Annotated in this window: 52 protein-coding genes, 2 pseudogenes and 1 CRISPR repeat array (1 of these 55 running past the window's edge); of the genes and pseudogenes, 30 read left to right on the forward strand and 24 right to left on the reverse strand. The window is 59.6% G+C overall.

The features are described from left to right. From BLL52_RS06290 to BLL52_RS06330, 10 genes are all read right to left on the reverse strand, one after another. Window positions 1–630 carry the 5' portion of a purine-nucleoside phosphorylase gene (locus tag BLL52_RS06290; protein ID WP_075585831.1) on the reverse strand. It extends 165 nt beyond the left edge of the window, so 630 of the gene's 795 nt are visible here — the first part of the coding sequence; it begins with the start codon at window positions 628–630; the stop codon falls past the left edge of the window. Then, window positions 627–1,076: a cytidine deaminase gene (cdd, locus tag BLL52_RS06295; protein ID WP_075585911.1), complete on the reverse strand. Its 450-nt coding sequence runs from the start codon at window positions 1,074–1,076 to the stop codon at window positions 627–629. The genes BLL52_RS06290 and cdd overlap by 4 nt, the downstream gene beginning before the upstream one ends. Window positions 1,077–1,125: 49 nt before the next feature. Continuing rightward, window positions 1,126–2,679, reverse strand: coding sequence for an acetolactate synthase large subunit (locus BLL52_RS06300; RefSeq protein ID WP_075585912.1), 1,554 nt, complete (start codon window positions 2,677–2,679; stop codon window positions 1,126–1,128). 34 nt (window positions 2,680–2,713) lie between these two features. Continuing rightward, on the reverse strand, window positions 2,714–3,013 hold the full coding sequence (locus BLL52_RS06305) for a type II toxin-antitoxin system RelE/ParE family toxin (protein WP_075585832.1): 300 nt from the start codon (window positions 3,011–3,013) through the stop codon (window positions 2,714–2,716). Beyond that, a complete protein-coding gene (locus BLL52_RS06310) occupies window positions 3,010–3,330 on the reverse strand; it encodes a ribbon-helix-helix domain-containing protein (protein WP_075585833.1) in 321 nt (106 codons plus the stop codon). Before BLL52_RS06310 ends, BLL52_RS06305 begins: the two co-directional genes overlap by 4 nt. Window positions 3,331–3,436: 106 nt before the next feature. Beyond that, complete coding sequence (locus BLL52_RS06315) at window positions 3,437–4,300, reverse strand: ABC transporter permease (RefSeq protein WP_075585834.1); 864 nt, start codon at window positions 4,298–4,300, stop codon at window positions 3,437–3,439. A 103-nt stretch (window positions 4,301–4,403) separates the two neighbouring features. Continuing rightward, window positions 4,404–5,294 (reverse strand): ABC transporter permease, encoded by an 891-nt coding sequence (locus BLL52_RS06320; RefSeq protein ID WP_075585835.1) that lies wholly within the window; start codon window positions 5,292–5,294, stop codon window positions 4,404–4,406. After that, window positions 5,281–6,435, reverse strand: a complete 1,155-nt coding sequence (locus BLL52_RS06325; protein ID WP_075585836.1) for an ABC transporter ATP-binding protein — start codon at window positions 6,433–6,435, stop codon at window positions 5,281–5,283. The genes BLL52_RS06320 and BLL52_RS06325 overlap by 14 nt, the downstream gene beginning before the upstream one ends. A gap of 140 nt (window positions 6,436–6,575) precedes the next feature. Continuing rightward, the gene (locus tag BLL52_RS21320) at window positions 6,576–6,791 is read right to left on the reverse strand and encodes a hypothetical protein (protein WP_241839036.1); all 216 of its coding nucleotides are present in this window, start codon (window positions 6,789–6,791) and stop codon (window positions 6,576–6,578) included. Window positions 6,792–6,809: 18 nt separating this feature from the next. Beyond that, a complete protein-coding gene (locus BLL52_RS06330) occupies window positions 6,810–7,643 on the reverse strand; it encodes an extracellular solute-binding protein (protein WP_241839038.1) in 834 nt (277 codons plus the stop codon). Window positions 7,644–7,857: 214 nt separating this feature from the next. Here BLL52_RS06330 and BLL52_RS06335 point away from each other — a divergent pair, with 214 nt between their 5' ends. After that, entirely contained in the window at window positions 7,858–8,673 is an 816-nt protein-coding gene (locus BLL52_RS06335; protein WP_075585913.1) for a TIGR00266 family protein, read from the forward strand. A gap of 76 nt (window positions 8,674–8,749) precedes the next feature. Continuing rightward, window positions 8,750–9,367, forward strand: a complete 618-nt coding sequence (locus BLL52_RS06340; protein ID WP_075585837.1) for a ParA family protein — start codon at window positions 8,750–8,752, stop codon at window positions 9,365–9,367. Here BLL52_RS06340 and BLL52_RS06345 read toward each other — a convergent pair. The 3 genes from BLL52_RS06345 to BLL52_RS06355 all read right to left on the reverse strand — a co-directional run bounded on the left by BLL52_RS06345 (window position 9,361) and on the right by BLL52_RS06355 (window position 13,105). Then, window positions 9,361–9,651, reverse strand: coding sequence for a type II toxin-antitoxin system RelE/ParE family toxin (locus BLL52_RS06345; RefSeq protein ID WP_075585838.1), 291 nt, complete (start codon window positions 9,649–9,651; stop codon window positions 9,361–9,363). The two genes, BLL52_RS06340 and BLL52_RS06345, sit on opposite strands and share 7 nt — an antisense overlap. Then, a complete protein-coding gene (locus BLL52_RS06350; RefSeq protein ID WP_075585839.1) occupies window positions 9,639–9,929 on the reverse strand; it encodes a CopG family ribbon-helix-helix protein in 291 nt (96 codons plus the stop codon). The genes BLL52_RS06345 and BLL52_RS06350 overlap by 13 nt, the downstream gene beginning before the upstream one ends. A gap of 143 nt (window positions 9,930–10,072) precedes the next feature. After that, complete coding sequence (locus BLL52_RS06355; protein WP_075585840.1) at window positions 10,073–13,105, reverse strand: DNA topoisomerase III; 3,033 nt, start codon at window positions 13,103–13,105, stop codon at window positions 10,073–10,075. A gap of 55 nt (window positions 13,106–13,160) precedes the next feature. Here BLL52_RS06355 and BLL52_RS06360 point away from each other — a divergent pair, with 55 nt between their 5' ends. The 3 genes from BLL52_RS06360 to BLL52_RS06370 are packed head-to-tail and all read left to right on the forward strand — an operon-like array spanning window position 13,161 to window position 15,259. Continuing rightward, window positions 13,161–13,655 (forward strand): SET domain-containing protein, encoded by a 495-nt coding sequence (locus BLL52_RS06360; protein WP_075585841.1) that lies wholly within the window; start codon window positions 13,161–13,163, stop codon window positions 13,653–13,655. A 6-nt stretch (window positions 13,656–13,661) separates the two neighbouring features. Continuing rightward, on the forward strand, window positions 13,662–14,474 hold the full coding sequence (locus BLL52_RS06365; protein WP_075585842.1) for a biotin--[acetyl-CoA-carboxylase] ligase: 813 nt from the start codon (window positions 13,662–13,664) through the stop codon (window positions 14,472–14,474). A 26-nt stretch (window positions 14,475–14,500) separates the two neighbouring features. Continuing rightward, entirely contained in the window at window positions 14,501–15,259 is a 759-nt protein-coding gene (locus tag BLL52_RS06370; RefSeq protein ID WP_075585843.1) for an SPOR domain-containing protein, read from the forward strand. A gap of 38 nt (window positions 15,260–15,297) precedes the next feature. Here the strand turns inward: BLL52_RS06370 and BLL52_RS06375 are convergent, their stop codons facing one another. From BLL52_RS06375 to BLL52_RS06385, 3 genes are all read right to left on the reverse strand, one after another. Beyond that, window positions 15,298–16,752, reverse strand: a complete 1,455-nt coding sequence (locus tag BLL52_RS06375) for a sensor histidine kinase (RefSeq protein ID WP_075585844.1) — start codon at window positions 16,750–16,752, stop codon at window positions 15,298–15,300. A gap of 85 nt (window positions 16,753–16,837) precedes the next feature. Next, window positions 16,838–17,512 carry a response regulator gene (locus BLL52_RS06380; protein WP_075585845.1) on the reverse strand — a complete coding sequence of 225 codons (675 nt, stop codon included), beginning with the start codon at window positions 17,510–17,512 and terminating at the stop codon, window positions 16,838–16,840. 70 nt (window positions 17,513–17,582) lie between these two features. After that, window positions 17,583–18,056, reverse strand: a complete 474-nt coding sequence (locus BLL52_RS06385; RefSeq protein WP_075585846.1) for a MarR family winged helix-turn-helix transcriptional regulator — start codon at window positions 18,054–18,056, stop codon at window positions 17,583–17,585. A gap of 154 nt (window positions 18,057–18,210) precedes the next feature. Here BLL52_RS06385 and recA point away from each other — a divergent pair, with 154 nt between their 5' ends. Further along, window positions 18,211–19,293 carry a recombinase RecA gene (recA, locus tag BLL52_RS06390; protein ID WP_075585847.1) on the forward strand — a complete coding sequence of 361 codons (1,083 nt, stop codon included), beginning with the start codon at window positions 18,211–18,213 and terminating at the stop codon, window positions 19,291–19,293. 50 nt (window positions 19,294–19,343) lie between these two features. Beyond that, on the forward strand, window positions 19,344–19,793 hold the full coding sequence (recX, locus tag BLL52_RS06395; RefSeq protein WP_075585848.1) for a recombination regulator RecX: 450 nt from the start codon (window positions 19,344–19,346) through the stop codon (window positions 19,791–19,793). Between the two features lie 129 nt (window positions 19,794–19,922). Here the strand turns inward: recX and argC are convergent, their stop codons facing one another. After that, the gene (argC, locus tag BLL52_RS06400) at window positions 19,923–20,876 is read right to left on the reverse strand and encodes an N-acetyl-gamma-glutamyl-phosphate reductase (protein WP_075585849.1); all 954 of its coding nucleotides are present in this window, start codon (window positions 20,874–20,876) and stop codon (window positions 19,923–19,925) included. Between the two features lie 163 nt (window positions 20,877–21,039). Between argC and sucC the strand changes: the two are divergent. The 6 genes and pseudogenes from sucC (at window position 21,040) to BLL52_RS06430 (ending at window position 28,628) form a co-directional block, all read left to right on the forward strand. Next, window positions 21,040–22,210, forward strand: a pseudogene (gene sucC, locus BLL52_RS06405) (ADP-forming succinate--CoA ligase subunit beta). 79 nt (window positions 22,211–22,289) lie between these two features. Next, window positions 22,290–23,183 (forward strand): succinate--CoA ligase subunit alpha, encoded by an 894-nt coding sequence (sucD, locus tag BLL52_RS06410; protein WP_075585850.1) that lies wholly within the window; start codon window positions 22,290–22,292, stop codon window positions 23,181–23,183. 329 nt (window positions 23,184–23,512) lie between these two features. Next, window positions 23,513–24,304 (forward strand): Stp1/IreP family PP2C-type Ser/Thr phosphatase, encoded by a 792-nt coding sequence (locus BLL52_RS06415; RefSeq protein ID WP_338065727.1) that lies wholly within the window; start codon window positions 23,513–23,515, stop codon window positions 24,302–24,304. A gap of 57 nt (window positions 24,305–24,361) precedes the next feature. After that, a complete protein-coding gene (locus BLL52_RS06420) occupies window positions 24,362–25,000 on the forward strand; it encodes an FHA domain-containing protein (RefSeq protein ID WP_075585851.1) in 639 nt (212 codons plus the stop codon). Between the two features lie 76 nt (window positions 25,001–25,076). Continuing rightward, entirely contained in the window at window positions 25,077–27,452 is a 2,376-nt protein-coding gene (locus tag BLL52_RS06425; protein WP_075585852.1) for a GspE/PulE family protein, read from the forward strand. A 324-nt stretch (window positions 27,453–27,776) separates the two neighbouring features. Then, entirely contained in the window at window positions 27,777–28,628 is an 852-nt protein-coding gene (locus BLL52_RS06430) for a M48 family metallopeptidase (protein WP_075585853.1), read from the forward strand. A 15-nt stretch (window positions 28,629–28,643) separates the two neighbouring features. Here the strand turns inward: BLL52_RS06430 and rsmI are convergent, their stop codons facing one another. Beyond that, window positions 28,644–29,594 carry a 16S rRNA (cytidine(1402)-2'-O)-methyltransferase gene (gene rsmI, locus BLL52_RS06435; protein ID WP_075585854.1) on the reverse strand — a complete coding sequence of 317 codons (951 nt, stop codon included), beginning with the start codon at window positions 29,592–29,594 and terminating at the stop codon, window positions 28,644–28,646. A 2-nt stretch (window positions 29,595–29,596) separates the two neighbouring features. Between rsmI and BLL52_RS06440 the strand changes: the two genes are divergently transcribed. The 3 genes from BLL52_RS06440 (at window position 29,597) to BLL52_RS06450 (ending at window position 31,293) form a co-directional block, all read left to right on the forward strand. Further along, window positions 29,597–29,989, forward strand: a complete 393-nt coding sequence (locus BLL52_RS06440) for a YraN family protein (RefSeq protein WP_075585855.1) — start codon at window positions 29,597–29,599, stop codon at window positions 29,987–29,989. Between the two features lie 84 nt (window positions 29,990–30,073). After that, window positions 30,074–30,673: a phosphoheptose isomerase gene (locus BLL52_RS06445; protein WP_075585915.1), complete on the forward strand. Its 600-nt coding sequence runs from the start codon at window positions 30,074–30,076 to the stop codon at window positions 30,671–30,673. After that, a complete protein-coding gene (locus tag BLL52_RS06450; RefSeq protein ID WP_075585856.1) occupies window positions 30,670–31,293 on the forward strand; it encodes a BON domain-containing protein in 624 nt (207 codons plus the stop codon). Before BLL52_RS06445 ends, BLL52_RS06450 begins: the two co-directional genes overlap by 4 nt. 144 nt (window positions 31,294–31,437) lie before the next feature. Here the strand turns inward: BLL52_RS06450 and greB are convergent, their stop codons facing one another. Both greB and glgC read right to left on the reverse strand, forming a co-directional pair. Then, window positions 31,438–31,998, reverse strand: a complete 561-nt coding sequence (greB, locus tag BLL52_RS06455; protein WP_075585857.1) for a transcription elongation factor GreB — start codon at window positions 31,996–31,998, stop codon at window positions 31,438–31,440. 135 nt (window positions 31,999–32,133) lie between these two features. Then, complete coding sequence (gene glgC, locus BLL52_RS06460) at window positions 32,134–33,444, reverse strand: glucose-1-phosphate adenylyltransferase (RefSeq protein ID WP_075585858.1); 1,311 nt, start codon at window positions 33,442–33,444, stop codon at window positions 32,134–32,136. A gap of 195 nt (window positions 33,445–33,639) precedes the next feature. Here glgC and BLL52_RS06465 point away from each other — a divergent pair, with 195 nt between their 5' ends. The 5 genes from BLL52_RS06465 (at window position 33,640) to BLL52_RS06485 (ending at window position 39,707) form a co-directional block, all read left to right on the forward strand. After that, window positions 33,640–34,947 (forward strand): magnesium and cobalt transport protein CorA, encoded by a 1,308-nt coding sequence (locus BLL52_RS06465; RefSeq protein ID WP_075585859.1) that lies wholly within the window; start codon window positions 33,640–33,642, stop codon window positions 34,945–34,947. A gap of 246 nt (window positions 34,948–35,193) precedes the next feature. Then, window positions 35,194–36,207, forward strand: coding sequence for a M14 family zinc carboxypeptidase (locus BLL52_RS06470; RefSeq protein ID WP_075585860.1), 1,014 nt, complete (start codon window positions 35,194–35,196; stop codon window positions 36,205–36,207). Between the two features lies 1 nt (window position 36,208). Next, the gene (locus BLL52_RS06475) at window positions 36,209–36,985 is read left to right on the forward strand and encodes an alpha/beta fold hydrolase (RefSeq protein WP_075585861.1); all 777 of its coding nucleotides are present in this window, start codon (window positions 36,209–36,211) and stop codon (window positions 36,983–36,985) included. A 110-nt stretch (window positions 36,986–37,095) separates the two neighbouring features. After that, entirely contained in the window at window positions 37,096–38,697 is a 1,602-nt protein-coding gene (locus BLL52_RS06480; RefSeq protein ID WP_075585862.1) for a methyl-accepting chemotaxis protein, read from the forward strand. Between the two features lie 83 nt (window positions 38,698–38,780). Beyond that, window positions 38,781–39,707, forward strand: a complete 927-nt coding sequence (locus BLL52_RS06485) for a UDP-2,3-diacylglucosamine diphosphatase (protein WP_420852619.1) — start codon at window positions 38,781–38,783, stop codon at window positions 39,705–39,707. 14 nt (window positions 39,708–39,721) lie between these two features. On the opposite strand, the gene BLL52_RS21325 is transcribed toward BLL52_RS06485, so the two are convergent. Next, the gene (locus tag BLL52_RS21325; RefSeq protein ID WP_075585863.1) at window positions 39,722–40,087 is read right to left on the reverse strand and encodes a hypothetical protein; all 366 of its coding nucleotides are present in this window, start codon (window positions 40,085–40,087) and stop codon (window positions 39,722–39,724) included. 153 nt (window positions 40,088–40,240) lie between these two features. On the opposite strand from BLL52_RS21325, the gene BLL52_RS06495 reads away from it, so the two are divergent. Further along, window positions 40,241–42,133 (forward strand): EAL domain-containing protein, encoded by a 1,893-nt coding sequence (locus tag BLL52_RS06495; protein WP_083633815.1) that lies wholly within the window; start codon window positions 40,241–40,243, stop codon window positions 42,131–42,133. Here the strand turns inward: BLL52_RS06495 and BLL52_RS06500 are convergent. From BLL52_RS06500 to BLL52_RS06515, 3 genes and pseudogenes are all read right to left on the reverse strand, one after another. Continuing rightward, entirely contained in the window at window positions 42,122–43,285 is a 1,164-nt protein-coding gene (locus BLL52_RS06500; RefSeq protein ID WP_075585864.1) for a glycosyltransferase, read from the reverse strand. The genes BLL52_RS06495 and BLL52_RS06500 overlap by 12 nt on opposite strands. Before the next feature lie 113 nt (window positions 43,286–43,398). Continuing rightward, window positions 43,399–44,526: a pyruvate kinase gene (locus BLL52_RS06505; RefSeq protein ID WP_075585865.1), complete on the reverse strand. Its 1,128-nt coding sequence runs from the start codon at window positions 44,524–44,526 to the stop codon at window positions 43,399–43,401. Between the two features lie 378 nt (window positions 44,527–44,904). Beyond that, a pseudogene (locus tag BLL52_RS06515) lies at window positions 44,905–46,194 on the reverse strand (spermine/spermidine synthase domain-containing protein). A gap of 32 nt (window positions 46,195–46,226) precedes the next feature. Between BLL52_RS06515 and BLL52_RS06520 the strand changes: the two are divergent. The 8 genes from BLL52_RS06520 (at window position 46,227) to cas2 (ending at window position 55,164) form a co-directional block, all read left to right on the forward strand. Next, the gene (locus BLL52_RS06520; protein ID WP_075585867.1) at window positions 46,227–48,482 is read left to right on the forward strand and encodes a CRISPR-associated helicase/endonuclease Cas3; all 2,256 of its coding nucleotides are present in this window, start codon (window positions 46,227–46,229) and stop codon (window positions 48,480–48,482) included. Between the two features lie 368 nt (window positions 48,483–48,850). Further along, on the forward strand, window positions 48,851–49,504 hold the full coding sequence (gene cas5c / locus BLL52_RS06525) for a type I-C CRISPR-associated protein Cas5c (protein ID WP_075585868.1): 654 nt from the start codon (window positions 48,851–48,853) through the stop codon (window positions 49,502–49,504). Continuing rightward, window positions 49,501–51,261, forward strand: coding sequence for a type I-C CRISPR-associated protein Cas8c/Csd1 (gene cas8c, locus BLL52_RS06530; RefSeq protein WP_075585869.1), 1,761 nt, complete (start codon window positions 49,501–49,503; stop codon window positions 51,259–51,261). Before cas5c ends, cas8c begins: the two co-directional genes overlap by 4 nt. A gap of 54 nt (window positions 51,262–51,315) precedes the next feature. Then, window positions 51,316–52,302, forward strand: coding sequence for a type I-C CRISPR-associated protein Cas7/Csd2 (gene cas7c / locus BLL52_RS06535; protein WP_075585918.1), 987 nt, complete (start codon window positions 51,316–51,318; stop codon window positions 52,300–52,302). 11 nt (window positions 52,303–52,313) lie between these two features. Continuing rightward, window positions 52,314–53,156: a BRO-N domain-containing protein gene (locus tag BLL52_RS06540; RefSeq protein WP_075585870.1), complete on the forward strand. Its 843-nt coding sequence runs from the start codon at window positions 52,314–52,316 to the stop codon at window positions 53,154–53,156. Window positions 53,157–53,182: 26 nt separating this feature from the next. After that, window positions 53,183–53,821: a CRISPR-associated protein Cas4 gene (gene cas4 / locus BLL52_RS06545; RefSeq protein WP_075585871.1), complete on the forward strand. Its 639-nt coding sequence runs from the start codon at window positions 53,183–53,185 to the stop codon at window positions 53,819–53,821. Between the two features lie 14 nt (window positions 53,822–53,835). Then, window positions 53,836–54,864, forward strand: a complete 1,029-nt coding sequence (gene cas1c, locus BLL52_RS06550) for a type I-C CRISPR-associated endonuclease Cas1c (protein ID WP_075585872.1) — start codon at window positions 53,836–53,838, stop codon at window positions 54,862–54,864. A 9-nt stretch (window positions 54,865–54,873) separates the two neighbouring features. Further along, window positions 54,874–55,164 (forward strand): CRISPR-associated endonuclease Cas2, encoded by a 291-nt coding sequence (cas2, locus tag BLL52_RS06555; RefSeq protein ID WP_075585873.1) that lies wholly within the window; start codon window positions 54,874–54,876, stop codon window positions 55,162–55,164. 224 nt (window positions 55,165–55,388) lie between these two features. Then, window positions 55,389–56,136: direct repeats of the CRISPR family, unit length 37 nt; unit sequence AGTTCGCCCGCCAGCAATGGCGGGCGCGGATTGAAAC. The last annotated feature ends 68 nt before the right edge of the window (window positions 56,137–56,204 follow it).

A 56,204-nucleotide genomic window follows, 5' to 3' on the forward strand; every position in this document is an offset into this window, starting at 1 on the left:
CAGAATGGTTTCAGGCACGGTGCTCATGCCCACCGCGTCGGCCCCCAGCAGTTGCGCCATGCGAATCTCTGCCGGGGTTTCAAACTGCGGCCCCAGAAACCAGGCGTAGACGCCTTCAAAAAGCGTAGTGCCTTGTGCAAGCGCTATAAGGGCTGCAAGCCGATTTAGCTCTTGATCGTAAGCGTTGACCATGCTCACGAATCGGTCGTTGCCAGGTAACGCCTCCAACGGCGAGCGCTGCGCCAGGTTCAGGTGGTCGGTGATCAGCATCAGGCTTTGTGGCGGCATGTCGGCGCGCAGGCTGCCTGCGGCATTGGTTTGCACCAGCGTGTGGCAGCCCAGCGCTTTGAGCACCTGCAGCGGCCAAACCATGCCGTCCACCGCACCGGTTTCATACCCGTGGCTGCGCCCGCTCATCACCGCCACCGGCTGGCTGCCAATGTGCCCCAGCCAGAGGGTGCCGCCGTGCCCATCGACACTGGGCTGCGGAAAACCATTCAGCTCGACATAGGGAATTTGGACCGGGTTGCTGATGTGCTCGGTCAAACCTGCCCAGCCGGAGCCAAGCACGACGGCAATGCGTGGCTGGAGTTTGGCGGCGCGGTCGGTAAGGAAATCAAGGGCGTTCATAGGGCGTCATTTAGAGTGTTGAGATGGTCGGGGCCGAAACTCTCGGGCAGCAGTTGCGCCAAGGTATAGCTCGGGCCGATATGGAGGTCATTGGCGCACACAACGGACATACCAGGCGCGCCAAATTCACGCAGTTTCTGCCTGCAGCCCCCGCAGGGCGTGGTCCATTCGCTATTATTTTTGCCACCCTGACCGACGACCAAAACAGCGTGTGCGCGTTTGCCGCCAGCCAGCACCATGGCGGCCAACGCGGCGGCTTCGGCGCACAGGCCCTCTGGGTAGGCGGCGTTTTCCATGTTGCATCCGGCGTGAATGCGGCCCTGATCGTCCAGTACGGCGGCGCCCACTTGGTAGCGAGAATACGGTGCATAGGCCTTGAGTTGCGCCGCGCGGGCCGCTAGCAGCAGGGCCTGCTGCTGGGTGGGGGTAGGAAGTTGGGTGCTCATGCCCTGCACTTTAGCCGGATTGAGCGCACCCGCACCTTGGCGCGAACGGTCAAACCGGGCAGACCACTTCAATCAGATGCGGCCCGCTCTTGGCAATGGCGACCTGCATTGCGGCTACAAAACCATCCACATCGGTGACCCGGTGGGCGGGTACGCCATGGCCTTCAGACAGCTTCACCCAGTCGAGCTGCGGCTGGGTCACATTGAGCATGCGCACCGCGTTGCGGCCCACCGCCGTCACACCCACGCCGACCAGTTCGCCACGCAGGATTTGATAACCCTGGTTGGCAAAAACGACTGTGATCACCTTGAGCTGCTCGCGCGCCATGGTCCACAGCGCCTGCAAGGTGTACATGGCCGAGCCGTCGCCGGTCAGCGCCAGCACCTGGCGGTTCGGGCAGGCAATGGCCGCGCCCACGGCATTTGGCAGACCAAAGCCAATAGCACCGCCGGTGGTGTGCAGCCAGTCATGGGCGCGTGCGCGGGCGCTTGGCGGCATCAGGTAGCGGGCCATGGTGATGCTCTCATCCACCACGATGGCATTGCCCGGCAGCAGATGGGCCAGCGCCTGCCCGATGCGAGTCAGGTCCATCACCCTGCCCGAAGGCAGCTCGGGCAAGGCCAGCGGCAGTCGGTCGAAATCGTCATTCGCGCAAACGCCCAGGCAGTCGGCCAGCACGCCTAGCGTGTAGCCCACGTCCATGCTGCGGCTGCACAGGTCGTGAACCGCGGTGCCCGCTGCTTCCGGCAGGCTGGGTTTGCCCGGATAGGCAAAAAAGTTGGTCGGCCGCTGCGCCCCCACCAGCAGCATGTGCCGCACATCCTTAAGCACAGCCGCGTTCTCGTCCACGCCATAAGCCAGCCGCTCGAAAGCTACTGCCCCCACACCGCGACGAATGCGGCTGGCCAAATAGGGCGCGATCAGCCGCGCGCCGGTCTTTTTGGCGATGCGCGCCGCCAGCGGCCCGAGTTCGCCGTGCAGGGTTGGGCCATCCACCAGCAGGGCCGCGCCCGACAGTTGCAGCGTGTGTGCGGCGGCGCGGATGCGGGCCAGATCCGGGCGGATCAGCGCCGGGGTTGACACCCGCGCAGCCGACCCCTTGGCGGCTTGCCATGCCGTGTTGGCGGGCAGCACCAGCGTCGCCAACTGGCCGTTGTGCGCGCGTGCTGCCGCCATGGCGTGCGCGCCGTCACTGGCGACGTTGTTGGCATCGGTGCTGACGCGGGTCCAGTGGGCAATGGCCCGGCTCAGCGCAGAAATGTCGCCCTTCAGCGGGCTTTCATACGCCATGTGATGGGTGGCGTGGTCACCGACGATGGTCAGCATGGCGGAGCCCGCTTTGCGCGCGGTGTGCAGATTGGCAAAGCCGTTGCCCAGGCCGGGCGACAGATGCAGCAGCGTGGCCGCAATATCGCCCGTCATGCGAAAGTAGCCATCGGCCGCACCGGTGGCGCCGCCTTCAAACAGACACAGCACGCAGCGCAGGTCCGGGTGCGCGTCCAGCGCCGCGACAAAATGCATCTCAGACGTGCCAGGGTTGGCAAAACACACTTTCATACCGCCGCGCAGCAGCGTTTGGACCAGGGATTGGGCACCGTTCACAGCAAACACTCCTATCGGCAAATTGCCAGACAAGTCATTGAACTTGCGGGTAATCCAACTCGCGCTGATGCCGAACCCGCAACACCAGCACGAGATCAAAAACCTCGTCGAATTGGTAAAGCGCAAGGTAGCCCGATGCACCACGTGAAATCACCAATTCGCGCAGTCCGTCTCCAATCGGGCGGCCAATTTTTGGATGCAACTGCAAAATTTCCAGCGCTTTGAGAACAATGTCAACGGTAGCAAACGCATGCTCTGGCGCCGTGTCTAACAAGAATTGCGTCAAACGTTCAAGGTCTGTGCCGGCCTCGGCGCTGAGAAGCCAGCGGGTCATGTTTTTTCGCAAGGCAAGCTCTGACCAATGGCGTCTGTAAGCGCTAACGTCTTTGGCTTAACTGCACTTGCATCGCCATTGGCTTTGGCGCGAATGTAGGCAGCAAATTCTGCACCGTCATAGACCTGCCCGGTGTGCTTGACGGTAGACAGCGCTTGCAGGGCATCAGCGACAAACTGGTCATATCGGTCAGCAGACTCGACCGCCGTCTCAATCGCCTGCGCCATCACAGCATGCGCTGTCAGGCCTCTGCGTGCCGCCAACTCAACCACTTTAGCCTTGGTACTGGCTGGCAATTTGACTGAGACGAGGGGCATGATGAACTCCTTGAAAACGCAAGCGTTGAGGTATTAACATGTTAACACTTGAGAGTCTATGGCCTCTTGCCGAACTTGCCGCCATGTCGAGCATGGCGAAGATCGCTCATGACGAAGGGCCGGCTTTCGAGCCTCGCAGCAGGGTCAGCGCAAGCACAGCGGAGGCCGCCATCAGCAGCAAACTTACCGCGTTCAACACCGGCGTGGCGCCTTCACGCATGCGGCCATACATCATCACCGTCAGCGGCGAGTCGGAGCCGACCAGCATCAGCGTGGTGTTGAAGTTCTCAAAACTCATCAGGAAAGAGATCGCCGCCGAGCCGATCAACGCCGGCCTCAAGTACGGCAGGGTGATGGTCCACAACACCGCTAGGCGTGACGCGCCGAGGTTGTAGGCGGCTTCTTCCAGCGTGATGTCAAAACGCTTCAGGCGCGCGGTGATGGTCAGCGTGGCAATCGACACGATGTACGAAAACTGCCCGAGCACCACCAGCGGCAAGCCGGGGCGCAAAAACTCCAGTTCCAGGCCCCACAGGTCATCGGCCAGGTTGGCAATGCGGCTGGCAAACGCCAGAATCGAGATGCCCAGAATCACCCCCGGAATCACCAGCGGTGCCAGCATCAGCAAACTCAGCGCCTGTTTGCCGCGAAACTGGGTGCGCTCAATCAGAAAGGCGTTGGCCGTGCCCACCAGCACCGACAGAATAGTGACCCAGCAAGCCACCACCACACTGGTCCAAGCGCTGCCAAGCAGCGCCGCATCGGCAAACAGCCCGGTGCGCCCCGACCCGTCACGGCCAAAAAACCAGTCCAATGTGAAGCCCCGCCACGGCGGTGCAGGGTAAGGCGCGTCGTTGAAGGCAAACACCGCCACCACCACCAGCGGCAGGAACAGGAACGCAAAAAAAGCCACACCATAAACGACGGTGCTGGCGCGCAACCACAGCGGGCGGGGCAGGGAGGAGATCACCGTGCATCTCCACAATCTTTTAAGTGAAATTGGCCTCTAGCCCAATCAATACGTGCGCTAACAGCTATTGATTCAGGAGTCACCAAGAAGTGAGCAAGCTGGATCATGAGCGCTGCATCACTTCGCCAAACTTCTGCCCGCTGAGCTTCAAACCCACCCAGACGATGGCCGTGCTCAAACCCAGCAGCAAAAAGCCAAACGCCGCACCCTGCTCCCAGTTGAAGCGGGTGATGAACTGGGTGTAAATCTGCTCGGTAAACCACTGTGAGTTTTTGCCACCCAAAAGGGTGGGCGTCAGGTAGTTGCCCAAGGTGAGCATGAACACCACAATGCAGCCCGCCACAATGCCCGGTGCGGCGTGCGGAATGATGATCTGGCGCAGGATCGACCAGCCATTGCCACCCAAGTCATAAGCCGCTTCGATCAGCGAGTCGTCTAGGCTCTCCAGCGCACTGATCAGCGCAATCACCATGAACAGCATCGAGGTGTAGACCAGCCCGACCAGAATGGTGGCGTCGTGGTAGAGCATCTCGACCGGCGCCGGCGTCACACCCAGCCAAACCAGCAGCGCGGGCAACACGCCGGACTCGCGCAGCAGAATCATCCAGCCCAGCGTGCGCACCGTCTCGCTCACCCAGAACGGGATCAGGCACATCACCAGCAGCATGGATTTGGACTTGCCTTTGATCAGCTTGGCAATCGTCCAGGCCATCGGAAACGCCATCAGCAGCGTGATGGCGGTGGCCACAATCGACATCAGCGCGGTGCGCATGAAGGTGTGCCAGTACAGCGGTTCCTCAAAGAAGGTACGAAATTGCGCCAGGCTGGGCTCGTAAACGCGCGGCGCCACACGCGCCCGTAGCGACAAGATGCCCAGCTCCACATGCGGCAGCACAATCAGCCCGAGCAACCACAGCAGCGCCGGCGACAGCAAGAGCATCAGCATCAGCCGCGCAGCGTGCCGCGAGGGGTTGGCAGGGTCAGCTGAAGACATGCTCGTCGGCCGTGGTATCTGCGGCAAAACATACCGCGCGCTGCGGGTCGAAGCCGAAAGACACGGTTTCACCCACTGTCAGGTCGGCAAACTCGCCGGTTTGCGGCAGCGCAATGCGGAACTCGGTGTTGGATTGCGCCTCGTGCAGCAGCACCGCCGAATTGGCCCCGTCAAACAGCAAACTGTCCACACGGGCGGTGAAATGGGGCAAGCCTGCATCCGTCAGTGTGGCGGCCTGGCGCGCCAGACGAGCCACTTCCGGGCGAACGAAAGCTTCCACCGCGTCACCCGCGGCAATCTTGCCAATAGCGCGCGCCGGCATCACCAAACCTTGTGCGCTGGTGACGGTAACGATGCCACCCTTGACTTCGGTAGCGCGACCCGCCATGCGGTTGTTGGCACCGACAAAACCCGCCACAAACGGCGTTTGCGGCTCGTAATAAAGCTGTTGCGGTGTGCCCACCTGCTCAAAGCGGCCATGGTTCATCACCGCCACATGGTCACTCAGCACCAGTGCTTCGGATTGGTCGTGGGTGATGTAGACAAAAGTAGTGCCGAAAGCGGCCTGCAACTGTTTCAGCTCAATCTTCATGTGCTCGCGCAGCTTCAAATCAAGCGCGCCCAGCGGCTCATCAAGCAGCAGCAGCGTGGGTTCGAGCACCAAGCTGCGGGCAATCGCCACGCGCTGCTTTTGCCCGCCCGAGAGCTGGTCGACCCGTTTTGCCTGCGCACCGGGCAGGCTCACGCGCTCCAGCATGTCGCCCACGCGCCGCTTGATCTCGTCTTTGGCCACGCCTCGGCGTGCCAGGCCGTAGCCGACGTTCTCGCCCACGCTCATCATCGGAAACAGCGCCAGGTGCTGAAACACCATGTTCACTGGGCGCTTGTTGGGCGGCACGCCGCGCATGGCTTTTCCGCCGATGTGAATCTCGCCCGAGTCGGCTTCCAGAAACCCGGCAATCATGCGCAACAGCGTGGTCTTGCCGCAGCCCGAGGGCCCCAGTATGGAAAAGAAACTGCCGCGCGCCACCGAGAACGACAAATCGTCCACCGCGCGGAAAGCACCGTAGTGCTTGGCCACGCAGGTGGCTTGCAGGTCAGGCTGCGCCGTATTTGGCGCAGCAGGTGTTGTTGTATTCAAAGTCGATGTGTTTGTGCTTCGGCACCGCGTGTAGGAGACAAGCAATTTCCCGCCGGGCCGCCCCAAGGGTTCTCGAAGAGCGGCGGAGCCAAATTAGCCTTCGCGGGGGGAAAGAGGACACGCAGTGCCGAACGTGGGGGCTAGTTCGCCGCTTTGATGCGGTCCAGCACCCGGCCTTCGATTTCTTCCAGTCCAGCAGGCACAGCCGGGTACCACTTGACGTTTTTCAGGGCGGCTTCAGGGAAGCTGGCAGCAAACTGCGCCTTCAGCTTGGCATCCATCAGCTTGTCGGCGCCTTTGGAGGCGGTGAATTGGCCAGCAGCGGTTCCCACTTTGGCAGCAATTTCAGGACGCATGTTGAAGTTGATCCAGGCTTAGGCGGCAGCATCGTTTTTGCCTTTGGCCGGAATGGCATAGGCGTCAATCCAGCCCAATGCACCCGATTTAGGGGCAATGTATCTGAACTCATCCTGTTGCGTGTTGAGCTTCCAACCACCTGTATCCCAGGCCATCGCGCCAACGATTTCGCCCGAAAGAAAGCCATTGACGACCTGGTCTTTGTTGTCCCAATAAAAACGCAGGTTGCTCTTGCAAGCAATCATTGTCTTGCCAACTTCATCCATCAGGTCGCCATAGGCTTTAGGGTTTTTGTAAAGCGCAAACGGGTCTTTGCCGGATGCGAAAGCAAACGCCAGCAGGGCTGGGCGCTTCAGACGCAAGGTGGTTTTGCCTTTGAATTCAGGTTTGCATAGGTCAGGATAGTCGTTCATCTTGGCCAGTTTGGTGTTGACCACCAAGCCATCGGTGCCCCAGATGTGCGGCAGGCCATACACCTTGCCGTCAATGGTTGTGTTCTTCTTGGTGGCATCCAGCATGGAAGGGATGAACAGATTGGTTTTGATCTTGCTCAGGTCCATCGGTTTGTAGATACCGAATTCGGTTTGCGGGCCATTGATGCGGTCTTGCGAGGGCTGGACCAGATCAAAACCAGCGCCACCGGTGGCGCGCAACTTGGAGATCATCTCCTCGTTGTTGGACAGGGTCAGCTCGACTTTGTAACCGCTCTCTTTCTCAAATTGCGCCACCACATCAGCAGGCGCGTAGTCGGCCCAGGTGAGCAAGCGCAATGTCTTTTCCTGGGCTTGGGCCAAGCCAGAGAAGCCCAGCGCCACAACGGCAGCAGCAAGAAGGGAGTAACGAAGTTTCATGGATCAGTCCTTGAGGTTGGTGAAGAAAACTCGTGCGAAGCTGCGAATGCGCCCCGGGCAGAGACTGGGACAGTACGACAACCGCGTGACAGTTTAGTGTCACATTTCATTGCGGACAAGGCAGCAGCCTGGCAACACCAAAATCGTTGAAAAACTTGCTATCGTTGAGCTTGCCCCAGGCGCAAGGCGTGGGCTTTATTTTCAGGAGATGAAGATGGCGATGGACGTGGTGGACTACGAGATTTTTGGCAACGAAATGCAATACGTCGAGGTCGAGCTCGACCCCGGCGAGGCCGCGGTGGGTGAAGCCGGGGTGATGATGTACATGCAGGCCGGTATCCAGATGGACACCGTGTTTGGCGACGGCGCCCAGCAAGGCGGGCTGTTTGGCAAGCTCATGGGCGCGGGCAAACGGCTGCTCACCGGTGAAAGCCTGTTCACCACCGTGTTTCTGAACACCGCCACCAGCAAGCAGCGCGTAGCGTTTGCCGCACCCTACCCCGGCAAAATTGTCCCGATGGATTTGCGTGCGCTGGGTGGCACGCTGATCTGCCAGAAAGACTCTTTTTTATGCGCCGCCAAGGGCGTGTCGCTGGGCATTGCGCTACAAAAGAAACTCGGCGCTGGCCTGTTTGGCGGTGAAGGCTTCATCATGCAAAAGCTCGACGGTGACGGCATGGCCTTCATCCACGCCGGTGGCACGCTGATGGAGCGCACCTTGGCCCCGGGCGAAACGCTGCGGGTGGACACCGGCTGTGTGGTGGCGTACCAGCCGAGTGTGGACTTTGACATCCAGTACGTGGGCAAGATCAAGTCGGCGTTGTTTGGTGGCGAGGGGCTGTTTTTTGCGACGCTGCGTGGCCCTGGCAAGATCTGGCTGCAGTCGCTGCCGCTGTCACGCCTGGCCAACCGCATCATCCTGTCGGCCCCGGCAGCGGGCGGCAAATCGGCAGAACAGGGTTCAATGCTGGGCGCGGCTGTCATTGGCGGCGGCCTACTCGGTGGCTTGCTGGGCGGCGAGAGCGATTAAGCGCAAGAGTTATATGCTTTTTAGGCCTCTAGCCCTTTAAGAATAAGCGCTAATAGCTATTGAATCAGGAGTATTTATGTCAGTGATCGCAGTTGCTAATCCGAAGGGTGGCGTGGGCAAGTCGACGCTTTCCAGCCAGATTGCGGGCTACCTGGCGTCGCAGGGCCATCCGGTGATGCTCGGTGACATAGACCGCCAGCAGTCATGCAAGCTCTGGCTGTCGCTGCGGCCAGCGTCTGCACGGCCCATCAACAGCTGGGAGGTGAACCGCGACGAGCTGGCCAAGCCGCCCAAAGGCACCACCCATGTGGTACTGGACACGCCAGCGGGTCTGCATGGCAAACGGCTGAAAGAAGTTTTGAAACTGGCCCACAAGGTGGTGGTGCCGCTGCAGCCCAGCGTGTTTGACATCTTTGCCACCAAAGATTTTCTGGACGAACTCAGCGCCAGCAACCAAGCTGCCAAAACACAGATCGGCATCGTTGGCATGCGGGTGGACGAGCGCACCCGCGCCGCCGAGCAGCTGCGCCAATTTGTCGAGTCGACCGGTCTGCCGGTGCTCGGCTACCTGCGCGACACCCAAAACTACGTACAACTCGCCGGCCGAGGCCTGACCGTGTTTGACCTCACGCCTGAACGAGTCGCCCGCGATTTGGCGCAATGGCAACCGATTTGCGACTGGTTGGATCAGTAGCCCAGTTCTTTTTGGTGCCGCACCGCCAGAATCACAGCGGTTTGGCCGTCAAAGTGGTACAGCGCGATGTAGCCGCTGTCGCCAAAGTCAATCATCCACTCCCGGTAATCTGCAGGAAACTCCTCTGCTGGTCGGCCTACGCGTGGTTGCAGGGCCAGTGTCCTAACACCTTGGCGGATGGCGGTTACGGCGCGTTTGGCAGCATCAGGACTTTTGGTGACTAGAAAATGGTGAAGTCGCTGCAGATCCAGCAGTGCTGGTTGCGACCAAATCAGACGTGGCATGCAGGTGGCTCCACGTCCTCGCCCGCCTCAAGTTTTGCCAGCCAGGCGTCCGCTTCTTCCTGCGTGACATGCAGCCCCGACGCTTGGTAGGCCTCCCAGGCTGCGATACCGTTTTGCCGATAGGCTTCCAGCTTTTCCTCGCGCTCAATGTATTGCTGGATGGCTTCGCGCATAAGCCAGTGCGTGGTGCGCCTGCGTGAAGTTGCCAGACGGTCGATCCGGCCACGCGTTTCCTGATCCAGCTTGACGGACACCGGTCGGGCAACGATTGCGGTCATGAAACGTGCTCCTGAGGTTATTGAAAGGTATTACTTTACATGACTTCCGGGCGGGAGCCCTGCGAGCCGCGTGCTGCAACCGTGACAGTACGAAGGGAGGTGGTCGCGGTTCATGACCACCTCGAGCTAGGCGACAGTCGGCTTTACCCCAGATGCCTGCCCACAATGCCCGCCAACTCAAACATGCTGACCTGCGGCTGGCCAAACACGGCGAGCAGCTTGGCGTCGGCGTTGATGGCGCGTTTGTTGGTGGCGTCCTGCAGGTTGTTGGCCTTGATGTAGTCCCAGAGTTTTTTGATGACCTGGGCGCGGGCGATGGGCTCAGCGCCAATCACCGCTGCCAGCGCCGCGCTGGGGGTCGAGCCTGCACCGGCTGCCGGGGCTTTGCGTGGGGTTGTGGCGACGGTTTTGGCGGCGGCTTTCTTGGCTGCAGGCTTGGCTGCGGCTTTGGCTGAAGTTGTACCCGCTTTTAAGCCTTTTATGCCTTTAGCCCCCGTCCCACCTGCGCTAGTAGCTGCAGTTTTAGTAGCAACTGCAGCACGTGTCAAGGGTGTGGCAGCGGTCTTGCGTGGCGGGAACTTGCTCGGCGCAAACTCAAAGTTCACCTTGTCAGCGGTCGCGTCCCAGACCAGCATGGCCTTGAAGGCGCGCCGCGTGCGCATGCTGACAAACTTGTCGAGCAAATCGGTTTTGCCAGTGGCCAGCAGCTTGTGCATCTGCTCGCGCTCAATGGGTTGCTGCAGGATGATCTGGCCGGTTTTGAAGTCGCAGCTCGGGGTTGGTTGCGCGTCGGTGGGCACCGACTTGCCGCAGACATAGTTTTTGCCGTGTTCAAACACGGCCGAGCCACATTTGGGGCAGGCACCCAGGTTGGTTTGCTCGCCAAAATCCACCAGTTCGCCAGATTCTTCGCCCTTTTTGTCATCGCCAAAGTCAAATTCAAGTTTGTAATTCTTGGTTTCCTCGTCAAACTTGATGACCATCTCGGCGGTGAAAGGCCAACCGGCCTTGGAGCGAAAGCCGTCCAGCGGGCCAATCTTCTTGTCGCGCAGAAATTGCTCCACCTCAGCTGGCTCAAAGGTGCGCCCAGCGGGGGTTTTGCCAAACGAAAACCCGCAGCCGTCAGTTTGGCCATCCAAGCCGGTGCAGGCGTAACGGCGGTAGTTTTCCTTCACCACGCCGGCGCAGTTGGGGCAGGGCGAGGTCAGCGTGGCGTAGTTGCCGGGCACGGTGTCGCGGTCGTATTCCTTGGCTTTTTTGACGATGCGCTCGGTCATCGCGGCAATCTCGGCCATGAAGGCGGTGCGGCTGAGTTTGCCGTGCTCCATCTGGTTGAGCTTGTATTCCCACTCGCCGGTGAGTTCGGCTTTGGACAGCTCTTGCACCCCCAGACCGCGTAACAAGGTCATCAATTGGAACGCCTTGGCGGTGGGGATCAGCTCGCGGCCTTCGCGCAGCATGTATTTTTCGGAGATCAACCCTTCAATGATGCTGGCGCGGGTGGCGGGTGTGCCCAGGCCCTTTTCCTGCATGGCTTGGCGCAGTTCGTCGTCTTCCACCGTTTTGCCGGCGCCTTCCATGGCACCGAGCAGCGTGGCTTCTGAATAACGTGCTGGTGGGCGGGTTTTCAGGCCTTTGGCGTCGGCAGCTTCGGTTTTGACCTTTTCACCAGGGGCCACCGGCACCAGACTCTGGCCCTTGTCGCCATCTTTGGCGTCAGCCACTTCGTCGGCGGCTTCCTTGCCATAGATGCCCAGCCAGCCCGGACGCACCAGTACCTTGCCTTCGGTTTTGAAGTTGTGCGCGGCGCCAGCCGTTGCGACCGTCGAAATCCGGGTGGTGACCTGGTATTCAGCATTTGGGAAAAACACCGCCAAGAAACGTTTCACCACCAGGTCATACAGCTTTTGCTCTGCTTCTGATAGTCCGCTAGGCGCTTGCAGTGTGGGGATGATGGCAAAGTGATCACTCACCTTGCTGTTGTCGAAAATCCGTTTCGAGGACCGGATGTAGTTGTTGTTCAGCGCTGTCAACGCGTGCGGGGCCAGATGCCGCATACCGGAGTTGGCCAGCATCTCGAAAGTTTCTTTGACCACCGGCACATAGTCTTCAGGCAGCGCGCGCGAATCGGTACGCGGGTAGGTCAACGCTTTGTGGCGCTCATACAGGCTTTGCGCAATCGAAAGCGTGGTCTTGGCGCTAAAGCCAAACTTGCCATTGGCTTCGCGTTGCAGGCTGGTCAAATCAAACAGCAGTGGGCTGGCTTGGGTGGTGGGCTTGCTTTCTTCGGTGACGGTGGCGCTTTGGCCGCGCACAGCATCAGCAATGGCCTGCGCTTCGCGCTGGGTCCAGAGGCGGTCGGCCTTTTTCTCAGCGTCGTCGGCGTCTCTTTTGTGCTGGGGGTCAAACCACTTGCCCGGGTAATCACCCGCCTGGGCGGCAAAAGTGGCGTGAATTTCCCAGTAATCCCGGCTCATAAAGGCGCGAATCAGTTCCTCGCGCTCCACTACCACGCTCAGCGTAGGCGTTTGCACCCGGCCCACCGTGGTCAGAAAGAAGCCGCCGTCGCGCGAATTGAAAGCCGTCATGGCGCGCGTGCCATTGATGCCGACCAGCCAGTCGGCCTCACTCCGGCAGCGGGCCGCATCGGCCAGCGGTTGCATTTGGGCGTCGCTGCGCAGGGCTTTGAAGCCGTCACGAATGGCCTGCGGCGTCATCGACTGCAGCCACAAGCGGCTCACCGGTTTGCCCAGTGGCTTGGCGCCGCCGGCATATTGCTCGATCAGACGGAAGATCAGCTCACCCTCGCGGCCCGCGTCGCAGGCGTTGATGAGTTGGCCCACGTCCTTGCGCTTGGCCAGCTTCACCACCGCGTTGAGGCGGCTCTTGGTTTTGTCGACCGGTTTCAGGTCAAAGTGCGGGGGAATCACCGGCAGGTGGGCAAAGCTCCACTTGCCGCGTTTCACGTCATAGGCTTCGGGCGCCTGGATTTCCAGCAGATGGCCGACCGCGCTCGAAACGACATAGCTGTCGTTCTCAAAGTGGTCGTCGTGTTTGTCGAACTTGCCCGCGACGGGGGTCAGGGCGCGAACAATGTCCTGCGCCACCGACGGCTTCTCTGCAATCACCAATGTTTTGCCGACTGCTGCGTTTTTAGCGGAATCTGTGATTTTCATCTGAATACAATGCCTGTTCTTCGCGGGCGCACACGCGCACCCATACGAGTTCACGATACCAAATTTTTCCGACGTGTCGACAAAACCACCCGCAAAATCCCGCCGCATCCAGGCGCGCCGCTCCGGCATCCATGGCCGGGGGGTTTACGCCATGCAGGACTTTGCCGAAGGGGAAAGCATCGTCGAATACCTCGGCGAGGTCATTACCTGGGAAGAAGCCCAGGCGCGCCACCCGGCCGACCCGACCCAGCCCAATCACACCTTTTACTTCCATATGGATGCTGCGCGGGTGATTGACGGCGGCGTGCGGGGCAACTCGGCGCGCTGGATCAACCACTCCTGCGACGGCAATTGCGAGGCTGAAGAGCGCAAGGGCCGCATCTTTATTGTGGCGCGGCGCGCTATTGCCGCCGGTGAAGAGCTGCACTATGACTACGGGCTGGTGATTGAAGAGCGCTACACCCCCAAGCTCAAAGCCGAGTTTCCCTGCTGGTGTGGTGCAGAGTGTTGCCGTGGCACGCTGCTGGCACCCAAACGCAAAACGCGCTGAAACAAGATGAGCTTGCCCCAGCGCGCCTGGCACTGGCCCAGCGAAGACGTCTGGCAGGCTATCGAGCCGCGCCTGCCGGGTTTCACGGTGCAAGTGCTGCCCGAGTTGGATTCCACCAATGCCGAGCTGATGCGCCGCCTGCGCAGTGGCGTGACCGATCCGGTGTTGTTGATTGCCGAGCATCAAAGCGCAGGCCGTGGCCGCATGGCGCGGCAGTGGTTCAGTAGCGGCACGCCAGACGCTAGCGCGGGGCCGGGCAGTTTGACCTTTTCGCTGGGCCTGCCGATGGCCCCCAAAGACTGGTCTGGCCTGTCGCTGGCGGTGGGTTTGAGCCTGGCCCAGAGCTTGCACCCGGAGATTGCCTTGAAATGGCCCAACGACTTGTGGTGGCAGCGCCGCAAGCTGGCAGGCATCCTGATAGAAACCGCCAACGCCCGTACCGCCAATGCTGCGGGTGGGCGCTATGTGGTGATCGGTATCGGCCTGAACATCCAACGCCCAGGCGTGCCAGGATTGGCAACAGAGCCTGCCGGGCTGGCCGAATGCCTGCCGGGCATCCACGCCGGACAGGCGCTGAAGCAGCTGATAGGGCCCCTAGTGGACACCTTGCTGATCTTTGAACAACAAGGTTTTGCGCCGTTTCAAGCGGCATTTAATGCCCGCGATGCCTTGTCGCAGGTGGCGGTAACCTTGAGCGACGGACTGCAGGGCACAGCGCTGGGGGTGGATCAGGTGGGTGCTTTGCAAGTACAAACGGCGCAAGGCGTGCAGCGTGTGACCAGCGCCGAAGTCAGCGTGCGCATCGACGCGCGCACTTAAGGAGTTGTGATGCGTAGAGGGCTGGCATGTTGCGTTTAATTGTTCTGGTGTTAATCGTGTTGAACGTTGGCCTCTACGCCCGTGGGCAGGGCTGGTTGCTGGCCTATGGTTGGGGGCCAACGCCGCAGCGCGAGCCACAGCGCCTGGCGCAGCAAATTCACCCAGAGGCGCTGCTGATCCTGCCGGGCGTGGCGGCCTCTGCGCCTGCGGCGCCTGAGGTACCCGCTGAACCGCAAGTGCCAACGCCTGCAGCTTCAGCACCCGCTGCGCCAACATCGGCCCCCGAGCCCAAGACAGCGGTCTCCGCGCCCCAAACCACCGCCTGTTGGCAGATTGCAGACATCGAACCAGCCCAGGCAGACGCCTTGCGCGCGCTGCTGCGGCTCAACTTTCCAGAGGCTGTCTGGGTGCTCGATGAGCTGGGCCTGCCCGAGCGCTGGATGGTTTACATGGGCAAGTACACCAATCCGGATGAGTTGGCCAAAAAGCGCCAGCAACTGACTGATCTGAAAGTGAACTTTTCCGTGATCACCAGCGCCACCTGGGGGCCGGGCGTGTCGCTGGGCGTCTTCAGCTCGCAAGAGGGCGCCAACACCACCTTGCAGGAGTTAGCACGGCGTGGCGTGCGCTCAGCACGCGTGGTCCGGGAGCGCTCATCCAGTCAGAGTTACAGGTTGCGTTTGCCCACCATTAGTCCTGCGGACCAGCCTGTGCTGGAGGTGATCAATGCTGCATTGCCTGGCAAAACACTGGAAATTTGTCCTAGCCTGGCGGCGGCTCAGTAGCTTGCGCTGGGCGCAGACCCTGGCCCGGCGTCGTTGTATCAGTCCTGTGCTTCTTCTGGCAAGGTCACATTGAAGCGCACCACAAACCGGGATCCGGGCGGTGTCTGCCCGGGTTTGGTGTCCTCCAGGCTGACCCGGGCGCCGTGTTGCTGGGCAATTTCCAGCACGATCGGCAGCCCCAAACCAGAGCCATCCACCTCGGTGCCCAAGGCACGATAAAAAGGCTGAAAAATCAATTCGCGCTCTGCCTCTGGTACACCGGGGCCGGAATCTTCCACTTGCAGCACCAGCATGCGTCCAAACGGGTCGGTCAGCACCCGCGCGGTGATGATGCCAGGCGCCTCGAAGCTAGACGGGGTGTAGTTGATGGCGTTGTCGACAAGGTTGCGGATCATTTCCTTGATCAGCGTGGCGTTACCCTGCACCCTGACGCCAGGAGCGCCAGGCCGGGTGCCTTCGTAGCCCAAGTCAATGTGCTTTTCCAGCGCGCGGGGCACGCTGTCGCGCACCACCGACATACACAGCTCTGCCATGTCGCACACCGCGCGTGGCATGGCTGAGCCGCTGCTCTCGGCCCTCGCCAGTGACAGCAGCTGGTTCACGCTGTGGGTGGCGCGGATGCTGGCGCGACCAATCTGGCGCAGCGACTGCTTCAGGTCTTCGGCGCTGGCGCCTTCGCGCTGTGCCAGGTCGGCCTGCATGCGTAAACCAGCCAGGGGTGTCTTGAGCTGGTGTGCTGCATCGGCCAGAAAACGCTTTTGCGTGGCAATCGAGTCTTTCAGGCGCAGCAGCAGGTCGTTTACCGAGTCCACCAGTGGCGCAACTTCAAGCGGCACGGCTTGCGCGTCGATGGCGCTCAGGTCGTCAGGCTTGCGCGCGCGGATGCGCTCTTCCAGTTGGTTCAGCGGTTTGATGGCCTGCACCAGCGCCAGCCAAACCAGCAGCACCGCCAATGGCAGGATGACAAACTGCGGCAGCATCACGCCCTTGACAATCTCGGTGGCCAGCACCGACCGCTTTTCCAGCGTCTCGGCCACTTGCACCAAGGCAGGTTGGCTGCCAGCCACCGGCAGGCTGACCCAGATGTAGGCCACCTTCACATCAAAGCCCTTGATCACATCGTCGCGGATGCGCACCTCATCCAAGACCATTTTTTCTTCAAGGGGCGGCGCGGGTAGCTCGCGCTCGCCGCTGAGGAGGTTGCCGCGTGGCCCCCTCACCTGGTAATACACGGTGTCGGAGTCGTCGGCGCGCAGCAGTTCGCGCGCTGGACGCGGCAGCACGAACGCGGGCCGGTCGCCGCGCAGGGTGATGAGCTGTGCCATGGCGCGGGCGTTGTATTCCAGCGCCCGGTCAAAGGGCTGACCGGCAATGCTTTGCGCCACCAGCCAGGTCAGCACCAGACTCACAGGCCACAGCAGCAGCAGCGGCGTGAGCATCCAGTCCAGGATTTCGCCAAACAGCGAACGCTGCTCGCGCTGGAAGACGTTCACGAGGGAAGTGACCGGCGCAACTGCGAGGCGCCCCCTCTGGGGGGCAGAGCGCTACACGTCGTGAGCGAACGTGGAGGCCACATTCTTAACCTGGTATTTTTTCAAGACAGTAGCCCAGACCGCGCACCGTGGCGATGCGGATCGGGCCTTTTTCAATCTTCTTGCGCAGGCGGTGGATGTAAACCTCGATGGCGTTGTTGCTCACTTCTTCGCCCCATTCGCATAAGCGCTCTACCAACTGGTCTTTGCTCACCAGGCGCCCAGCGCGCTGCAGCAGCACTTCAAGCAGGCCCAGTTCTCGGGCAGACAGTTCCACCATCACGCCGTCAATGGTGGCAACGCGCCCGCCCTGGTCGTAAATCAATGGACCGTGTTTGATGGTGCTGCTGGCCGCACCCATGCCCCGGCGGCTTAGCGCGCGCACCCGCGCTTCAAGCTCCTGCAGGCTGAACGGTTTGGCCATGTAATCGTCGGCGCCATAGTCCAAGCCTTTGACCCGCTCTTCCACGCTGTCGGCAGCGGTCAGGATCAGCACTGGTAGCGTGGAGCCCCGGGCGCGCAGTTTCTTCAGGACTTCAAGCCCGTGCATTTTGGGCAGGCCCAAGTCCAGAATCAGCAGGTCGAATTCGGTGTTGGTCATCAGCGCGGCATCGGCCTCGGAGCCGCTTGCCACATGGTCGACGGCGGCGCCTGAGCTGCGCAGGGCCCGCAGCAGGCCGTCGGCTAGGACTTGATCATCTTCAGCTATCAAAATTCGCATCGTTGTCTCCTCATGATGGCCTGAGTGGCCGGCGACCGTGGCGGACCCGCTGGGTGCTATTTTGATTATTTTAGGCCGCGTAAGCTTCGAGTCCGATGGCAATCACGGTGGCCACTTCCGTACCCACTGCCGCACGCAACTCAGCCTCGGTTTGGGTCACGGCTTCTGCAAAGGCCTGCAGCCAGGCCAGACCCGTGGCGGTGAAGACCACCCGACGCGCCCGGGCATCTTGCGCGTCGCTCTGGCGCTGCACCAAGCCCCAGGCTTCGCACTGGTCCACCAGCTTGCCCATCGCCTGTTTGCTGACACCGGCGCGCTGCGCCAAATCGGTCAAACGTGAGCCGTCTAGCGCCAGATGCCGGGTGATGTGGATGTGCGAGGCGGTCAGGCTGCCGCGCGTCGCCAGGTTGGAGAGGGCCAGCGGCACTTGGTCATTGCCAGCCATGAGTTGCAGCACGCGGGCATCAAAGCGCTGCAGCGCCAGGGCCAACCAGTGGCCCAAATGCGCCTGGCGCCACCCGCTGTCGGAAAGTGAATGGGTCATGTTGCAAATAGTAAATCAAATTGACTAAAAATAGGCTATTTAGTTTTCAATATTGCTTATAGACTACTGTTCAAGCATCCAGCCTGTTGTTAAAACCAGAAAATGCGAAAACCTCAACCTTAAGCTTACGTCATCAACTTTCAGGAGAAGCCTCATGGACGCACCCGTTAAAGCCCCCACCCCCGTGAACGCCGAAAAAGCCAAAGCCTTGCAAGTGGCGCTGGCGCAGATTGAAAAGCAATTCGGCAAGGGCACCATCATGCGCCTGGGCGAAGGCGAGGTCATCGAAGACATCCAGGTGGTGTCCACCGGCTCGCTTGGGCTGGACATTGCCCTGGGCGTGGGCGGCTTGCCGCGCGGCCGTGTGGTGGAAATTTATGGCCCGGAGTCTTCCGGCAAAACCACGCTCACCTTGCAGGTCATTGCCGAGATGCAAAAAGTCGGCGGCCAATGTGCGTTTGTCGATGCCGAGCATGCGCTGGACATCCAATACGCACAAAACCTCGGCATCAACCTGCAAGACCTGCTGATCAGCCAGCCTGACACCGGCGAGCAGGCGCTGGAAATCGTTGATAGCTTGGTGCGCTCCGGCGCGGTCGACTTGATCGTGGTCGACTCGGTCGCGGCTTTGACGCCCAAGGCCGAGCTAGAAGGCGAAATGGGCGACAGCCTGCCCGGCCTGCAAGCCCGGCTGATGAGCCAAGCGCTGCGCAAGTTGACCGCCCACATCAAGAAAACCAACTGCACGGTCATTTTCATCAACCAGATCCGCATGAAGATTGGCGTCATGTTCGGCAGCCCCGAGACCACCACCGGCGGCAATGCACTGAAGTTTTACGCCTCGGTGCGCCTGGATATTCGCCGTACCGGCACCATCAAAAAGGGCGAAGAGGCCATCGGCAATGAGACCAAAGTCAAGGTCGTCAAGAACAAGGTGGCGCCGCCGTTCAAAACAGCCGAGTTCGACATCATGTTTGGCCTGGGCATCAGCCGCGAGGGCGAGATCATCGACATGGGTGTTAATGCCAACATCCTGGACAAGTCTGGCGCCTGGTACGCCTACAACGGCGAAAAGATCGGCCAGGGGCGCGACAACGCGCGTGAATTCCTGAAAGAAAACCCAGGCCTCTCGCGCGAGATTGAGAACAAAGTGCGGTCCTCACTGGGCATTCCCTTGCTGGCGGGTAGCGAGGTGCCCGCAGCCGCTGCCAAAGTTACAAGCAAAAAGGGCCTCTAACCCTTATGTATAAAGCGCTGGCAGCTATCAATAGATGAATTGACCGCGGTATGGGTTTTGCTGCACCTTCGCTCAAAGGGCGCGCCCTGCGCCTGCTGAGCGGCCGCGAATACTCCCGGCTGGAGCTGGAACGCAAGCTTGCCACCTTCGAAGAAGAGCCCGGCAGTCTGGCCGCTGCGCTGGATGATTTGCAGGCCAAAGGCTTCATCAGCGAGCAGCGTGTGCTGGAGTCGGTGGTGAATCGCCGTGCACCTAAGCTCGGCGCAACGCGCATCAAGCAGGAACTGCAGGCCAAGGGGTTGGCGCCCGAGGCTGTCGCCCAGGCTGTATCGGAACTGCGAACCACCGAACTGCCGCGTGCCCGCGACGTGTGGCGAAAAAAGTTTGGTCAGGCGCCTGCAGACGCAGCCCAGCGCGCCAAGCAGATGCGTTTTCTGGCGAGCCGGGGCTTTGGTGGCGACACCATTGCGCGTGTCGTTGCGGGCGGTGATGACGATTGAATCTGCCCCAACACCTGTTGACGGCTTACCGCCAGAACTGCTACCGAGGCAAGTCCTTGGAGCGGCTGACGATTTCTGGTACTCCAGTATGAGGAGGCCGACCCAAGGGCTTGCCTTGCGGGTCAGAAGTTAAAGCCCCAGCATCAGTTTCAGGTTTTGCACCGCTGCGCCACTGGCGCCTTTGCCCAGGTTGTCCAGCCGCGCCACCAGCACCGCGTGGCGAAAGCTGTCGCTGGCGTCTTGGTTGCCAAACACGCGCAACTCCATCGCATCGCTGCCGTCAAGCGCCACCGCGTCCAACTTGCTGTCAGAGTCGGTTTCCACCACGCTGACCCATTCACTACCTTGGTAATGGCTGGCCAGCACCTGATGCACATCAGACACGCTGGGTTGGCCCGGCAGCAGGTCCAGATGCAGCGGGATTTGCACCAGCATGCCTTGCTTGAAATTGGCCACCGCAGGCACAAACAGCGGGCGACGCGTCAAGCCGGTGCAGGCCAGAATCTCCGGGATGTGTTTGTGCTTGAGGCTCAGTGCATACAACTCATATGCTGGCGCGTTGCCTTGCTCGTACGCTTCAATCATGCTGCGGCCACCGCCTGAGTAGCCGCTGACCGCAGGCAAACACAGTGGAAAATCGAGCGGGATCAGGCCCGCGTCAATGAGCGGGCGCAGCAAAGCAATCGCGCCGGTGGCGTAACACCCCGGGTTGGCCACGCGCCGGGCGTTCTGAATCGCCTCGCGCTGGCCAGAGCACAATTCAGCAAAGCCATAAACCCAGCCAGGTGCGGTGCGATGCGCCGTGGAGGCATCTATGAGTTTTGGGCCTTTTTGGCAAAACCCCAAGTCCAGGCCTGAAGCCCTTTCAATATCTGCGATCATAGCTACTGATTCAATAGCTGCCTCGTCATGCAAGCACAGCACCACAAGATCCACCTGCGCCATCAGCGCGCGTTTGGCGCTAACGTCTTTGCGCAACTCAGGCGCGATGCTGACCAATTCGATGCCGGGCATGCCCTGAAGGCGCTCGCGAATTTGCAAGCCGGTGGTGCCGGCTTCTCCGTCGATGAATATTTTCTGCATGGTGAATCGGGCTCCTGTTGCCGCGGCGCCTTGTAAGGCGGCCTAAAGATTGCGCTAAAGCACCATGATACAGTTCTGGCCCTATCGCAAAGCGTTGGCAACTCGCTGTCAAACAGCGGATTTTTGACACCATTCAACCACCCGTTCCTAAGAGAAACAGCTCATGAAAATTCACGAGTACCAAGGCAAGGAAATCTTGCGCCAAGCCGGTGTGCCAGTGCCCCGCGGCATTGCAGCATTCACGGTTCAAGAAGCGGTGGAAGCCGCGCAAAAGCTCGGCGGCCCGGTATGGGTGGTCAAAGCGCAAATCCATGCGGGTGGTCGCGGTAAGGGCGGTGGCGTGAAGCTGGCGCGCTCGATTGACGAGGTCAGACAACTCGCGTCAGAGATTCTGGGCATGCAGTTGGTCACCCATCAGACCGGCCCGCTGGGTCAGAAAGTGCGCCGCCTGCTGATTGAAGATGGCGCTGACATCAAAAAAGAATACTACGTGTCGGCCGTGACCGACCGTACCAGCCAGCGCGTGGCCATGATTGTCTCTTCTGAAGGCGGCATGGACATCGAACACGTGGCAGAAGTGAGCCCTGAGAAGATCATCACCGAAATTGTCGACCCGGCCACCGGCCTGACTGATGCCCAAGCCACCAAGCTGTCCAACGCGATTGGCGTGCCTGCTGACTCGGTGGCGCAAGCTGCCGACGTGCTGCAGAAGATCTACAAGGTCTACATGGACACCGACGCATCGCTGGTGGAAATCAACCCACTGATTCTGGAAGGCAATGGCAACATCAAAGCCATCGACGCCAAGTTCAACTTTGATGCCAACGCGCTGTACCGTCACCCGGAAATTGTGGCTTACCGCGATCTGGACGAAGAAGACCCGGCCGAAGTGGAAGCCAGCAAGTTTGACCTGGCCTACATCAGCCTGGACGGCGATATTGGCTGTCTGGTCAACGGTGCCGGTCTGGCCATGGCTACCATGGACACCATCAAGCTGTTTGGCGCTGAGCCTGCCAACTTTCTGGACGTGGGCGGCGGTGCCACCCCCGAGAAGGTCACCGAAGCCTTCAAGATCATGCTGAAAAACCCCAAGGTCAAGGCCATTCTGGTCAACATCTTTGGCGGCATCATGAAGTGCGACACCATCGCCCACGGCGTGATCACTGCTTGCAAAGCCACCCATTTGAGCGTGCCGCTGGTGGTGCGCATGAAGGGTACCAACGAAGAGATGGGTAAAAAAAATGCTGGTCGAGTCTGGCCTGCCCATCATCAGCGCCGACACCATGGCCGACGCCGCTCAAAAAGTGGTCGCCGCTGTCAAAGCCGCAGCTTGAACGTCGTGAAACCTTGTGGGACAGACCGCAGCTACGCAAAGCGAGCCAGCTCTGTCCCCAACTGACTAGAAAGAGAACCATGTCCATTCTGATCAACAAAGACACCAAGGTCATCACCCAAGGCATGACCGGCAAGACCGGTCAGTTCCACACCGAAAAGTGCCAGGAATACGCCAACGGCAAGCATTGTTTCGCCGCTGGCGTGAACCCCAAGAAGGCTGGCGAATCTATTTTCGGCATCCCGATTTACGCCTCCGTGAATGAAGCGGCGCGAGAGACCGGCTCCACCGTGTCGGTGATTTACGTGCCGCCCGCAGGCGCTTCTGCTGCCATCTGGGAAGCCGTTGAAGCCGATCTGGACCTGGTCATTTGCATCACCGAAGGCATTCCGGTGCGTGACATGCTTGAAGTGCGCAACAAAATGCGCGCCAAAGAGGCCGCCGGCGGCAAGAAAACCCTGCTGCTCGGGCCCAATTGCCCTGGTGTCATCACCCCTGAAGAGATCAAGATTGGCATCATGCCCGGTCACATTCACCGCAAGGGTCGCATTGGTGTGGTGTCGCGCTCGGGCACGTTGACCTACGAAGCGGTGGCGCAATTGACCGAAATCGGTCTGGGCCAATCTACCGCTGTTGGTATTGGTGGCGACCCGATCAATGGCCTGAAGCACATCGACATCATGCAAGCCTTTAACGACGATCCTGACACCGATGCGGTCATCATGATCGGCGAAATTGGCGGCCCCGACGAGGCTGAAGCTGCCCGCTGGTGCAAGCTCAATATGAAGAAACCGATCGTCGGCTTCATCGCTGGCGTGACCGCCCCGGCTGGCAAGCGCATGGGCCACGCCGGTGCGCTGATTTCTGGCGGAGCCGATACCGCCGAAGCCAAACTGGCGGTGATGGAAGAGTGCGGTTTCAAGATTACACGCAATCCGTCCGAGATGGCCAAGTTGCTCAAGGCGATGCTCTGAAAACCTGATGCGTGGATGCCCCCAGGTGTGCTCTGGGCAGGCTGCAGGCCGGACTGTCCCGAGGGGCAATCCGGCTTTTTTTATGCTTTGATACGGGTTGCGCGAAAGAAAAGCATGAAATGCCCATGGACATGTTTGCCAGGAAGCCAGACATTCCACTTATTATTCGTTTCGTTTTACAAGTTTTTACAAATCAAGTCGTGGGCTGTCTCACGGTTGAATCCGTCGTTAGGAGAACCTCAGTTGGCACTGAACAACGCCCTGGTTGCAGGGGCTACGAATAAAGGGCCGGTCATTCGCCCGGCCGGTCGGGGTATGCCCTGTTACCCATGATGCAGTTTAGTTTTCATGGACTGACAGATACCGGCCTGGTCCGGACCAACAACGAAGATGCGTTTGACTTCGACGCCATCCACGGCGTTGCCATGCTCGCGGACGGTATGGGCGGCTACAACGCGGGAGAAGTGGCCAGCAGCATGGCGGTGCTGGGCGTCAAGGGTGAACTGGTGCGTTGGTTGGCGGCCAACGGCCCCCACCAAAGTGCCAAGCAAGTGTCGCGAGTCGTTGAGACCTGCTTTGACGAGGCCAATCTGGCCATCCTGAACGCCTCTATTTCCAACCCGCACTACACCGGCATGGGCACGACGCTGGTGGTGGGCGTGTTTCATGACAGGCGGCTGATCCTCGCCCATGTGGGCGACTCACGCTGTTACCGCCTGCGTTCTGGCGTGCTGACGCAGATGACCAAAGACCACTCGATGCTGCAGGAGCAGGTGGATGCCGGTTTTCTGACACAAGCGCAAGCCGCCTACGCACCTGGCAAAAACCTGCTGACCCGAGCGCTGGGTGTCGAGGAGGTTTTACGCGTTGATCTGCGTGAACACGCTGTCGAGCCAGGCGACCTGTATCTGATGTGCTCGGACGGCCTGACCGACATGATGACTGACAAAGAGATGACGCTGGTTCTGACGCAGCGCGCCCAGTTAGTCCAAATGGCCGCTGAACTGGTAGAGCAGTGCAACCGCAACGGCGGGCGTGACAATATCTCGGTCATGTTGGTGCAGGCTGACGGTCCCGCCGGGAAAACCGGGTTAATCTCACGCATGTTCAGTAAGCCCTGAGGTCATGATGGTGATGGCCCAGGCAAACCCATATACTGCGCTGTACAGGAGGTAGTCATGCCCAAAATAACGGTGATGATGGACGGGGTCGTCCACAGCGAAGTCACGTTAACCAAAGAGCGCACCACTATTGGGCGCAGGCCTTACAACGATGTGGTGATCGAGAACCTGACGGTCAGCGGCGAGCACGGCGTGCTGATCATGGATGGCAAACAGGTCAGCATCGAAGACTTGCACAGCACCAACGGCACCTACATAGACGGCAAGGCGGTCAAACGCCAAGTCTTGCGTCATGGCGATGTCATGGACATGGGTAAATACAAGGTCAAGTTCGATGCTTCGGTCGCGGATGAATTTGGCAAAACCATGCTGTCCACGCCGCGTGCGGCAGCGCCCGCTGCGGCTGTGCCACCGGTGACGCTCACCATGCCCGAATTGCGTGGCTCTATCAAAGTCTTGTCAGGCGCCGCGGCGGGTCGGGAAATGGCCTTGACCAAGGTGGTGACCACGGTGGGTAAACCTGGGGTATCGGTGGCTGCGGTGACCCAGCGTCGCCACAATTTCTTTGTGCATCACGTTGAAGGCCATGACCGCATGACCCTCAATGGCGATGTTGTCGGCGCCGAGCCGGTGGTGCTCAAGCATGGTGACCGGATCATGCTGGCAGGCACTGAGATGCAGTTTTTGCAAGGTTGATGGGTGGTGAGGCTCTTATGGTGAGCCCTGTGTTGTTCGCCTTGAACCCAGCCCCGCTGCAGGCAATGGCTTTGCCATGAACAGCGGACTCAGGCTCCACAGCCCGGATCGGGCAGGCATGACCTTTGAGGCGCTCTTTTACAAGCAACTTCAGCATGTCACCGCGCGCATTCACGAGACGGACAACATCGAGCAGATCATGCTTGAGTCCAGTGCCGACATTTGCAAGCTCTTCAACGCCGACCGGCTCACCTTGTACGTGGTCAACGAAGACCAGTCAGCGATTGTCTCCAAGGTCAAGACGGGCCTGAACAGCAGCCGCGATCTCAAATTGCCCATCTCGCCGCAAAGCATCGCCGGTTACGTCGCCTTCAGCCACATGCTTGTGAACTTGCCGGATGTGTATGACGACGCATCCCTGAAAACCATCCACCCGGCCCTGTCGTTCTTGAAAGAGGTGGACAAGCGTTCTGGCTACCGAACCCGCCAGATGCTGGTGGCGCCAATTCTCGAGGGAGAAACCCTCTATGGCGTGTTGCAGGTCATCAACAACAAGAACGACAAACCGTTTGGCGAGCTGGAGGTTGAGGGCATTTCGCAGCTATGCAAAACCCTGGCGACGGCGATCAAGCACCGCATCCACGAAGCCGACGGCAACCTGCGCCGCATGGTCACCAAGTATGACGGCCTGGTGTCTGATGGCGTGATGACCGCCGTCGAACTGCAGCAATGCCTACAGGATGCGCGGGCACAGGGCCTAACCGTCGAGAACCTGTTGCTGACCCAGTACCAAGTGCGCTCCGCACAGATCGGGCCGTCACTGGCCAAATTCTTTGCTGTGCCTTACGAGCCCTGGACCGAGGGACGCATCCGCTCCGAGGCACTGCACGGCGCACTCAAGCGTGAATTCATTGAAGAGCAGGGTTGGATTCCGCTGGAAGACTCGCCCGCAGGCTTGGTCATCATGTGCCTGGACCCAGAAGCCGTGCGCAGTTCGCGCATCGTCCAGCAAGTGTTCCCGCGCATCACCAAGTTTGCCTACCGGGTCACCACCCACACCGAATTTCGCGACACCATCGGGCAGATTTTTGGCATTGAGGTCGTGGGCGGCAGCATCAGCGACATGCTGGCCGACATGGACAGCGGCCCGCTGGAGGATGACGGTGGCCTCAGTGATGCGCTGGAGTCAGCCGCTGCTGACAACGAACTGGTCAAGTTCGTCAACAAGGTCATCATCGATGCCTACCACCAGGGCGCCTCCGACATCCACGTCGAGCCGATGCCGGGCAAGTTCAAAACGGGTATCCGTTTTCGCATCGACGGCTCACTGCAACCCTATGTCGAGGTGCCCTCGCATTTCCGCCAGGCCATGGTGACACGCCTGAAAATCATGTGCGACCTGGACATTTCCGAACGCCGCAAGCCGCAGGACGGCAAGATCAAGTTCAAGAAATACGGCCCAATCGACATTGAGCTGCGGGTGGCCACTATTCCGTCTGCAGGCGGTGTGGAAGACGTGGTGATGCGGATTCTGGCCGCCGGCGAGCCGATTCCGCTGGACAAGCTCGGCCTGACCGCGCACAACATGGCGCGGGTGATACAAACCATCGAGAAGCCTTACGGCCTTTTCTATGTGTGCGGCCCCACCGGCTCGGGTAAAACCACCACGCTGCACTCGATCCTGAAGCGACTCAACAAGACTGATACCAAGATCTGGACCGCCGAAGACCCGGTTGAAATCACCCAAAAAGGCCTGCGCCAGGTGCAGATCAACCGCAAGGCGGGCATCGACTTTGCCTTGATCATGCGGGCGTTTTTGCGGGCTGACCCAGACATCATCATGGTCGGCGAATCGCGCGACCATGAAACCGTGGCCATGGGCGTGGAGGCCTCACTTACTGGCCACCTGGTGTTTTCCACGTTGCACACGAACTCGGCGCCTGAGTCCATCACCCGGCTGCTGGACATGGGCATGGACCCGTTCAACTTTGCCGATGCGCTCCTTGGCATTCTGGCGCAGCGCCTAGCCAAGAAGCTCTGCGTCTGCAAGGAAGCCTTTGTGCCTGACGACGAAGAACTGCGCCTATTTGCCATGGAATATGCCGAGGAGCTGCGGCATTCTGCGCTGTGGGCGGACGATTACGAAGTGCAGCTTGCCAAACTGATGGCGGGCTGGAAGCAGCAGTATGCTGAAGACGGACAGTTGCACTTTTACCGGCATGTCGGCTGCGACAAATGCAACCAGACAGGCTACAAGGGCCGCATCGGGCTGCATGAGCTGCTCATTGCCGACGACGGCATCAAGAAGCTAATCCAGGAACGCGCCCGCGTCGCCGAGGTGTTTGCTGCGGCAGTCGAAGGCGGCATGCGCACCCTGAAGATGGACGGCATGGAAAAGGTCATGATGGGCCTGACCGACCTGAAAATGGTGCGCTCGGTCTGCATCAAGTAGCGCCGGATCGTTTTGAGGTTTAAGTATCTTTTAAGCCTCTAGACCTTATAGAAACAGCGGGAGAAGCTCTTATTAATGTAGCACTTTATATGTTGTTAGCCAACCATCAGCAAGCTGGTGACGGTGGCCAGAATGCGATCAACCCACGCGTTCATGGATGAGGCGCGCCAAGGGGCGCAGTCGTGGCTTGTCTCCTTGCGGCTTGGGCGCAAACCCTTGCGTCAGACTTGTTTTTTTATGCTTTGGCGCACAATTGCGCAAACAAAATGATTTGTCTGGCCGTGCCACTTTGCCCGGCAGCACCATCTTTTTGGAGGATTTAACTTGACGACTACAGAGCATTACAGTTGCCTTTTTTGCGCCAGGCGGCGCTTGCTGCTGCAAGGTGCGGCCTTGTCGCTGCTGGTGCCGGGTGCTGGGCTGCAACTGGCCCAGGCGGAAAGTGTGGATGTCGGGCGCAACTCGGTCTTTACCAAGCTGATACCGGCTGAAACCATCGAGAAGTCTGCTGCTGCGCAATACGCCCAGATGATGCAGCAGGCCGCAGCCCAGAAGGCGCTGGCGGGCAGAGACCACCCGCAGGTCAAGCGTTTGCGGGCGATTGCGACAAAAACCATTCCCCATGCCTTGAGTTGGAATCCCCGCGCACGCGACTGGAATTGGGAGGTCAACCTGATTGCCAGCAAGCAGATCAACGCCTTTTGCATGCCTGGGGGCAAGATCGCGTTTTACACCGGCATCCTGGACCAGCTCAAGCTGACCGACGACGAGGCCGCCACGGTGATGGGGCACGAAGTGGCTCACGCCCTGCGCGAGCATGCCCGCGAGCGCATGGGCAAAAACGCGGCAACCGGCATTGGGGCGACCTTGCTCAGCCAGGTGCTGGGCTTGGGCGAACTGGGCCAAACAGTCGCCAACTATGGCGCCCAGTTGCTCAGCTTGCAGTTCAGCCGTAGTGACGAGTCCGAGGCCGATCTGGTGGGCATGGAACTGGCAGCGCGTGCCGGGTTTGACCCTCGTGCCGGGGTTAGCCTGTGGCAAAAAATGGCCATTGCCAGCAGAGGCGCACCACCGCAGTGGTTGTCGACCCATCCGGCCGGGCCCACCCGAATTGCCGATATCGAAGCCAATTTGCCCAAGGTGCTGCCCTTATACGCCCGCTCCCGGCCGGGCTGAGCGGCAAGCTGGCGCTCAGTCGTGCGGCTCGGTGGTATCCGTTTTGAGAGCCAGAGCCTGCTGGTATAAGGCATTGCGTGGCTCGCCGGTGATGTCGGCTGCCAGTTTGACCGCTGTTTTTAGGGGCAGTTCTGCCAGCAGCAAGCGCAGCACCCGGCTGTCACTCTGGGTTTGGCTGCTGGTGTCGGCAGGGTGCAGCACCAGCGCAAATTCTCCGCGTGTGTGGTTGGCGTCCGTGGCCAGCCAGTGTGGCAGCTGGCTGGCAGGCAGGGTGACGATCTCTTCGAACTGTTTGGTCAGTTCGCGCCCCACGGTCAGCGGGCGTTCACCCAGCGCTGCCAGGGCTTGCGCCAGGGCTTCAATGCGGTGTGGTGCCTCCAGCAGCACCACGGCCCGTGCCTCTGATACCAAAGCCAGCACCGCTTGGGTGCGCTCGGTGGCTTTGCTCGGCAAAAAGCCGGCGAACACAAAACCGCCCTGTGCGCTGGGGTCGGCGCCCACACCAGCCGCGCTCAGCACGGTGGTGACGCTACTGGCGCCGGGGATGGGCACCACTTTGAATCCGGCTTGGCGCACACCGGCCACCAAACGTGCGCCCGGGTCGCTGATGGCGGGCGTGCCGGCATCGCTCACATAGGCCACGCGCTGCCCCAGCGTCAAGCGATCCAGCACGCGCTGCACCGCCTGTGCTTCGTTGTGCTGGTGCACCGCCAGCCAGGGTGCTGCGCCTTTGTCGATGCCGTAAGCGCGAAACAGCGCCTGCGTGTGTCGGGTGTCCTCACACGCCACCACGTCAGCGAGTTGCAGCAGGTGTAGCGCGCGCAGGGTCATGTCGGCCAGATTGCCAATGGGCGTGGCCACCACATACAAGGCTGCAGGTGGATAATTCTGGCTTGCAGCAGCTTCCCTGGCACCGAGCAGGGCGGTGGCAAAGTTGGCGGCAATAACGGACGCATGGGTGCTCATCAATGGTTCTTCCTCAAGCGCAGGCGCAACTCAAACCCAGCACCACCAAGCAAGCAGGTGATGCGGCCGAGGCGCTGGCCCTGCGCCATTTACAGCGTGCCGGGCTGGTGCTGCTGGAGCGCAATTATCGGACGCCAGGGCGCGGTGGCGGCGAAGTCGACCTGATCATGCGCGCGCCCGACGGCACCTGTGTGTTTGTCGAGGTGCGCCAGCGCCGCTCAGCCAGCCATGGCGGGGCGGCCGCCAGCGTCAGCGCCCTCAAACAGCGACGCATCGTGTTTGCTGCCCGCCACTATTTGATGCGTTTGCCGCGCCTGCCAGCCTGCCGTTTTGACGTGGTGAGCGTTGAGGCGGGTGTGGTGACGTGGCTGCAGGGCGCGTTTGACGCCGGGTGAGCGCGAAGGTAACGCTTTGAGAAAAGCGTTTTCAGACACCCTGCTGGCAAATGTGGCCAAATGCAGCCGGGTATCATCGGCCGCATGCTAGAGCAACGAATCCAACAACACTTTATTGATAGCGCCGACCTGAAATACCAAGCTGCGCCTCTTCTGAGTAAGCCCATTGCAGATGCCGTGCAGGCCCTTTTGACATGTGTGACCAGTGGCGGCAAGGTGCTAATTTGCGGCAACGGTGGGTCTGCTGCCGACGCCCAACATTTCGCCGCGGAATTCGTCGGCCGCTTTGAACGCGAACGCCCTGAACTGGCGGCCATCGCCCTGACCACTGACAGCTCCATCCTGACAGCGGTCGCCAACGACTACGGCTTCAGCGTCATCTTTTCGCGCCAGGTGCGTGCGCTCGGGCAAGCTGGCGACGTGCTGCTCGCCATCACCACCAGTGGAAATTCCGAAAATGTCCTTAAAGCCATCGAAGCCGCTCACGAGCGCGAGATGGTCATCATCGGCCTGAGCGGGCGCGGTGGCGGCAAGATGACCCGGGCGTTACGCGATACGGATGTTCACATTTGCGTGCCGCACGACCGCACCGCCCGCGTTCAAGAAGTTCACCTGCTGACGCTGCACTGCCTGTGCGACGCGGTGGATGATTTGTTACTTGGTGACACTGAAAGCACTTTATGACCTACCCCACATGTCGACTTTTAACCCTTTTGACGCTCACTGTTGTTCTGGGCAGCAGCCTGACCGCCTGTTTTCCCGTGTTGGTGGGCGGTGCGGTGATGACCGGCCTGGTGGCCACCGACCGCCGCACCTCGGGTGCCCAGCTGGAAGACGAAAGCATCGAGTTGCGCGCTGCCAGCCGCATCCGCGACAACCTGGGTGACCGCGTGCATGTAAACGTGACCAGCTACAACCGGCGTGTATTGCTGACCGGTGAAGTGCCCTCGGCGCAGGATCGTCAACTGGTGGAGCAAGTGGTGTCGCGCGTGGAAAACGTGCAGTCAACGGTGAACGAGTTGGCTGTGCTGGGCAACTCAACCCTGACGCAGCGCTCCTCTGACACGCTGGTTACCGGCCGTGTCAAGGCAGCGTTTGTTGACGCCAAGGACCTGTTTGTCAATTCGCTCAAGGTGGTCACCGAGCGCGGCACCGTCTATTTGATGGGGCGGGTCACCCAGCGCGAGGCAGACCGCGCCACCGACATCACCCGCTCTACCAGTGGTGCGCAAAAAGTGGTGCGAGTGTTTGAAATCATCAGCGAAGACGAGTTGCGCCGCATATTGCCGCTACAGGCCCAGTAGCAGCGCAGGACCTAATGGACCGAACTCAAGCCCGGTCACCCCTTGTAGACATTTTGCGTCAGGTTTGATGTGATTTTTTGATACGTGACTGGACCTGCGGGGCGGCGATTCGTCGTGGCGGGCAACATAACGTCAAAGCCGTGATCACTCGGCCAGCGGCGCGGGGTAGCTGACCCGCAGCACCTCAATCTCATCCACCCGACCCGGCATCACCAGTTTGAGCACGTCGCCCTCAAACGCTTTGAGCAGCGTGCGGGCGATGGGCGAGATCCAGCTCACTTCGCCCGCTGCGCTGTTGGCCTCATCAATGCCGACAATTTTGACGGTGCGCTGCACACCCTCTTCGTCCACGTACGTGACGTTGGCGCCAAAGTAAATTTGCGTGTTGCCGTGGTGCAGCGCGGGGTCGGCCACCACGGCGATCTCCAGGCGCTTGATCAGAAAGCGAATGCGCCGGTCAATCTCGCGCAGGCGCTTTTTGCCGTAGTGGTAGTCACCGTTCTCCGAGCGGTCGCCATTGCTGGCGGCCCAGTGGACCACCTCGACGATCTTCGGGCGCTCCACTTCCACCAGCTCCTTGAGCTCGGCGCGCAGGGTGGCGAAGCCTGTGGGGGTGATGTAGTTTTTGCCTCCGGCGGGCAGTGGCGGCAGGCTCAGCTCGTCGTCATCGTCGTTGTCTGTCTCTTTGGTGAAGGCCTTGCTCATGGTGTGTGGGTGCTTGGGGAAAGTGGGTGTGCGCAATGCACCGATTGGCGCGATTGTTTTGCTTGCCCACACTGTAGTCGCCAGCTCGCCAATGCAGCGCTCGCATCACCGGCCTTTTTGGCCAACCTGACTGGTTCAGTCCAGCAGGCTTTTCTCTTGACCCAGCATCACCCGTGTCACCAGTGTCACACCCAAAGGCGTCACGTGATACCGCTTGGCGTCTTCCAGCGGATCAAGACCAATCTGGGTGCCGTCGGGAATCGTGCAGTTTTTGTCAATAATGCATTTTTGAAGGGCGCAGTGCCTGCCGATCTGCACGCCTGAGAGCACCACGCAGTCTTGCACCAGCGAATAGCTATGCATCCGCACATTCGGAAACACCATCGACCGCCTGACGGTGGCACCGCTGATGATGCAGCCCCCCGCCACCATGGCGTCCAGCGCCACGCCGCAGCGCTGCTCGTCGTTGAAGACAAATTTGGCGGGTGGACTTTGCGGCTGCCAGGTCCAGATGGGCCACTGCTTGTCGTACACATTGAGGTGTGGGTCCACCTGCACCAAGTCCATGTTGGCTTCCCAGTAGGCGTCCAGCGTGCCAACGTCGCGCCAATAGGGGGGCTTGCCAGGCTCACCCACATGACTGTCCTCAAACCGGTGAGCGTAAACACTTCCCTGCGCCAAGCAGCGGGGTATCACGTCCCGAAGGAAATCATGGCCTGACGCAGCATCGGCGGCGTCTTGCTGCAGCTGCCGGTAAAGAAAATCCGTGTTGAAAACATAGATACCCATGCTGGTCAGGGCCGCCGACTGATCGCCTGACTGATCACCGGGCAGGGCGGGCCCGGTGTGAAACTGAAGCACCCGTTGTAACGCATCCAGCGTCATCACGCCTGTCGGGTTTGCCTGCGCGGCAGGCAAACTGATGCAAGCCAGAGTGGCGTCGGCACAGCGCTGCACGTGCTCGGCCAGCAAGCGTCCGTAGTCCATGCGGTAAATGTGGTCGCCAGCGAGGATCAGCACGTAATCTGGTGCCGCACGGGCCACCTCGCGCCAGTTCTGAAACACCGCATCTGCGGTGCCCCGGTACCACTGCGACGCATTGAGCTGTTGCTGGGCAGGCATGATCTCGATGAACTCACCCAGGCGACCGTCCAGAAAACTCCAGCCCAGTTGCAGATGCCGGATCAGGCTCTGCGCCCGGTACTGCGTGGCGACACCCACGCGCCGCACGCCGGAATTCACGCAGTTGGACAGCGCAAAGTCAATCAGGCGGAATTTGCCGCCAAACGACACTGCCGGCTTGGAGCGCCAGTCGGTCAACTCATGCAAATCCTGGCTGTGCGCGCCTTCCAGAATCATGGCAAAGCTGTTGCGCGTAAGCTGGCTGACGAAACGCGGCCGCCTGACTGCGCTACTGGCGGGGTCGGGCCGGTTATCAAATGCCATGCTTGTTCTCCACAATGCTTCAGCCCATGGTAGGGAAGCCTTGTGTCAAAGCGGTGACAGCTTCAATTTGTCACAAATCCTTCATAGTACTGTTCAATACTGCTGCGACACCTAATGGGCGGCATGCTTGGACAGCGCCACGCCCATCTCTGGCAAGAGACCCCCCCCCGCAAAACCACCTAGACACTGAGCACCATGACAGCGACCGCAGAACAAGTGTCAGAGATGCTCAAAAAGCAAAAGCGGGTTGCCGGCATGGTGCACAACCAAACCATGCCCCGCCAGGAAGTTGTCGAGACCCTGGTACAGCGCCAGCATCTGGCCGAACTGCAAAACATGTTGGCGCAGTTGTCTGCCGCAGAGGTGGGAAGCCTGCTGGACGCACTGTCTGTGGACGAGGCGCAGCTGCTCTGGCAACAGATTGCTGTTGCCCGCCAAAACGACATCCTGTGGGAAGTGAGCGACGCGCGGCGCGAGTTGCTGGTGGGCGACCGGGAGCCGGTTTTTAACGAGAGCCAGATCAATGCGTTTGTGCTGGTGGCAGGCAAGCTGCAGCAAATGGCAGTTGCGGGGCGTAAAAGCCTGGAAGGCATCAGCCCGATCTGGATCGACCTGCTGGGTGCCAGCAAGGCTGAGCGGCACTATGTGGGCGCGCACTTTGGCCTGAGCTTTTCAGACCCGGACGACATCACCGACCTGGAAGCCAGCTCGCGCTACCGCATTGAAGAAAACGGCGAGATCCACCTGCACTCCAATTTCCTGCTCGACAAAGAGGGTGACTCGCGCAGCGTGCCGGTGGCGTTCATCCTGCACCAGGGCATTCTGTTTTCGCTGCGCAACGAAGAGCTACCAGTATTCAGATTGCAGCGCCGACGCGCTCGCACCCAGATCGGTTATGTGTCTGACTGCACCGATGTGCTGCTGGACTTGTATGGCGCCGATGTGGAGTATTCGGCCGACTCGCTGGAAGATATTTACGGCACGCTTGGCAAAGTGGGCCGCCAGGTGCTGAGCGAAACCATCAGCGACCGGGAAGCCGCCGCCATTTTGGGTGACATTGCCGAAGAGGAAGACCTGAATGGGCGCATCCGGGGAAACATTCTTGACACCCAACGCGCCATCAACTACTTGATCCGCAGCAAAACCCTGACAACCACGCAGTTTGACGACGCCAGGCAGATTCTGCGCAACATCGACTCGCTAAACAGCCACACCTCGTTTCTGTTTGACAAGATCAACTTTTTGATGGATGCCACCATTGGCTTCATCAACATCAACCAGAACAAACGCATCAACCAGTTGACCGTTTTTGGTGTGGTGTTCACCCCCATCAACATCCTGGCGGGCATGGGCGGCATGTCAGAGTTTTCGATGATGACGCAAGGTATCCCGTGGCCGCTCGCCTATGGAGGATTTTTATTGGGGGCCGGTCTGATTGGTGTGTCGACGTTTTTACTGCTCAAACATCTGGAGAGCCGCCAGATCAGAGCCAAAAAGGTGTGATGCGCGCAGGCGCCGCGCTTCAGGGCCGTGGCGTTGGCCAGGACTCCCAACGCGCCACCCAGCGCGAGCGCTGCAGGCAGCCAAACTCCATCACTCCCCAGACAACGCAAGCGGGAATGGCTAACAACCTGAAAAAATTGGCCTTGAATCGCATAGGTCTTGGGTCTGGTGAAAACGACTGTTTGGAAGTTAACAAACCATGATGACGTATTTGTGTCAGTACCCAAGAGACGCGGTGGCCGCTACATGACAGCCGCCAAACTGCCCGAGCTTGAAGCGCTGGAGCGCATCATTGAGCTGGGCGCTGGCTGGTTACATGCGCGCGTGGTGTGTGAAGTTAGCGTGCCGGGCCAAGGCAACTACCCGGTCTATGTGATTACGCTGGGCAACCCTGCCAGGGAGGCTCCTGCGGTGGGCTATTTTGGCGGCGTGCATGGCCTGGAGCGTATCGGCGCAGAGGTGGTGATTGCTTACCTGCACAGCCTTGTCATGCGCCTGCAATGGGACAGCACGCTGCACCGACAACTGGAAAATTTACGGCTGGTGTTCATGCCCATCGTCAACCCGGGAGGTATGGCGCTGGGCACGCGCGCCAACCCGGGGGGAGTGGATTTGATGCGCAACGCGCCAGTGCAGGCCACAGAAGCCGTGCCCTTTCTGGTTGGTGGACAGCGCTTCAGCGCCGGCCTGCCGTGGTACCGTGGGCCGAAAGACCAGAGCATGGAGGCGGAAAACCAGGCGGTGTGTGAGGTGGTCAACGCCGAGCTGCTGAGCCGCGATTTCAGCCTGTCGGTAGACTGCCACTCGGGTTTTGGAGCGCTAGACCGCCTCTGGTTCCCCTACGCCCACAAGCGGGCCCCGATGGTGCATTTGGCAGAAATGCAGGCGTTGAAAGAGATTTTTGTGCAGTCGCACAGCTACCACCGGTATCTGATTGAGCCGCAAAGCCTGCAATACCTGGCGCATGGCGACCTGTGGGATTACCTGCACCTGCAGTCATGCGCGCAGCCCGGGCGGATTTTCTTGCCGTTGACGCTGGAGATGGGCTCCTGGCTGTGGGTCAAGAAAAACCCGCGCCAGCTGTTCTCGCGGCACGGCATCTTCAACCCCCTGATCGAACACCGTCAGCAACGGGTGCTGCGCCAGCATCAGCTGCTACTGGATTTTTTGTCGCGCGCAGCCTGTAGCCACAACCTGTGGCTACCCACGCCGGCCACGCGTGCGCATCACCACGCACAGGCCCTGCAGGACTGGTACTGACGTGCCCGCAAACCCCTGGATTTTTTTGCGCGGACTCACCCGCGAAAGCCGCCACTGGGGTGGCTTTGTAGAGCAGTTTCAGCAGGTTTTCCCGAACCAACCCGTGGTGGTGCTTGATCTGGCGGGCAACGGCTTGCAAAACCACCGAAGCAGTCACAGCCGGGTAGAAGACATGGTGGAAGACTGTCGCACGCAGTTGGCCCAGCGCCACATCGCGCCACCTTATCAGGTGCTGGCCATGTCGCTGGGCGCCATGGTGTCTGTAGCCTGGGCACAGGCACACCCGCAAGAGTTGACCGCCCAGGTGTTGATCAACACCAGCCTGCGGCCCTACAGCCCTTTTTACCAGCGGCTGCAGCCCGCCAACTACGCGACGCTTTTGCGGCTGCTGCTGACCAACGCTACTCCTGAGGCATGGGAGCGCGCCATCCTGCACATGACCAGTAACAGCGCCAGCACGGCGGCGCTGCCGCTATGGCTGCAACTGCGCCAGCAGCAGCCGGTGTCACAGGCCAACGCCTTGCGGCAATTGCTGGCCGCGGCGCGGTTTCAGGCACCCGCTGGCAGCCCCACCGTGCCCACACTGTTGCTGGCCAGCGAGCACGATCACCTGGTTTGTGCCGCTTGCTCCCGGTCGCTGGCGCAAAACTGGGGGTGCCCGCTGCGGCTTCACCCCAGCGCCGGGCATGATTTGCCGCTGGATGATGGCCCGTGGGTCGCCGCACAGGTCAGGCAATGGCTTGCGCTTCTTTCAACGCCAGCTGCAGCTTCCCCATAAAGTCAAACCGACTTTTTTTTGTCACAAAATTTACTCAAAATGCTGTGATTCCGTCGGGTTTTTTGTTTTCCCCAGCAGTCTGGGTGACTTGTCTTGAAGGGGGGCTATCCATGCCACCAAAGCGTTTTTCACAACCCTTGGGCGCCTGGGGATCGTTTTCGCGCCAGATTACCGTGGTTTTTTCACTGGTTCTGGCGATAGCTCTTCTGGGTATTGCTATTGGCTTCTGGTCGCTCAACCATATCTCCACCGAAACCAACAGGATGGTGACTCAGGTGATGTCCACGGAGCGTGTGACTGCCGAGCTACAGCGCCACATTGTGATCAACGTGGCACGCATCAAAGCCTTTGCGCTGAGTTCTGAACCACAGGTTGGTGACGCGTTGTTGCCGGAAATCAATGAGACTGCAAGCCAAATAGAGGTGCTGTTGAAACAGCTTGCCAGCAATTTGACGACCGCCGAAGACTTGCAAATATTGGCGCAGATGACCCAGGCGAACACCGCATTCTCGGTCGCCCGGCAAGAACTGACCATAGCCCGAGACGGTGGCCTGACCGCCAACATTGAACGCGTCTACCAAGAGCGCTTCTTGCCCGCAGCCGACACACTGCAATCGGCGGTCAACCAATTGGGCCAGGCGCAACGCACGAAAATTGAGCACTCTGCCAGTGACATTGCCCAACTGAGCCTGTCGGCGCGTTGGGGTCTGGTGGCATTTGGTCTGGCCTCGCTGGGCTTAGGCGTGGTGCTGACCTTCTGGCTGGTTCGCAATATCACCCGACCTATTCAGCAAGCGCTAGACACCGCCAATCGCGTGGCATCGCTTGACCTGACATTCAGCATTGACGGCCATGATCGCAATGAAGCTGGCAGACTGTTGCATGCCTTGAAACGTATGCAAGCCTCGCTGCACGCACTCGTGGACCAGGTTCAGGATGCCAGCCACAGTGTGGCCGAAGGAGCTACACAGATAGCCGCCGGCAACCTTGATTTTTCAAGACGTACCGAGTTGGCTGGCTCCTTTTTGCAGCAGACAGCCGGGTCCATTGACGAGGTCGCCAGCGCCTTGCACGCCTCGCTGGAAGCCGTTGCCCGCAGCGAGGAATTGGTCAAATCAGCAACCCTGGAAGCCAGTACCGGCAGCGCGGTCATGGTTGAAGTGATGCAAACCATGAACGACATCAGTGACTCGTCCCGTCGAATTGTGGACATCACTGCGGAGATCGACAGCATTGCGTTTCAAACCAATATCCTGGCACTCAATGCTGCCGTGGAGGCAGCCCGTGCCGGCGAGCAAGGGCGCGGGTTTGCCGTAGTGGCGTCAGAAGTGCGCATGCTGGCGAACCGGTCAGCACAGGCGGCGCGTGAGATCAAGGCGTTGATCGGTGCGTCTGCTATCACCGTCAAAACTGGCACCCAAAAGGCTGATCAAGCGCGCGAAGCCATGGGCCAGCTGTTTCATTCGGTAAAGCGCATGGCTTCGGGCATGAGCGAGATTCATACCGGCAGCAGTGTTCAAAGCAGCAGTATTGCCAGCATCAATGCCGCTGTTAGCAAACTGCAGCAGATGACCCAGAAAAACGCCGCTGCCATGCAGGAGGCGGCGGCCTCTGCGCGCAGTTTGCAAGGCCAGGCCAGTGGTTTGAGAGATGTCGCCAACCAGTTCCAGCTTCCCGCCAAAGCCTTAACCTTGTTGCCTGCACTTAACTGATGGCGTCACTGAATCTACTTATTTTTGACTTGGTAACGTCACCCTAACTAGCGACGATGCAGTATCAAAAACTGGAGCGCGACATGATCCAACCGCCGACCACTGCTTTTACGCTATCTGGCCAGGCGTTCTCCGGGGTGATGCGGCGCGCACCGCTTGGCGAGGCTGCGGCCCTGATCAGCCAGGCCATGCATCATGACCATGCCGACCCAGAGGCCCCACCACAAAAGCGCTACCGCGCCATTTTTATTTCAGACCTGCATTTGGGCACACCCGGCTGCCAGGCCCATGCGTTGCTGGATTTCATCAAAGCCAACAACAGCGACTACCTGTATTTGGTGGGTGACATCGTGGATGGCTGGCAGTTGCGCCGACGTTGGCACTGGCCCGCCTCTCACAACGATGTAGTGCAAAAACTGCTGCGCTGCGCCCGCAAAGGCTGCCGTATCATTTACGTGCCAGGCAACCACGACGAGTTTGCGCGTGGCTTTTTCGGCCACCAGTTCGGCGGTATTGAGGTAGCAGACGATCCGGTGCATATCACAGCTGACGGCAAGCGCTTGTGGGTGACCCATGGCGACAGCTTTGATGGCGTGATTCAGTGCGCCAAGTGGCTGGCCTACCTAGGCGACAACCTGTACGAGTTCACACTCAAGCTCAACCGCCATTTGAACCATTGGCGCGCTCGCATGGGCCTGCCCTACTGGTCGCTGTCAGCCTACCTGAAACACAAGGTGAAGAAGGCGGTGATGTACGTGGACGACTTTGAGCAAGCAGTTGCCCGTGAAACCCTGCGGCGCGGGCACCATGGCGTGGTGTGTGGCCACATCCACCGCGCCGAAATGCGAACAGTAAATGGTGTGCTGTATTGCAATGACGGCGACTGGGTCGAAAGCTGCACCGCGCTGGTGGAACATTACAGCGGCCGACTGGAACTGGTGCACTGGTTGGCACCCGGTCACGCCACGCAGGGCCAGTCTGAGCGGGTCAATCTGCACGAAGCAGCCTAACCCACAAGGCACGCTCAGGGCTTGGCGGGGCGGCCGGTTTTGATTGCCGGGACGGCCTTCAGAGCCGCCAGCAAGCTGGCATCCGACATGGCTGCCAGGGCCTTGATGCCGGCACGAATCAACTCGGTTTTCTTGGCTGGGCTGGACAGCTTGACCGCCCGCAGCTTCAGCTCATCCAGCACCAGATACTCTGGCTTGGGGATGGTGAAACTGTCACGCACCAGCTTGGCCTTCTTGACCTTGACCGGCTTTTCAGGCTGCGGCTTGACGGCGACTTTCACAACCGGTTTGGCAGCAACGTTTCTCGCCGGTTTGGTCACGGATTTGGCAACCGGTTTGACTTCTGTGGTCGCGGTTGTGGTGGTTGTGGTGCTGGTCATAGTAGGCGCTCCTTTGGTTTAACAGGGTAAATAGTTTATACCGTTTAAACAACCACGGTCAAGGTTTTGACTCGCCCTTCTCACTTGTCACACGGTTGTCACTTGGCTTTCATAAACTGAGCATTTCCCCGTCAGATGTTTTCATAACGTTCCATGAACACTCAACCCGCGCTGCAGTCTGCACTTTCCGCCTATGGGCTTTACGGTGGTTGCTTGCTGCCTGATGTCGAGTCGGCCGAACCAGAGATACCCATTGACCTGGGATCAGCGGCCGTCAGGCGCGGCCGCGGGCCCTTGGCGACTATATTGCGGCGCAAAAATCTCTACCCGCTATTTCAGCCGATTGCATCGCTTTGTGACGGCGCTATCTACGCGCATGAAGCGCTGATCAGAGGCCCTGAGCAAACTGCCTTTCACTCCCCCGACGCGCTGCTGCGGGCCGCCGAGCATGAGAACCTGAATTTCGAGTTTGAGAACCAGTGCGTTTTGCTGGGCATCGAGCGCTGGGGTGCCCTGGGCGAGCCAGGCCGCCTGTTTTTGAACATCAGCGCCGACGTGCTGCAGCAAGTGCTCAAACAATGTGGCTGTGACATTCTGGTGGGGCTGGCAAAAGCCTATGGTGTGTCATTGCGCATGCTGGTGCTGGAGATTACCGAATACGAGCGTGTAGCCGACATGGACTACCTGGCCGGCGCGGTGCAAGATATTCGGGCTGCCGGTGTGTCGCTGGCGCTGGATGATTTTGGCGATGGGCGCTCCAGCCTGCGGCTGTGGTCGCAACTCAAACCCGAGTTTGTGAAGATCGACAAATACTTCACCAAAGCCATCAGCCAGAATGCCGACAAGCTCAAGACCATTCAGGCCCTGCAGCAAATAGCGGCTGTGTTTGATACATCGCTGATTGCCGAGGGCATTGAAACCGAAGACGATTTGCGGGTGCTGCGCGATTTGGGCCTGCCCTATGGGCAAGGCTATTTGTTGGGGCGTCCGGCGCGCTTGCCATATGCCCAGATCCAACCCAAAGCGCGGGTGGTTATTCACGACCACACGGTGGCGGTTTTCCCGGAGCTGCGGCGTGCAGCCAACGCCGGATCCATCAGCCGCCTGGCGGTGAACAAGGCCCCTACGGTTGGGCTGAAAGCTACCAACGATGAACTCGCCCGGCTGTTTTTTGACCAGCCCAAGCTGCATGCCGTGGCCGTGCTGGACGGCACCCGGCCGGTGGCCATCATCAACCGCACAGCTTTCATGAACGAATACAGCAAGCTGTATTACCGCGAAATCTGGGGCTGCAAGTCTTGTATGTTGCACGCCAATCTGGACCCCCGCATCATTGAGCGCAACCACAACGTGGATGAACTGGTGGGCATCCTCACCTCGGAAGACCAGCGCTATTTGACGGATGGCTTTATCGTGACCGACAACGGGCGCTACGAGGGGCTCGGCACTGGCGACCAATTGGTGCGCTCGGTGACTGAGACCCGCATCGAAGCCGCGCGCCATGCTAACCCCCTGACCTACCTGCCTGGCAACATACCGATCAGCCAGCATATAGAACGCTTGCTGGCGCGTGGCGTGGGGTTTGTGGCCTGCTATGCAGATCTGAACAACTTCAAGCCCTTCAATGACCAGTATGGTTATTGGCGCGGCGACGAGATGATCCGCTTGCTGGCCAAGTTGTGTCAGGCGCATTGCGACCCGCGCTGTGATTTTGTGGGCCACGTGGGCGGCGATGACTTCATCTTGCTGTACCAAAGCGACAACTGGCAGACGCAATGTGAGTCCATCATTGCGGAATTTGCCAGCCAGGCGATCAACCTGTTCGACGAGCCAGCCCGTGCGGCAGGCGGCATTCAGGCAGACGACCGCTACGGTGTGCCCCGCTTTTTCCCGCTCACCACGCTGTCGATTGGTGCGGTCAAGATCAACCATAACGAGTTCACTAACGCTGAACAGGTGGCATCCATGGCGGCGCGCGCCAAACACGATGCCAAAACCAGCGACAAGGGCCTGGTGGTCAGAACATCAGCAGAGTTAAGCGCCTGACGCCATTCGCCCGCCTGGCGGGCAGTGCCTGTCAGGTGGTGTTGATTGGGCCAGCACATGCGCCAGAATCTGCGGCACTTCAAACACCGCCCGGTTGTCGATTTGTCTGACGTTCTTCTGCCAGATGGGCAGGTCACGCGCGATCTCTTGTACCGCGGCGCGCACCGTGCGAAAGCTGCGGTGCACCACGCCCAGCCCGTTGCTGCGCACCCACTCGGTGTTCCAGCGCTCCTGCGGCATGGTCCAGGCATTCTGGGTCACGATCACGGGCAAGCCCATGTGAACCGCCTCACTCAAGCTGGCCGGACCAGGCTTACCGATGAAAAAGTCTGCCAGCTGCATCCAGTAAGCCATGTCGTCGGTGAACTCAACAATCACCCGCGCTGCCCGCGCAGGCGTGTCGCGCAACTGCTTGGCCAGTACTGCGTTTTTGCCGCAGATCAGAATCAGCGGCACATCGTCCAGCCGCGCTGAAATGTGCTTCATCACCCGCGAGCCATGGCCGCCAAACATCACCAAACCCACCGTTTGGTCCGCCGCCAAGCCGTGCTTTTGGCGCTCCGCCGCGCGGTCAATGGGAGGGCAACCGTAAAAACGTGGCGACAAAATCATGCCCGAGGTTTGGTGCACCTGCGCCACCGAGCAACCCGCTGCCAGGGCTTGTTGCACCGCATGCGCGCTGCCGCAGACCAGGTGCTGGGGCTGACTGGGCTCGATCCAAAAGTGCGGCGGGTAGTCCGCCATGTCGGTGATCACGGTGACAAAAGGGGTGACCGGCATGGCCTGCGTCAAGCTTTCGCACAAGGCCCGGTTGAAGTTAGGAATGAGTGACACCACCAAGTCGGGCTGGCTGGTCAACCAGTGCGCTTTCAAGCGCTTGACCAAGGCTTTGTGCGCCAGCCTGATGCCCGCCTGAAGCAGCTTGAGCTCTTGGGCCATGCCCAGCGTCAGGCCCCTGGCGAGCATCTTGTTGTACAGGTCCTCAGGTTGCATGCCCATCACTTTGGAAAATGAGGCCGTGGGGTCCAGAATGTCCACCAGATTCACCAAGCTGACCTGCCAGGCTGTGTCCAACATCACCTGGCTCAAAGCCTTGGCTGCCGCGCGGTGACCGCCTCCGGCGTTGAAGTAGATCAACTCTATCTTTTGCATATCTGGGCGATGCTAAAGAGGCTTCGTGACAAGGCGGTGTCAGCGTCTTTAACCCAGGCTTAGCGGCTCTAGCGCTTCAAAAAACAGAGCTACCCGCGCTTTACCAGCAAGGGCTAGAGCCCAAAAGACAGGCTAAGGATGTCAGCATAGGGCGCCATCACTGCCAGATCGCCCAGATCTTTCGCACTAAGCAGCGGCAGGTCCAGCTGGCTGTCGGGCAGGTTGATGCTTTTGTCACTCGCGAGCTTGTCGCCGCCTTCACGCGCCTGGGTGATCTCGATGGCCAGGTAATCGGCGTGTTTTTGGCGGATCACACCGCCAATGCGGCCACCGTCAAACCAGATGCGCTCGCCCACCTTCACCTGATCAATCACTTGGGGCGCGGTGCAGGAAATCTGCAATGGGTCGCCCGGGCTGGCATCAGCGTCCTCGGCGGGCAACTCGGGCACACTGTTAACGTTGGGTTTGGTGAGGTGCAACACGTCGCCCGTGCATAGGTGCAGCGTGCTCGGCTGGCTTTCGATTTGGCAAACCAGGGTGGCGTGCTTTTTTTTGCCGGTGACACCGCCCAGCGTCAGCACCGTCTCAGGGGTCAGGTAGGCGGTTTGGGCGCATTCGGTGATGGCGCCCAATTCGTCACGCTTGATGACCTGCAAATGCCGCTTGGCACCGCGTGCATCGACAAAGTCCAGGCTCATGCCCGATTTCAGGCGCTCCAGCCACGGCTCCCACACGCCCACACTGGGGTCCACACCGGGCAAGCTGGTGTTGCTGTGCATCGGCCGCAAGAGCAAGCGCGCCGGGCTAACCACCCGCCCCAGCTGATCTTTGGCAGGCTTCAACTTCAACACCGGCGTGTGATGCGCCACCTCGCCGGTGCGAATTTTTGCGCCAGCCAAAACCACCAGAATTTTGACCGGGCGCTGCGCCGCCTCAGCCGCACGGCGCACATGGGCCGCCATGCTCAGCCAATCCGCGGGCGTGTCAAGCGCGCAGTTGATACGGGCTATGTCCATACCGGCACTGACCAGCCCTTGGACCGCTGAAAAATGACTTGCAGCGTCTTTGGTCAGCGTGACCATGATGCGCGGTGGTTGGTCTGCACGCTCGGGCCCGAGCAGGTCAAGGGTATGCGCTTTGAGCTGCTCAACAAGGTTCAAACTGCGGCTCTGGCTCCCGGGCGCGTCACTGGAAGGTGCTGCCAAGAGCGCACGGGCATGGAGCTTGTTTTGAGAGTTCATGGGTCATTTATAGGGTCAGTTGGTGAACCCTTCATGACAGGTCTTGACCTATGGCAAGGCACCCGTTGCTTTTTCCACTGGCGAGTTTGCGCGGGATCAAACATCATGCAATTTCGCTTGGCCCGGAAGAAGTCTGTGATTACCATTTGCCTCGTCTTCAAACCAAGGAGGTGCCATGTCAAGACACGTGGACAATCTGGATCGGCTTTGCAACAAACTTCACCGGCGCTTTGGGGAGCAGGATTCTTTGTGCGTGCAAGCCAAAGAAGCGCTGGAAACAAGCAAAGCCCAGGAGCAGCAAAGCTCGAAACAGTACGACTGGTCTGTGCCGTATCGTGTGTTGATCCAGAATCAGCAAAGCGAGTACATGCAGCAGATTCAGCGCCCCGCCACTCGCCCCCTCTCAGCTTCGTAAGTGGTGACCATCACCTGATTTGACAGGCGGTTTACCGCGGCGGGCACACGCGCCATGTCCAGCGGAAAGTCAAACAGTGCTGGCAGGCTGACCAGGTCCAGAAAGCGCAAGCCCTCTGGCAGCGCAGTTGGTCGGCGATACGGCCTGCGGCTTATCACCACAAAGCCCCATTCACCAAAACTCGGCACTTGTGCGTGGTTCGGCGTGGCGGTGAGCCATACCCATTCGATGCTGGTCACCACCGTCTAGAAGCTGCGGCGCGCCACCAGTGGCGAGGTGGTCTGGATCACCGCATAGCCGCTCGCCGCCAGGTGTTTGTCCAACAAGGCATAAAACGAGTTGGTGTAGTGCTTGCCGATGTTGAAGTTGGTCGTGTCGGGGAAGTCGGCCACGATCATGTCAAACACACCAGGTGAGTCTTCCAGCCTCTTGAACGCGTCAGCGTTGGCGACCCTGACCTTGGACGACTTGAGCGAGCCAAGGTTGAGTTCGACCAGCGCGGGTTGATGCCTGAACAATTTGGTCATGGCCGGGTCCAGCTCCACCAGCGTGACGCTGTCCACGCCCGGGTACTTGAGGCTTTCACGCATTGCCATGCCGTCGCCACCGCCCAGCACCGCAACCCCTTATGGCACGCCGCCACTGGCTGAGAACGCCGCCATCACCGCGCTCATCAGCCCAAACAGCAGCCCGGTGCGCACCAGCCCAAGATGGGGCACCAGCACTAGCGGAAACGCCAGCGACACCGCCAGCGCGCCCAGGTAATCAAAAGTGAGCACCTGCGATACCAAATCTTTCAGCGCCACGTTGCGTTTGAGAATGCGCATGACCAGCGCAATCTCCAGCCCCACCAGCGTGCCGACCATCAGCACCAAGCCGTACAGCAGCCCCCGAAAAGCACCGGGTACAGCTGCGTTAGCTACAAATAAAAGAGCTGGTAGCGCACCACCTATAAGGGCTACAAGCAGTTCTATACGCAAAAAGTGCGCAGGCAGCTGACGCTCAAAAAAGCGCGACAAATACGAGCCTACACCCATGGCAAACAGATAAGTGCCGATGATGGTGGAAAACTGCAGCACCGAGTCGCCCAGCAAGTAAGACGCCAGCGCACCCGCCGCCAACTCATACACCAGCCCGCAAGCCGACACCACAAACACCGACGCCAACAGCGCCACCTCCAGCGGCTGCGGGGCGCTTTGACTGCCTAAAAATTTGTCTTTAACGGCTTTTTGCGGCCACGCTTCATCTAACATGTTGCGAAATAATAACTTCAGGGGGAAACACCTTGGCAGAACCGCTGGCCCACTCGGGTGGGCATCTTTTAACAGAGCACTTGCGGACCGTAGCAGCACTGGCTGCAGGTTTCTCGCAAGATTTTGAGCATGGCGCACAGGCTCAGCGATGGGCCTATTCTGCGGGCTTGTGGCATGACTTGGGCAAGTATCGACCGGGGTTTCAGCGCTATGTACGGCTGGCTGACAACACCGATGCGCATATCGAAGGCAAAGTGGGCGGGCGAGAGAAAACCCACTCCGCTGCCGGGGCACTGTGGGCCATGCAGCAACTCAACCAACCAGATCGCCCTTACGGCAACATCCTCGCCTACCTGATCGCGGGTCACCATGCGGGTTTGGACGATTGGGATGGCGGCCTGAAAGAGCGGCTGCACAGCGAAGACGCTCAGCTGGAACTAAAAGAAGCCTTGGATGCCCGTCCGCCTGCCAACATCCTGGCGCATGGCGATTTGATAGCACAGATTCCCGGTGGCGCACCCGGCTTTGCCTTGTGGGTAAGGATGCTGTTCTCGTGCTTGGTAGACGCCGACTTTCTGGACACCGAAGCCCACTTTGATGCAAACAAACCCGCCCGCCGCGACGGTTTTCCGACGCTGGCGCAAATGCGGCAGGCATTTGATGCCCACATGGCTGGGCTGCCAGCGGCAAACACATCAGTCAACACACTGCGTGCCGACGTCCTGCGCCAGTGCCGCACCAAGGCGGCATTGCCAGCGGGCTTCTTCTCGCTCACCGTGCCCACAGGCGGCGGTAAAACACTGTCCAGCCTGGCTTTCGCTCTGGAACATGCGCAGGCGCATGGCAAACGCCGCGTCATCTACGCCATCCCCTACACCAGCATCATCGAACAAACTGCGGACGTGTTCCGTGAGGTGTTCAAGGCATTGGGGGATGAAGTGCTGATCGAGCATCACAGCCAAGCCGACGCCGCTGAAAAAGACGAAACCGCCCGCAGCCGCCTTGCATGCGAAAACTGGGATGCGCCGCTGGTAGTGACCACCAACGTGCAATTGTTCGAGTCGCTATTTGCCGCCAAAACCTCGCGCTGCCGCAAGCTGCACAACCTGGTGAACAGCGTCATCGTGCTGGACGAGGCGCAGCAATTGCCTCCCGCGTTTTTGCAACCCATTCTGGATGTACTCAACCTGCTGGTGACGCACTACGGCGTGACCGTGGTCCTGTGCACGGCCACCCAGCCCGCGCTGAACAGCACCACCTATTTCGACGCCAACAAGAACCTGCGTGGGTTGGAAAACGTGCGCGAAATCATCGACCACCCCGACGCCTTGTTTGATGCCCTCAAGCGCGTGGATGTGACACTGCCACCAGACTGGACCACCCCCACCGCTTGGGAAGACATTGCCGCGCAGCTCAGTGCAGAGGACTGTGTGCTGGCCATTGTCAGCACCCGCAAGGCTGCCCGTGAATTGCAACGCTTGATGCCCGCCGATACATTGCACCTGTCGGCCCTGATGTGCGGCGCGCACCGCAAAGAGGTCATCGACCAGATCAAAGCGCGCCTGAAAGCCAAGCGGGAGGGATGCGACCAGCGGCCCCTGCGCGTGGTCAGCACCCAACTGGTGGAGGCTGGCGTGGACATCGATTTCCCCGTGGTTTACCGCGCCTTGGCCGGGTTGGACTCCATCGCCCAAGCCGCTGGCCGCTGCAACCGCGAAGGGCGTTTGAACGGCAAGGGCCGCGTGGTGGTGTTTGTGCCGCCAGAGAAGCCGCCACTGGGGCATTTGCGCAAAGGGGCCGATGCATGTATCTCGACCCTGCGCGGTCAAGCACACGACCCTCTGGCGCGAGCCTTGTTTGATCGGTACTTCAAAGAGTTCTACCACTCGGTGGATTTGGATGCCAAAGAAGTTGTCAAGAAGCTCACCATCAATGACCGGAGAACGCTCAGCGTGCAATTTCGTACCGCTGCAGAAGCATTCCACCTGATCGAAGATGAAGACGCCGCTACTGTTGTTGTTCGTTATGCCTGTGTAGCAGATGAATTGGATATGTTGTTGGCTACTTTGGCTGTCAAAGGCCCAAAACGGTGGTTGATGCGAAAACTACAGCGGTATACGGTCAGTATCCGCAAGCGGGTGGCGGACAAGATGCTTGAGCAAGGAGATTTAAAAATATCGTCGGTGCCTGGTTTGTATATGCAGATTGACGCATCTGGGCTCTATGACGAAAAGCTGGGGCTGTACACAGAGGGTGTTCCGTTTGATGCTCTTGGAAATGTCTTTTGAAAGAGAAAAGGGTGGGGCTAGCCCCACCCTCATCTTGTCTAGCGTTTCACTAGAAGTTTCTAAGTTTCAATCCACGCATTTGCGAACATGTATGATAACCTTAGTAAGAGTCAAAATTAGCGTTTCACTTTAGTTTCTAAGAATAATGTATTATTCGCCAATATTTCTAATTGGCGAGGTAGGTATGGACTTCTTGGACTTTTCTCGATTGCTCAAGGAGCTCAGGTTGATGCATCAGCAACCAGGCTATCGGTTTGTGTTGGCGTGGCTTTTGGTTGTGATGCGATTGGGTTTGGTGTTTGTGGCGCTGCCTGTGGGCAGTAGCTTGGTGTTTTTCAAACTTATTGACGTTTTAAAGTAAGCAAAAAATGACCTCCTTTTGCCTCGAAGTCTCAGGCCCCTTCGCCTGCTTTACCCGCCCGGAAATGAAGGTGGAGCGCGTCTCTTATGACGTGATGACACCTTCAGCGGCTCGCTCCATTTTTGAGTCCGTGCTGTGGAAGCCTGCTATTCGGTGGCGGGTGCATCGCATTGAAGTGCTCAAACCTTTTCGCTGGATCAACCTGCGGCGCAACGAGGTCAGCGCCGTGGTGTCTACCCGCAATGTGCAGCAGGCCATGGCGGCGGGCAGTGGCACGCTGGGTTTGTACATTGAAGACGAGCGCCAGCAGCGCGCGGGCTACTTTTTGCGCGATGTGGCCTACCGCATCCATGCTGATTTATCCCTGGCTCCGGGCGGCACAGAGCCCTTGATGAAATACACCGAGATGTTCACCCGCCGCGCCAGCAAAGGCCAATGCGTGAACCAGCCGTATCTGGGTTGCCGCGAGTTTGCGGCAGCCTTCTCGCTGGTCACAGCCGATACGCCGCCTGCCACGCCCATTGGCGAAACCCGCGAGTTGGGCTGGATGCTGCACGACTTGGACTTCACCCGCCCCTCTGACCCACAGCCGCGCTTCTTTAACGCCAAGCTGGACAAAGGTGTGGTGCAGGTTCCCCCATTTGAGGAGGCACGCGGATGATTTTGCAAGCCCTGGCCGATTACTACCGCCGCAAATGCGACGACCCTGATCCCGCGCAGCGCCTGCCCATGTTTGGGTTGGAGCAGAAGGAAATTCCGTTCTTGCTGGAGATCAGCGCCGAGGGCGAGCTGTTGCAGATGCGTGATACCCGTGAGCTGCAGGAAAAAAAGAAGGTAGCGCAGTCGTTTCGCGTGCCGCTCGGGGTCAAAAAGACCTCCGGCGTGGCGGCTAATCTGCTATGGGACACGCTGGAATATGTGCTCGGCGTGGACACCAAGGGCAAACCTGAGCGCGTGGCAGAGCAACACGCCGCCTTTCGTGCACGCATTGTTGCACTGCCTGCCAGTGCCCGTGAGGACGCAGGCATTCAAGCTGTGGCGCGCTTTCTGGAGCACATCGACCTCGCGCAGTTGGAGCGCCAGCCCGCTTGGAGTGACGTGCTGGAAAGTAATGCTGTGTTGAGCTTTCGGCTGCAAGGCGACCTTGATTTGGTGTGCCAGCGTCCTGCCGTGGTCAATGCAGTGCTGAATGTCTCAGCAGATGAGGATGCCCGCCAGGCGATGTGTCTGGTGACAGGAGAGCTGGCCCCAGTGGAGCGCCTGCATGCGTCCATCAAAGGTGTGTGGGGCGCGCAGACATCAGGGGCCAATATCGTCTCGTTCAATGCCCGCGCCTTCGAGTCTTATGGCAAGACTGAGCGCCAGGGTGAAAACGCCCCGGTCAGCCGCGCCGCAGCTTTCGCCTACACCACCGCGTTAAACCACCTGCTGCGCAAAGACTCGCCCCAGCGCATTCAGGTCGGCGATGCTTCCACCGTGTTTTGGGCCGAACGCGATTCAGAGTTTGAAACGTCTGCCCCCGACATTTTTGGCGATCCACCCAAAGACGACCCGGACAGTGGCACCCGCGCCGTGCATGCCTTGCTGGAAGCTGTGCACAGCGGAAGGCTGGCCGGGCCGGATGGTGATACGCGGTTTTATGTACTGGGCTTGGCACCGAACGCGGCCCGCATCAGCATCCGCTTTTATCACTGCCTGCCGTTGCGCGAGCTGGGCCAGCGCATCGTGCAGCATTTTGCAGACCTGTCGTTGGCGCGTGGACCGCATGACCCGCAATACCCGTCACTGTTTCGCCTGTTGGCGGCTGTAGCGGTGCAAAACAAAGCCGACAACATTCCACCTAATCTGGGCGGCGCCATCATGGATGCCATCTTTGCCGGGGTGAACACGCCTTACCCCAGCCTGTGGCTCAACGCTGCCGTGAGCCGTTGCCGGGCTGAACAACACGTCAACTACCTGCGCGCTGCTGCCATCAAGGCTTGCCTGAACCGCCAGATGCGCTACGCCCAGCTTTCATCACCCAACCCTTCCCCAGAACAGGAGTTTTTGCCCATGCTTGATCTCAGCAACCCCAACCCGGCATACCGTCTGGGGCGGCTCTTTGCCGTACTGGAAAAAATCCAGGAAGAAGCCAGCCCCGGCCTCAATGCCACCATCCGCGACCGCTATTACGGCGCAGCCTCCAGCACACCGGTGGCCGTGTTCACCACCTTGCTTCGTCTGAAAAATGCACACCTTAAAAAACTGGCAGTTGGGCGCACCACTTGGTTTGAAAAATTGCTGGGTGAGGTGCTTGGCCCTGTGACCGATTTCCCCAAACACTTGCCGCTGCCAGACCAAGGCCGGTTTGCGCTGGGCTACTACCACCAGCGACAAGACTTTTTCACCCGACGGTCAGCTGAGCCGGGTGTGGATTGAAACGATGTGAAGGATGGCAAACCCAATGGCGACTTTTTAACAATGGAGATGAATATGACACTGAAAAACCGATACGACTTTGTGCTCATCATGGACGTGAAAGATGGGAACCCCAATGGTGATCCCGACGCTGGCAACATGCCGCGCCTGGATGCTGAATCCGGCCACGGACTGATGACCGATGTTTCACTCAAACGCAAGGTGCGCAACTTTGTCGGGCTGGTCAAAGAGCAGGACCAGCGTGAGCCAGTGGATGGCGAAAAGCGCTTTGAAATCTATGTGCGTGAAAAAGCCATTTTGAACCATCAGAATCAGCGTGCCTATTCGGCATTAAATCTGGCTGTAGCCCAGGAAGATCAAGCGGAAGATGCTACTGAAAGTGCAGCAGCTGATGCCAAAAAGAAAAAGCCCGCCAAAGAAAAGCGCAAGGGCAGTGCCGATGAAGTTGCTCAGGCACGCAAGTGGATGTGTCAAAACTTCTTTGACGTGCGCACCTTTGGCGCGGTGATGTCCACCGGCGTGAACTGCGGTCAGGTGCGCGGCCCGGTACAGCTGACTTTTGCGCGCTCCGTCGAACCCATCGTGGCCTTGGAGCATTCCATCACCCGCATGGCCGTGGCGACTGAAGCTGAAGCTGAAAAGCAGCAGGGCGACAACCGCACCATGGGCCGTAAACACACTGTGCCCTATGGCGTGTATGTGGCTCACGGGTTTGTATCTTCCTTCCTAGCCAAGCAAACCGGCTTTGGCGAAGAAGACTTGGAGCTGGTATTTCAGGCCCTAGCGCAAATGTTTGAGCACGACAGGTCTGCCGCTCGGGGTGAAATGTCCACGCGAGGACTGTATGTTTTCAAGCACGACAGTGAACTGGGCAACGCCCCTGCCCACGCCTTGTTCGACCGACTGGTGGTCAAGCCCACCGTGGAAGGCGAAGTGATCCGCAGCTTTGATGCGTATTCGGTGGCGTTTGATGGGCAAAGCCTGGCGGTGGGTCAAACGGTGCAGCCTGCCCTTGGCGTGACCTTGATCCGGCGCTGCTGACTGGAGTGCCCATGAAAATCCTGCCCACCGACTTTGAAGGCCAATCCATTCGCCGCGTGTACGACGAAGACACGGAAACCTGGTGGTTTTCCGTGATCGACGTCGTTCAAGTGCTCACCCAGCAACCTGATGACTTGACCGCTCGCAAATACTGGAACCAGCTTAAACGACGGCTTGCCAATGAAGGCAGTCAACTGGTGACAACTTGTCACCAGTTGAAAATGCCTGCGGCCGATGGCAAGCAGCGTCTTACCGATGTCGCCACCGCCGAAACCCTGCTGCGCCTGGTGCAATCCGTGCCCAGCCCCAAGGCCGAGCCGATCAAGCTCTGGCTGGCCAAGGTGGGTTACGAGCGCATGCAAGAGCTGGCCGACCCCGCCTTGACGCTCAACCGTGCCCGCCAGACCTGGCAGCAGCATGGCCGCAGCGACAAGTGGATTCAGCAGCGCATGACCGGGCAGGAAACGCGTAACAAGCTTACCGATTACTGGAGCGAGCACGACATCAAAAAGGGCAGCGAGTTTGCCATCCTCACCAACATCATTCACCAGGAATGGACCGGCGTGAGCGTGGTAGAGCACAAGGAGGCTAAGGGGCTCACAAGTCATAACCTGCGCGACCACATGAGCGAAGCGGAGTTGATTTTTACGGCCCTGGCCGAACTCTCTACCCGGCAGATCGCTGAAACGGCAGATGCCACCGGCATGACCGAAAACAAATCTGCAGCCAAAGCGGGTGGGCGAATTGCCCGGCAAGCCCGCCAGCAACTGGAGAGCCAAACCGGCAAATCCGTAGTGACTGGCGAAAACTTCTTGCCACGCGTATCAAAAAAGATAGCTGGTGACGCATACTAGACAAGGGCCAGAGGCATAAATCGTCTATGAACCCGGTAGAACCCATCCCCCTATCTGCGCTGCAGCACTGGCAGTATTGCCCGCGCCAGTGTGGCTTGATCCATCTGGAGCAAGTGTTTGACGACAACGTGCATACCCTGCGCGGCCAGGCGGTGCATGCCAAGGCGGATCAACCCGGTGTGGAAACTGCCAAAGGCGTGCGCGTGGAACGCGCCCTGCCGCTCTGGCATGACGGGCTGGGGCTGATTGGCAAGTCTGACGTGGTGGAGTTTCTGGCCGGTGGCGTGCCCTACCCGGTGGAATACAAACACGGTAGCCGCAACAAGGCCGCCGACATTGCCGCCTGTGATGACATCCAACTGGCCGCGCAGGCCATGTGTCTGGAGGGCATGACGGGCCAGCACGTCAATGAGGGCGCGCTTTATTACGCAACCTCCAGGCGCCGTCGGGTTGTTCCGATCACCGCGCAGTTACGCGCTGACGTGGTGCAAACCGCCGAGGCTATTCGCCAGATGCTCGCCAGTGGCACGCTGGCGCCGCCCCTGGGCGGCGAACAAGCGGTCAGGCGCTGCAAAGCGTGTTCGCTACAGGACAGGTGCCAGCCCCAAGCCACACATGCGGGGCTGACTACCGCGCGAGCAGCCCTGTTTGACCCCGACGCTTAGCCCTGAAGGCCGCCATGCAACTTCTCAACACACTCTACGTCACCACGCCCGACACCTACTTGCGCCTGGATAACGACACCCTGCGCGTCGAGGTTGACCGCGAAACCCGGCTGCGCGTGCCGCTGCACCACCTCTGCGCGGTAGTGTGTTTTGGTCACACCGGTTTGTCTGCGCCGCTCATGCATCGGCTGGCGGAAAGCGGCGTTGCACTGGTGCTGCTGGATGACAACGGCCGCTTCAAGGCACGGCTGGAAGGCGCTGTGTCTGGCAATGTGCTGCTGCGCCAAGCGCAGTTTCAGCGCGTGGCAGACCCGGTCTTCACGCTGGACATGGCGCGCGCCAGTGTGGCGGGCAAGATCAAGAACACGCGCCAAGTATTGCAACGCGGCGCCCGCGAAACCAAGTCAGAGGATGAAGCCAAGGTTTTGACGCGCCTGGCCGACGACCTGGCTGCCAGCCTGCGCGCCTTGCCCGGTGTAAGCAACCTGGACAGCTTGCGCGGGGTTGAAGGTGAAGCAGCACGCCAATACTTCAGTGGCCTGAACCTACTGGTGCGCCCAGACCTGCGCGCCGCCTTTGCCATGGATGGGCGCACGCGTCGTCCGCCGCGCGACCGCTTCAACGCCATGCTGTCCTTCTTGTATGCCATGTGGATGAACGACTGCCGCAGCGCGCTGGAAGCTGCCGGGTTAGACCCACAAGTTGGGTTTTTGCATGCCTTGCGGCCAGGCCGAGCCGCCTTGGCGCTTGATTTGATGGAAGAGTTTCGCCCTTGGGCAGACAGACTGGCGCTGACACTGATCAACCGTGGCCAGTTAAATGCGAGTGACTTTGTGTTGCGCGAGGGCGGCGGCGTCTCTTTGGAGCCCGATGCCCGCAAGGCCGTGGTGGTGGCTTATCAGGAGCGGAAAAAGGACGACATCAGCCACCCACTGCTGGCGCAAACCGTACCCCTGGGCTTGGTGCCATTGGTGCAGGCCCGCCTGATGGCGCGCGCGCTGCGTGAAGACGGCGCACCATACGTGCCGTTTGTGGCTAAGTAGGAGTCAAACATGCTTGTGCTGGTTTGTTATGACGTGAACACAGAAACCAAGGCGGGCCGTCGCCGTTTGCGCCGGGTAGCCCGGGTCTGCGAGAGCACCGGGCAGCGGGTGCAAAAGTCGGTATTTGAGTGCCAGCTAGACGTGGCGAGGTTCGAGGCGCTGGAGCGGGAGCTGTTGGCCGAAATCGACCCTACCATGGACTGCCTGCGTCTTTACAGAATTCCTGGTACGCGCGGGTTTGAGGTCATTGAACATGGCACGTTCAAGGCCGTCGATTTTGATGGGCCTTTGGTGCTCTAGCGAGCGGTTCGGCTGGCTGCGCCAGCACCACCGTGGTATGGTTAGAACCGCGAACCCCAAGTGATGTTTACTGTACCAAGAGGTTCGCGCGCTTCGTAACCCGTTGTTTTGAAACACTTTATATTTTTTAGAGACTTTCCACTTTTGCAAACGCATGCCTTCATCATCAGGTTCGCGGAAATGCTCAAAAAAATTGTGAGCCGACAAGGCCTTGGACTCGAAGCAGTTCGCCCGCCAGCAATGGCGGGCGCGGATTGAAACAAGCCGAAAGCGTTTGCAGCCGCCTCGACAGCCAAGTTCGCCCGCCAGCAATGGCGGGCGCGGATTGAAACAACAGCCATACCGCCGAGGGGGCCACCGAGGGCCAGTTCGCCCGCCAGCAATGGCGGGCGCGGATTGAAACGTTAGTTCTGCTCTCAAGGTTTCTCCTTATCTTGAGTTCGCCCGCCAGCAATGGCGGGCGCGGATTGAAACTCTACAACAGGTTTATCTACAACAGGTTTATCTAAGTTCGCCCGCCAGCAATGGCGGGCGCGGATTGAAACCGGGCATGGGTGTGGAGGCTCCTGGGTGTGAGGGAAGTTCGCCCGCCAGCAATGGCGGGCGCGGATTGAAACCAACCCGGACATTCGTTATGGTCGGACGGGCGCTAGTTCGCCCGCCAGCAATGGCGGGCGCGGATTGAAACACACGTCAGTCGCTGGCGTTGATTCGACGCTGGTAGTTCGCCCGCCAGCAATGGCGGGCGCGGATTGAAACCATTTAACGCAGAGTTGAGCGCCCCATAGGGTGCAGTTCGCCCGCCAGCAATGGCGGGCGCGGATTGAAACCCTGCTCAGTAACAGCGTAAACCCCCTCATATCCAGTTCGCCCGCCAGCAATGGCGGGCGCGGATTGAAACACCGCATAAGTTTGACAAGTTCGATAGCTCAAAGAGTTCGCCCGCCAGCAATGGCGGGCGCGGATTGAAACGTCGCCGCTATATTCGGTGTCCATCAGCAGTGGTAGTTCGCCCGCCAGCAATGGCGGGCGCGGATTGA

The sequence above is a fragment of the Rhodoferax antarcticus ANT.BR genome (assembly GCF_001938565.1).
In the GTDB taxonomy this organism is placed as follows: Bacteria; Pseudomonadota; Gammaproteobacteria; order Burkholderiales; family Burkholderiaceae_C; genus Rhodoferax; species Rhodoferax antarcticus.

Coding starts and splice junctions, on each gene's coding strand:
- cdd (WP_075585911.1), bottom strand. CDS start 1,076: ATGAGCACCCAACTTCCTACCCCCACCCAGCAGCAGGCCCTGCTGCTA.
- BLL52_RS06305 (WP_075585832.1), bottom strand. CDS start 3,013: ATGACCCGCTGGCTTCTCAGCGCCGAGGCCGGCACAGACCTTGAACGT.
- BLL52_RS06310 (WP_075585833.1), bottom strand. CDS start 3,330: ATGCCCCTCGTCTCAGTCAAATTGCCAGCCAGTACCAAGGCTAAAGTG.
- BLL52_RS06320 (WP_075585835.1), bottom strand. CDS start 5,294: ATGTCTTCAGCTGACCCTGCCAACCCCTCGCGGCACGCTGCGCGGCTG.
- BLL52_RS21320 (WP_241839036.1), bottom strand. CDS start 6,791: ATGCGTCCTGAAATTGCTGCCAAAGTGGGAACCGCTGCTGGCCAATTC.
- BLL52_RS06330 (WP_241839038.1), bottom strand. CDS start 7,643: ATGAAACTTCGTTACTCCCTTCTTGCTGCTGCCGTTGTGGCGCTGGGC.
- BLL52_RS06335 (WP_075585913.1), top strand. CDS start 7,858: ATGGCGATGGACGTGGTGGACTACGAGATTTTTGGCAACGAAATGCAA.
- BLL52_RS06340 (WP_075585837.1), top strand. CDS start 8,750: ATGTCAGTGATCGCAGTTGCTAATCCGAAGGGTGGCGTGGGCAAGTCG.
- BLL52_RS06345 (WP_075585838.1), bottom strand. CDS start 9,651: ATGCCACGTCTGATTTGGTCGCAACCAGCACTGCTGGATCTGCAGCGA.
- BLL52_RS06350 (WP_075585839.1), bottom strand. CDS start 9,929: ATGACCGCAATCGTTGCCCGACCGGTGTCCGTCAAGCTGGATCAGGAA.
- BLL52_RS06355 (WP_075585840.1), bottom strand. CDS start 13,105: ATGAAAATCACAGATTCCGCTAAAAACGCAGCAGTCGGCAAAACATTG.
- BLL52_RS06365 (WP_075585842.1), top strand. CDS start 13,662: ATGAGCTTGCCCCAGCGCGCCTGGCACTGGCCCAGCGAAGACGTCTGG.
- BLL52_RS06370 (WP_075585843.1), top strand. CDS start 14,501: ATGTTGCGTTTAATTGTTCTGGTGTTAATCGTGTTGAACGTTGGCCTC.
- BLL52_RS06380 (WP_075585845.1), bottom strand. CDS start 17,512: ATGCGAATTTTGATAGCTGAAGATGATCAAGTCCTAGCCGACGGCCTG.
- BLL52_RS06385 (WP_075585846.1), bottom strand. CDS start 18,056: ATGACCCATTCACTTTCCGACAGCGGGTGGCGCCAGGCGCATTTGGGC.
- recA (WP_075585847.1), top strand. CDS start 18,211: ATGGACGCACCCGTTAAAGCCCCCACCCCCGTGAACGCCGAAAAAGCC.
- recX (WP_075585848.1), top strand. CDS start 19,344: ATGGGTTTTGCTGCACCTTCGCTCAAAGGGCGCGCCCTGCGCCTGCTG.
- argC (WP_075585849.1), bottom strand. CDS start 20,876: ATGCAGAAAATATTCATCGACGGAGAAGCCGGCACCACCGGCTTGCAA.
- sucD (WP_075585850.1), top strand. CDS start 22,290: ATGTCCATTCTGATCAACAAAGACACCAAGGTCATCACCCAAGGCATG.
- BLL52_RS06415 (WP_338065727.1), top strand. CDS start 23,513: ATGATGCAGTTTAGTTTTCATGGACTGACAGATACCGGCCTGGTCCGG.
- BLL52_RS06420 (WP_075585851.1), top strand. CDS start 24,362: ATGCCCAAAATAACGGTGATGATGGACGGGGTCGTCCACAGCGAAGTC.
- BLL52_RS06425 (WP_075585852.1), top strand. CDS start 25,077: ATGAACAGCGGACTCAGGCTCCACAGCCCGGATCGGGCAGGCATGACC.
- rsmI (WP_075585854.1), bottom strand. CDS start 29,594: ATGAGCACCCATGCGTCCGTTATTGCCGCCAACTTTGCCACCGCCCTG.
- BLL52_RS06440 (WP_075585855.1), top strand. CDS start 29,597: ATGGTTCTTCCTCAAGCGCAGGCGCAACTCAAACCCAGCACCACCAAG.
- BLL52_RS06445 (WP_075585915.1), top strand. CDS start 30,074: ATGCTAGAGCAACGAATCCAACAACACTTTATTGATAGCGCCGACCTG.
- BLL52_RS06450 (WP_075585856.1), top strand. CDS start 30,670: ATGACCTACCCCACATGTCGACTTTTAACCCTTTTGACGCTCACTGTT.
- greB (WP_075585857.1), bottom strand. CDS start 31,998: ATGAGCAAGGCCTTCACCAAAGAGACAGACAACGACGATGACGACGAG.
- glgC (WP_075585858.1), bottom strand. CDS start 33,444: ATGGCATTTGATAACCGGCCCGACCCCGCCAGTAGCGCAGTCAGGCGG.
- BLL52_RS06465 (WP_075585859.1), top strand. CDS start 33,640: ATGACAGCGACCGCAGAACAAGTGTCAGAGATGCTCAAAAAGCAAAAG.
- BLL52_RS06470 (WP_075585860.1), top strand. CDS start 35,194: ATGACAGCCGCCAAACTGCCCGAGCTTGAAGCGCTGGAGCGCATCATT.
- BLL52_RS06480 (WP_075585862.1), top strand. CDS start 37,096: ATGCCACCAAAGCGTTTTTCACAACCCTTGGGCGCCTGGGGATCGTTT.
- BLL52_RS06485 (WP_420852619.1), top strand. CDS start 38,781: ATGATCCAACCGCCGACCACTGCTTTTACGCTATCTGGCCAGGCGTTC.
- BLL52_RS21325 (WP_075585863.1), bottom strand. CDS start 40,087: ATGACCAGCACCACAACCACCACAACCGCGACCACAGAAGTCAAACCG.
- BLL52_RS06495 (WP_083633815.1), top strand. CDS start 40,241: ATGAACACTCAACCCGCGCTGCAGTCTGCACTTTCCGCCTATGGGCTT.
- BLL52_RS06500 (WP_075585864.1), bottom strand. CDS start 43,285: ATGCAAAAGATAGAGTTGATCTACTTCAACGCCGGAGGCGGTCACCGC.
- BLL52_RS06505 (WP_075585865.1), bottom strand. CDS start 44,526: ATGAACTCTCAAAACAAGCTCCATGCCCGTGCGCTCTTGGCAGCACCT.
- cas5c (WP_075585868.1), top strand. CDS start 48,851: ATGACCTCCTTTTGCCTCGAAGTCTCAGGCCCCTTCGCCTGCTTTACC.
- cas8c (WP_075585869.1), top strand. CDS start 49,501: ATGATTTTGCAAGCCCTGGCCGATTACTACCGCCGCAAATGCGACGAC.
- cas7c (WP_075585918.1), top strand. CDS start 51,316: ATGACACTGAAAAACCGATACGACTTTGTGCTCATCATGGACGTGAAA.
- BLL52_RS06540 (WP_075585870.1), top strand. CDS start 52,314: ATGAAAATCCTGCCCACCGACTTTGAAGGCCAATCCATTCGCCGCGTG.
- cas4 (WP_075585871.1), top strand. CDS start 53,183: ATGAACCCGGTAGAACCCATCCCCCTATCTGCGCTGCAGCACTGGCAG.
- cas1c (WP_075585872.1), top strand. CDS start 53,836: ATGCAACTTCTCAACACACTCTACGTCACCACGCCCGACACCTACTTG.
- cas2 (WP_075585873.1), top strand. CDS start 54,874: ATGCTTGTGCTGGTTTGTTATGACGTGAACACAGAAACCAAGGCGGGC.